At 67.2% G+C, this 55156-nt stretch carries 59 protein-coding genes, 1 tRNA gene, 2 pseudogenes and 1 riboswitch (1 of these 63 cut by a window edge); of the genes and pseudogenes, 35 read left to right on the plus strand and 27 right to left on the minus strand.

Features of this window, described 5'->3' with window-relative positions; genetic code table 11:
* Positions 1 to 886 precede the first annotated feature (886 nt).
* The gene (locus AC1RIF_RS20175) at positions 887 to 3100 is read right to left on the minus strand and encodes an arylsulfatase (RefSeq protein ID WP_492603152.1); all 2214 of its coding nucleotides are present in this window, start codon (positions 3098 to 3100) and stop codon (positions 887 to 889) included.
* 512 nt (positions 3101 to 3612) lie between these two features.
* Between AC1RIF_RS20175 and AC1RIF_RS20180 the strand changes: the two genes are divergently transcribed.
* The 4 genes from AC1RIF_RS20180 to AC1RIF_RS20195 all read left to right on the plus strand — a co-directional run bounded on the left by AC1RIF_RS20180 (position 3613) and on the right by AC1RIF_RS20195 (position 7874).
* The gene (locus AC1RIF_RS20180; RefSeq protein WP_492603153.1) at positions 3613 to 4785 is read left to right on the plus strand and encodes an acyl-CoA dehydrogenase family protein; all 1173 of its coding nucleotides are present in this window, start codon (positions 3613 to 3615) and stop codon (positions 4783 to 4785) included.
* Positions 4786 to 5101: 316 nt separating this feature from the next.
* The gene (locus tag AC1RIF_RS20185) at positions 5102 to 5983 is read left to right on the plus strand and encodes an IclR family transcriptional regulator (RefSeq protein WP_492603154.1); all 882 of its coding nucleotides are present in this window, start codon (positions 5102 to 5104) and stop codon (positions 5981 to 5983) included.
* Positions 5984 to 6132: 149 nt separating this feature from the next.
* Entirely contained in the window at positions 6133 to 6444 is a 312-nt protein-coding gene (locus AC1RIF_RS20190) for an Rdx family protein (RefSeq protein ID WP_492603339.1), read from the plus strand.
* Between the two features lie 41 nt (positions 6445 to 6485).
* Positions 6486 to 7874 (plus strand): aldehyde dehydrogenase family protein, encoded by a 1389-nt coding sequence (locus tag AC1RIF_RS20195; protein ID WP_492603340.1) that lies wholly within the window; start codon positions 6486 to 6488, stop codon positions 7872 to 7874.
* A gap of 85 nt (positions 7875 to 7959) precedes the next feature.
* Here the strand turns inward: AC1RIF_RS20195 and AC1RIF_RS20200 are convergent, their stop codons facing one another.
* The 3 genes from AC1RIF_RS20200 to AC1RIF_RS20210 form a co-directional block, all read right to left on the minus strand.
* Positions 7960 to 8751 carry a phosphatidylethanolamine N-methyltransferase family domain-containing protein gene (locus AC1RIF_RS20200; RefSeq protein ID WP_492603155.1) on the minus strand — a complete coding sequence of 264 codons (792 nt, stop codon included), beginning with the start codon at positions 8749 to 8751 and terminating at the stop codon, positions 7960 to 7962.
* Positions 8752 to 8921: 170 nt separating this feature from the next.
* On the minus strand, positions 8922 to 9251 hold the full coding sequence (locus AC1RIF_RS20205) for a DMT family transporter (protein WP_492603156.1): 330 nt from the start codon (positions 9249 to 9251) through the stop codon (positions 8922 to 8924).
* Complete coding sequence (locus AC1RIF_RS20210; RefSeq protein WP_492603157.1) at positions 9248 to 9613, minus strand: DMT family transporter; 366 nt, start codon at positions 9611 to 9613, stop codon at positions 9248 to 9250. The genes AC1RIF_RS20205 and AC1RIF_RS20210 overlap by 4 nt, the downstream gene beginning before the upstream one ends.
* Positions 9614 to 9818: 205 nt before the next feature.
* Between AC1RIF_RS20210 and AC1RIF_RS20215 the strand changes: the two genes are divergently transcribed.
* From AC1RIF_RS20215 to AC1RIF_RS20260, 10 genes are all read left to right on the plus strand, one after another.
* A complete protein-coding gene (locus AC1RIF_RS20215) occupies positions 9819 to 10919 on the plus strand; it encodes an aromatic ring-hydroxylating oxygenase subunit alpha (RefSeq protein WP_492603158.1) in 1101 nt (366 codons plus the stop codon).
* A gap of 22 nt (positions 10920 to 10941) precedes the next feature.
* Complete coding sequence (locus AC1RIF_RS20220) at positions 10942 to 11145, plus strand: ferredoxin (RefSeq protein ID WP_492603159.1); 204 nt, start codon at positions 10942 to 10944, stop codon at positions 11143 to 11145.
* Positions 11142 to 12326, plus strand: a complete 1185-nt coding sequence (locus AC1RIF_RS20225; protein WP_492603160.1) for an NAD(P)/FAD-dependent oxidoreductase — start codon at positions 11142 to 11144, stop codon at positions 12324 to 12326. The genes AC1RIF_RS20220 and AC1RIF_RS20225 overlap by 4 nt, the downstream gene beginning before the upstream one ends.
* Before the next feature lie 143 nt (positions 12327 to 12469).
* Positions 12470 to 13966: an APC family permease gene (locus tag AC1RIF_RS20230; protein WP_492603161.1), complete on the plus strand. Its 1497-nt coding sequence runs from the start codon at positions 12470 to 12472 to the stop codon at positions 13964 to 13966.
* 1 nt (position 13967) lies between these two features.
* The gene (locus AC1RIF_RS20235) at positions 13968 to 15017 is read left to right on the plus strand and encodes an NAD(P)-dependent alcohol dehydrogenase (RefSeq protein WP_492603162.1); all 1050 of its coding nucleotides are present in this window, start codon (positions 13968 to 13970) and stop codon (positions 15015 to 15017) included.
* A gap of 74 nt (positions 15018 to 15091) precedes the next feature.
* Positions 15092 to 15592, plus strand: coding sequence for an Lrp/AsnC family transcriptional regulator (locus AC1RIF_RS20240; RefSeq protein ID WP_492603341.1), 501 nt, complete (start codon positions 15092 to 15094; stop codon positions 15590 to 15592).
* Between the two features lie 151 nt (positions 15593 to 15743).
* The gene (locus AC1RIF_RS20245; protein WP_492603163.1) at positions 15744 to 16067 is read left to right on the plus strand and encodes a putative quinol monooxygenase; all 324 of its coding nucleotides are present in this window, start codon (positions 15744 to 15746) and stop codon (positions 16065 to 16067) included.
* Positions 16068 to 16099: 32 nt separating this feature from the next.
* Positions 16100 to 16942, plus strand: a complete 843-nt coding sequence (locus AC1RIF_RS20250; protein ID WP_492603342.1) for a mycofactocin-coupled SDR family oxidoreductase — start codon at positions 16100 to 16102, stop codon at positions 16940 to 16942.
* Positions 16943 to 17045: 103 nt separating this feature from the next.
* Complete coding sequence (locus tag AC1RIF_RS20255; protein WP_492603164.1) at positions 17046 to 17375, plus strand: WhiB family transcriptional regulator; 330 nt, start codon at positions 17046 to 17048, stop codon at positions 17373 to 17375.
* A gap of 16 nt (positions 17376 to 17391) precedes the next feature.
* Positions 17392 to 17583, plus strand: a complete 192-nt coding sequence (locus AC1RIF_RS20260; RefSeq protein ID WP_492603165.1) for a hypothetical protein — start codon at positions 17392 to 17394, stop codon at positions 17581 to 17583.
* 3 nt (positions 17584 to 17586) lie between these two features.
* Here the strand turns inward: AC1RIF_RS20260 and AC1RIF_RS20265 are convergent, their stop codons facing one another.
* The 3 genes from AC1RIF_RS20265 to AC1RIF_RS20275 are packed head-to-tail and all read right to left on the minus strand — an operon-like array spanning position 17587 to position 19584.
* On the minus strand, positions 17587 to 18600 hold the full coding sequence (locus AC1RIF_RS20265) for a 1-aminocyclopropane-1-carboxylate deaminase/D-cysteine desulfhydrase (RefSeq protein ID WP_492603166.1): 1014 nt from the start codon (positions 18598 to 18600) through the stop codon (positions 17587 to 17589).
* A gap of 4 nt (positions 18601 to 18604) precedes the next feature.
* A complete protein-coding gene (locus AC1RIF_RS20270; protein WP_492603167.1) occupies positions 18605 to 19021 on the minus strand; it encodes an HIT family protein in 417 nt (138 codons plus the stop codon).
* Between the two features lie 11 nt (positions 19022 to 19032).
* Positions 19033 to 19584, minus strand: coding sequence for a TetR/AcrR family transcriptional regulator (locus AC1RIF_RS20275; RefSeq protein ID WP_492603168.1), 552 nt, complete (start codon positions 19582 to 19584; stop codon positions 19033 to 19035).
* Between the two features lie 253 nt (positions 19585 to 19837).
* On the opposite strand from AC1RIF_RS20275, the gene AC1RIF_RS20280 reads away from it, so the two are divergent.
* The 3 genes and pseudogenes from AC1RIF_RS20280 to AC1RIF_RS20290 form a co-directional block, all read left to right on the plus strand.
* The gene (locus AC1RIF_RS20280; protein ID WP_492603169.1) at positions 19838 to 21064 is read left to right on the plus strand and encodes a cytochrome P450; all 1227 of its coding nucleotides are present in this window, start codon (positions 19838 to 19840) and stop codon (positions 21062 to 21064) included.
* A gap of 11 nt (positions 21065 to 21075) precedes the next feature.
* On the plus strand, positions 21076 to 21465 hold the full coding sequence (locus AC1RIF_RS20285) for a limonene-1,2-epoxide hydrolase family protein (protein WP_492603170.1): 390 nt from the start codon (positions 21076 to 21078) through the stop codon (positions 21463 to 21465).
* 125 nt (positions 21466 to 21590) lie between these two features.
* Positions 21591 to 23003, plus strand: a pseudogene (locus AC1RIF_RS20290) (FAD-dependent oxidoreductase); the annotation flags it as partial.
* Here the strand turns inward: AC1RIF_RS20290 and AC1RIF_RS20295 are convergent.
* Positions 22920 to 24872: an ABC transporter ATP-binding protein gene (locus tag AC1RIF_RS20295; protein WP_492603171.1), complete on the minus strand. Its 1953-nt coding sequence runs from the start codon at positions 24870 to 24872 to the stop codon at positions 22920 to 22922. The pseudogene AC1RIF_RS20290 and the gene AC1RIF_RS20295 sit on opposite strands and share 84 nt — an antisense overlap.
* An 88-nt stretch (positions 24873 to 24960) precedes the next feature.
* Between AC1RIF_RS20295 and AC1RIF_RS20300 the strand changes: the two genes are divergently transcribed.
* The 4 genes from AC1RIF_RS20300 to AC1RIF_RS20315 all read left to right on the plus strand — a co-directional run bounded on the left by AC1RIF_RS20300 (position 24961) and on the right by AC1RIF_RS20315 (position 28231).
* The gene (locus AC1RIF_RS20300) at positions 24961 to 25395 is read left to right on the plus strand and encodes a MarR family winged helix-turn-helix transcriptional regulator (RefSeq protein ID WP_492603172.1); all 435 of its coding nucleotides are present in this window, start codon (positions 24961 to 24963) and stop codon (positions 25393 to 25395) included.
* Positions 25396 to 25606: 211 nt separating this feature from the next.
* The gene (locus AC1RIF_RS20305) at positions 25607 to 26242 is read left to right on the plus strand and encodes a M15 family metallopeptidase (RefSeq protein ID WP_492603173.1); all 636 of its coding nucleotides are present in this window, start codon (positions 25607 to 25609) and stop codon (positions 26240 to 26242) included.
* A gap of 149 nt (positions 26243 to 26391) precedes the next feature.
* On the plus strand, positions 26392 to 27084 hold the full coding sequence (locus tag AC1RIF_RS20310) for a response regulator transcription factor (RefSeq protein WP_492603174.1): 693 nt from the start codon (positions 26392 to 26394) through the stop codon (positions 27082 to 27084).
* Position 27085: 1 nt separating this feature from the next.
* A complete protein-coding gene (locus AC1RIF_RS20315) occupies positions 27086 to 28231 on the plus strand; it encodes a sensor histidine kinase (protein ID WP_492603343.1) in 1146 nt (381 codons plus the stop codon).
* Positions 28232 to 28427: 196 nt separating this feature from the next.
* Here the strand turns inward: AC1RIF_RS20315 and AC1RIF_RS20320 are convergent, their stop codons facing one another.
* The 11 genes and pseudogenes from AC1RIF_RS20320 to AC1RIF_RS20370 form a co-directional block, all read right to left on the minus strand.
* Positions 28428 to 29657: an ABC transporter permease gene (locus AC1RIF_RS20320; protein WP_492603175.1), complete on the minus strand. Its 1230-nt coding sequence runs from the start codon at positions 29655 to 29657 to the stop codon at positions 28428 to 28430.
* Positions 29654 to 30277: an ABC transporter ATP-binding protein gene (locus AC1RIF_RS20325; protein ID WP_492603176.1), complete on the minus strand. Its 624-nt coding sequence runs from the start codon at positions 30275 to 30277 to the stop codon at positions 29654 to 29656. Before AC1RIF_RS20325 ends, AC1RIF_RS20320 begins: the two co-directional genes overlap by 4 nt.
* 68 nt (positions 30278 to 30345) lie before the next feature.
* A complete protein-coding gene (locus tag AC1RIF_RS20330) occupies positions 30346 to 31281 on the minus strand; it encodes an efflux RND transporter periplasmic adaptor subunit (protein ID WP_492603344.1) in 936 nt (311 codons plus the stop codon).
* A gap of 288 nt (positions 31282 to 31569) precedes the next feature.
* Complete coding sequence (locus tag AC1RIF_RS20335; protein WP_492603177.1) at positions 31570 to 32016, minus strand: hypothetical protein; 447 nt, start codon at positions 32014 to 32016, stop codon at positions 31570 to 31572.
* Between the two features lie 205 nt (positions 32017 to 32221).
* Positions 32222 to 32776, minus strand: a complete 555-nt coding sequence (locus AC1RIF_RS20340) for a GNAT family N-acetyltransferase (protein ID WP_492603178.1) — start codon at positions 32774 to 32776, stop codon at positions 32222 to 32224.
* A 139-nt stretch (positions 32777 to 32915) separates the two neighbouring features.
* Positions 32916 to 34337, minus strand: coding sequence for an adenylosuccinate lyase (purB, locus tag AC1RIF_RS20345; protein WP_492603179.1), 1422 nt, complete (start codon positions 34335 to 34337; stop codon positions 32916 to 32918).
* A 36-nt stretch (positions 34338 to 34373) separates the two neighbouring features.
* Complete coding sequence (locus AC1RIF_RS20350) at positions 34374 to 34985, minus strand: TetR/AcrR family transcriptional regulator (RefSeq protein ID WP_492603180.1); 612 nt, start codon at positions 34983 to 34985, stop codon at positions 34374 to 34376.
* A gap of 98 nt (positions 34986 to 35083) precedes the next feature.
* The gene (locus AC1RIF_RS20355; RefSeq protein ID WP_492603181.1) at positions 35084 to 36247 is read right to left on the minus strand and encodes a pyridoxal phosphate-dependent aminotransferase; all 1164 of its coding nucleotides are present in this window, start codon (positions 36245 to 36247) and stop codon (positions 35084 to 35086) included.
* A 123-nt stretch (positions 36248 to 36370) separates the two neighbouring features.
* Positions 36371 to 37624 carry a phosphoribosylamine--glycine ligase gene (gene purD, locus AC1RIF_RS20360; protein ID WP_492603182.1) on the minus strand — a complete coding sequence of 418 codons (1254 nt, stop codon included), beginning with the start codon at positions 37622 to 37624 and terminating at the stop codon, positions 36371 to 36373.
* Between the two features lie 52 nt (positions 37625 to 37676).
* Entirely contained in the window at positions 37677 to 37808 is a 132-nt protein-coding gene (locus AC1RIF_RS20365) for a DUF2630 family protein (RefSeq protein ID WP_492603345.1), read from the minus strand.
* Between the two features lies 1 nt (position 37809).
* Positions 37810 to 38142, minus strand: a pseudogene (locus tag AC1RIF_RS20370) (glycosyltransferase); the annotation flags it as partial.
* Positions 38143 to 38294: 152 nt separating this feature from the next.
* Here AC1RIF_RS20370 and AC1RIF_RS20375 point away from each other — a divergent pair.
* From AC1RIF_RS20375 to AC1RIF_RS20385, 3 genes are all read left to right on the plus strand, one after another.
* Positions 38295 to 39878, plus strand: coding sequence for an L-lactate permease (locus AC1RIF_RS20375; RefSeq protein ID WP_492603183.1), 1584 nt, complete (start codon positions 38295 to 38297; stop codon positions 39876 to 39878).
* Between the two features lie 123 nt (positions 39879 to 40001).
* Positions 40002 to 40529: a GNAT family N-acetyltransferase gene (locus AC1RIF_RS20380; protein ID WP_492603184.1), complete on the plus strand. Its 528-nt coding sequence runs from the start codon at positions 40002 to 40004 to the stop codon at positions 40527 to 40529.
* Positions 40526 to 41368, plus strand: a complete 843-nt coding sequence (locus AC1RIF_RS20385; protein WP_492603185.1) for a class I SAM-dependent methyltransferase — start codon at positions 40526 to 40528, stop codon at positions 41366 to 41368. The genes AC1RIF_RS20380 and AC1RIF_RS20385 overlap by 4 nt, the downstream gene beginning before the upstream one ends.
* Here AC1RIF_RS20385 and AC1RIF_RS20390 read toward each other — a convergent pair.
* The gene (locus AC1RIF_RS20390) at positions 41365 to 42033 is read right to left on the minus strand and encodes a YdcF family protein (protein WP_492603186.1); all 669 of its coding nucleotides are present in this window, start codon (positions 42031 to 42033) and stop codon (positions 41365 to 41367) included. The genes AC1RIF_RS20385 and AC1RIF_RS20390 overlap by 4 nt on opposite strands.
* A 179-nt stretch (positions 42034 to 42212) precedes the next feature.
* Between AC1RIF_RS20390 and AC1RIF_RS20395 the strand changes: the two genes are divergently transcribed.
* Entirely contained in the window at positions 42213 to 42638 is a 426-nt protein-coding gene (locus AC1RIF_RS20395) for an HIT family protein (RefSeq protein WP_492603187.1), read from the plus strand.
* Positions 42639 to 42642: 4 nt separating this feature from the next.
* Here AC1RIF_RS20395 and AC1RIF_RS20400 read toward each other — a convergent pair whose 3' ends face one another.
* The gene (locus AC1RIF_RS20400) at positions 42643 to 44037 is read right to left on the minus strand and encodes a sensor histidine kinase (protein ID WP_492603188.1); all 1395 of its coding nucleotides are present in this window, start codon (positions 44035 to 44037) and stop codon (positions 42643 to 42645) included.
* Between the two features lie 8 nt (positions 44038 to 44045).
* Entirely contained in the window at positions 44046 to 44738 is a 693-nt protein-coding gene (locus tag AC1RIF_RS20405; RefSeq protein ID WP_492603346.1) for a response regulator transcription factor, read from the minus strand.
* A 135-nt stretch (positions 44739 to 44873) separates the two neighbouring features.
* A riboswitch (guanidine-III (ykkC-III) riboswitch) is annotated at positions 44874 to 44934 on the plus strand.
* Positions 44935 to 44950: 16 nt separating this feature from the next.
* On the opposite strand from AC1RIF_RS20405, the gene AC1RIF_RS20410 reads away from it, so the two are divergent.
* Together AC1RIF_RS20410 and AC1RIF_RS20415 are read left to right on the plus strand one after the other, a co-directional pair.
* Positions 44951 to 45265 (plus strand): DMT family transporter, encoded by a 315-nt coding sequence (locus AC1RIF_RS20410; protein WP_492603189.1) that lies wholly within the window; start codon positions 44951 to 44953, stop codon positions 45263 to 45265.
* 72 nt (positions 45266 to 45337) lie between these two features.
* The gene (locus AC1RIF_RS20415) at positions 45338 to 46174 is read left to right on the plus strand and encodes an ABC transporter (RefSeq protein WP_492603190.1); all 837 of its coding nucleotides are present in this window, start codon (positions 45338 to 45340) and stop codon (positions 46172 to 46174) included.
* Here AC1RIF_RS20415 and AC1RIF_RS20420 read toward each other — a convergent pair.
* Positions 46154 to 46867, minus strand: coding sequence for a dienelactone hydrolase family protein (locus AC1RIF_RS20420; protein ID WP_492603191.1), 714 nt, complete (start codon positions 46865 to 46867; stop codon positions 46154 to 46156). The genes AC1RIF_RS20415 and AC1RIF_RS20420 overlap by 21 nt on opposite strands.
* A 239-nt stretch (positions 46868 to 47106) precedes the next feature.
* Here AC1RIF_RS20420 and AC1RIF_RS20425 point away from each other — a divergent pair, with 239 nt between their 5' ends.
* A complete protein-coding gene (locus tag AC1RIF_RS20425; RefSeq protein ID WP_492603192.1) occupies positions 47107 to 47238 on the plus strand; it encodes a hypothetical protein in 132 nt (43 codons plus the stop codon).
* A 22-nt stretch (positions 47239 to 47260) separates the two neighbouring features.
* Here the strand turns inward: AC1RIF_RS20425 and AC1RIF_RS20430 are convergent, their stop codons facing one another.
* On the minus strand, positions 47261 to 47863 hold the full coding sequence (locus AC1RIF_RS20430; RefSeq protein WP_492603193.1) for a helix-turn-helix domain-containing protein: 603 nt from the start codon (positions 47861 to 47863) through the stop codon (positions 47261 to 47263).
* 106 nt (positions 47864 to 47969) lie between these two features.
* Here AC1RIF_RS20430 and AC1RIF_RS20435 point away from each other — a divergent pair, with 106 nt between their 5' ends.
* Together AC1RIF_RS20435 and AC1RIF_RS20440 are read left to right on the plus strand one after the other, a co-directional pair.
* The gene (locus AC1RIF_RS20435) at positions 47970 to 48935 is read left to right on the plus strand and encodes an NAD(P)/FAD-dependent oxidoreductase (protein WP_492603347.1); all 966 of its coding nucleotides are present in this window, start codon (positions 47970 to 47972) and stop codon (positions 48933 to 48935) included.
* Positions 48932 to 49561, plus strand: a complete 630-nt coding sequence (locus AC1RIF_RS20440) for a class I SAM-dependent methyltransferase (RefSeq protein WP_492603194.1) — start codon at positions 48932 to 48934, stop codon at positions 49559 to 49561. Before AC1RIF_RS20435 ends, AC1RIF_RS20440 begins: the two co-directional genes overlap by 4 nt.
* 25 nt (positions 49562 to 49586) lie before the next feature.
* On the opposite strand, the gene AC1RIF_RS20445 is transcribed toward AC1RIF_RS20440, so the two are convergent.
* Positions 49587 to 50771, minus strand: coding sequence for an LLM class flavin-dependent oxidoreductase (locus AC1RIF_RS20445; RefSeq protein WP_492603195.1), 1185 nt, complete (start codon positions 50769 to 50771; stop codon positions 49587 to 49589).
* A 338-nt stretch (positions 50772 to 51109) separates the two neighbouring features.
* Between AC1RIF_RS20445 and AC1RIF_RS20450 the strand changes: the two genes are divergently transcribed.
* The 3 genes from AC1RIF_RS20450 (at position 51110) to AC1RIF_RS20460 (ending at position 52991) form a co-directional block, all read left to right on the plus strand.
* A complete protein-coding gene (locus AC1RIF_RS20450) occupies positions 51110 to 51949 on the plus strand; it encodes a sulfurtransferase (protein WP_492603196.1) in 840 nt (279 codons plus the stop codon).
* 117 nt (positions 51950 to 52066) lie between these two features.
* Positions 52067 to 52684, plus strand: coding sequence for a hypothetical protein (locus AC1RIF_RS20455; protein WP_492603197.1), 618 nt, complete (start codon positions 52067 to 52069; stop codon positions 52682 to 52684).
* Between the two features lie 121 nt (positions 52685 to 52805).
* On the plus strand, positions 52806 to 52991 hold the full coding sequence (locus tag AC1RIF_RS20460; RefSeq protein ID WP_492603198.1) for an enoyl-CoA hydratase: 186 nt from the start codon (positions 52806 to 52808) through the stop codon (positions 52989 to 52991).
* Between the two features lie 121 nt (positions 52992 to 53112).
* Here AC1RIF_RS20460 and AC1RIF_RS20465 read toward each other — a convergent pair.
* Positions 53113 to 53187 (minus strand) — tRNA-Thr (locus AC1RIF_RS20465).
* 83 nt (positions 53188 to 53270) lie between these two features.
* Between AC1RIF_RS20465 and AC1RIF_RS20470 the strand changes: the two genes are divergently transcribed.
* Together AC1RIF_RS20470 and AC1RIF_RS20475 are read left to right on the plus strand one after the other, a co-directional pair.
* Positions 53271 to 53651 (plus strand): nuclear transport factor 2 family protein, encoded by a 381-nt coding sequence (locus AC1RIF_RS20470; protein ID WP_492603199.1) that lies wholly within the window; start codon positions 53271 to 53273, stop codon positions 53649 to 53651.
* A gap of 1 nt (position 53652) precedes the next feature.
* A complete protein-coding gene (locus AC1RIF_RS20475; RefSeq protein ID WP_492603200.1) occupies positions 53653 to 55116 on the plus strand; it encodes a threonine/serine exporter family protein in 1464 nt (487 codons plus the stop codon).
* A gap of 24 nt (positions 55117 to 55140) precedes the next feature.
* Here AC1RIF_RS20475 and AC1RIF_RS20480 read toward each other — a convergent pair whose 3' ends face one another.
* Positions 55141 to 55156, minus strand: partial view of an MbtH family protein gene (locus AC1RIF_RS20480; protein ID WP_031937199.1) — the 3' end only. Its footprint extends 218 nt past the window's final position; the window shows 16 of its 234 coding nt (coding positions 219-234); its start codon lies beyond the right edge, outside the window; it ends in the stop codon at positions 55141 to 55143.

Here is a 55156-nt window from a genome sequence, read left to right on the forward strand (position 1 = left end):
AGCCGGTGCACCGCGTACACGCCGGCGATGCCCGCGCCCACCACCACGGCATCGTACGAGACGGCGGGGGAAGCCGATGTCGTAGCCACCTGATCATTCATTTTGAGCCCTCTCATTGGACCGATAGAACAATTAAATTGATAGCGGAGCCACTGGCTTGATCCACCAGGAAAGCGGTGATCCTTCTGTCCGCAGCCAAATGGCGCCGCCGTGCGGACAACATCGACCGTAACCGTGCAGATCAAATTGATTCAGTAGCGCATCCCGGTCAGCGGGCGCTTTCAATCCACCTCGGAATCCCCCCCATATACGGACTTCCGAACTTCAGGATCGCCCGTGACGAAATGCATCCGCAGAGCCGAGACCACCTTCGCGTGGCGCAATCACGGATGCCGAACGGGCGAGCTGCCGCAGTTGTGGCATCATCTCGATATCGACAGCACACGGTGGACCGAACCCAATCCGCAATCGTCGATGTCAATTTCGCGCGGATACACAATGCTCCCGTCCAGCAGGACACCCTGGTCTTGCTCGGAACAGGAGCTTCATCTGATCTGCAACAACTACGCCATCCACCAAGACCCCGAGGTCAAGGGGCAGGCGGACCGTCCACGAATCCACATGCGCCACACCCCGACCTCGGTGTCGTGGCTCAACCTCGTCGAGGTCTGGTTCGGGATCATTGAACGCCAGACCGTCGGCCGAGGCACCTTCACTCAGCCCGCGACCTGTCCGGCAAGATCGGCCAGTTCAGGACCGGCTGAAACCGACGTGCCGAACCGTCCGCCTGGACGAAAATACCCGTCGAAATCATCCCCGAGGCAACCCGTAAGCGGCCTTCGAACACGCGACTCAGTACCCGGAATCACAGGGCTGATCCGGCCAATCAACCCAGATTTCGGACAGTCCCGATTTCAACCGAAACATAATTCAGGATATCCTCGAATCGGAATGGTATTCGATACTCTTCAGATACTGGACTACCTGTATCCTCCCCAATGTTCAACCCTTCCAAGTAGGTCATTCTCCACGGAGCCGTCTGATCGATGGAGCCCTTTCCTACCAGATTCCCGTCACAACTGAGGGTGACGCCGGCTCCGCTACCTCTGGTGGAACTCTCGATATGCACATCCACGGCGAGCACGTGCTTTCCGGGTGACATCGTCGACGTTGATCTAACCGAAGTCCTTAGCCGACCAAGGAGGTTGTAGTGGTACACCAGATACCCTTCGAGAAGATAGAGTGCATGACCACCGAAGCGCCCGCCCTGCGAAAAGATCATTCCGCTTGTGCTCGAATCGGAGATCATTACCTCAGCCGAGATCACGAACGACTGGTTGGTGACATCCGGCGCACAGCCCGGAGGAATTCTCGTTACTCCAGGATAGTAGACGAACTTCGAACGGCCCACCGTCGGATTCGGCTTCGGAGGCCCCGGCCGGTTGCTCTTTCCAGCTACAATCGGGAGAACTTGGTTGCGTTCAGCCTCGGACCAGAACATGGCCTTCAGCGAATGAAGTTTTTCCGGAAAGGTCTCAGCGAGGTCGACCGACTGGCTGTAGTCACGCTCAATATGATAAAGTTCCCAGCCCACCGAATCGATGTCCGGTACATCCGTCGAGAATTCCCAGGGCAACTCTGACGGAGTTGTTGCCGCGATCCATCCATCGTGATATATCGCAATATTCCCCATCATCTCAAAGTACTGTGTAGTTCGCCGCGATTGCGCACCGGGATCGTCGAAAGAATAGGCCATTGACACGCCGGACATCGGATCTTGCTCAATCCCATCCACGAACTTCGGCGGCTCAATCCCAGCCACCTCGAGAATGGTCGGGGCTACATCGACGACATGGTGGAACTGGCCTCGAATTCCGCCGAATTCAGAAACTCTACGAGGGTACGAGACGACCATCCCGTTCCGCGTACCCCCAAAATGGGACGCGATCATTTTGAACCATTTGAACGGGGTGTCAGTTGCGTGCGCCCACCCGGCCGGGAAATGGTTGTAGTGCATCGGACCGCCGAGTTCATCCAAGTGCTCGAGTAGCGTTTCCACGTCGTCCGACATCCGGTTCACGTAGGCCATCTCATTCAGCGTTCCGTTCGCGCCACCCTCCGGGCTCGCTCCGTTGTCGCCTTGGATGTAGAAGATGAGCGTGTTGTCGAGTTCTCCGATACTTCTCAGTTCATCGACTACTCGACCAATGTGGTGGTCCGCGTGTGCGAGAGAGGCTGCGTATACCTCCATCATTCGACTCGAAACCGATCTCTGTTCGGCCGTAAGAGAATCCCAGGCCTCTATTTCGTCCGGGCGTTCGGTGAGCCTCGTCTCCGACGGGACGACCCCAGAGTCCGTTTGCCGTTCCAGCGTCTCGGCTCTTACGACATCCCATCCCTGATCGAAATTCCCTTTAAATTTCGCTATCCACTCATCCGGAGCGTGATGCGGGGCATGGCATGCCGCGGTGGCGTACTGCAGATAGAACGGCTTGTCCGGCGACGCGGACTTCTGATTTCTGATCCACCCGATTGCCCGATCTGCGAGATCCTTCTCGATGTGATAATCGGGGCAATCGGTCGGCGGTTCCTTTGGCTGGGTGCCTTCGTAGAGCGAAGGGGACCAGTTGTTGGTGCTACCGCCGAGGAATCCGTAGAAGTACTCGAATCCCATCCCCGTCGGCCAGTGATCGAACGGCCCCGTCGGTCCGGTTTCGTAGTCCGGAACATTGTGATACTTGCCCACATGAGCTGTTGAATAGCTATTATCACGCAGTATTCTTGCTGTGGTTGCGGCGCTTTCAGGGATGACGCTGTTGTAGCCGTCGTAGGCGACGGACAGCTCCGTAACACGCCCTGCTCCGACCTCGTGGTGGTTGCGGCCAGTCATAAGAGCCGCCCGTGTTGGCGAGCACATAGCCGTGGTGTGGAACTGCGTGTATCGCAGTCCGTTTTGCGCTAGGAGATCGAGGGTGGGTGTGGGAATGGGACCGCCGAAGGTGCTACTTGCGCCGTACCCCACGTCGTCGGTGATGATGACGAGGACATTCGGCGCATTGATTGGCGCTGGTTTGCGCATCGGCCACTCGGGCGCGTCCACCGCAGACGGGGTACGGCCGTAAGGCCGCCGAGCGGCAGGCCTGTTGTTTGAACTCATTCGCTGGCTCCAGTATTTCGTGCTTCGTAGGGTGATCCGTACTGTCCGTCGAGTGGGTGCGCACGCACGTGCTGTGGTCTCGACCTGAGCTGAGGTCGAGACGGGTTGCATCACTATCGCGGCACCGCCATCCGAATCACCGATGCGTGTCTCGCTGGCCGAGACGCGCCCAGAAATCGATTCCGGGGGCGAACTCCGACTGGCCCGAGGCTTGACGAAGTTCCGCTGAACGGGCCAGTCCGGCGCCGTCGTGAGCGCTGCGCGCCGTACCCCGGCGCCCATCTCCTGCAAGTCGAGTGAATGTAGCGCCTACTGAGACAACGCCCAGCTCATGAAACCATCACGATGATGCCGTGAGGCGTTTGACCTTCATGGCTGTCGAACGCCGGCCGAACAACCACCAGTAGTACGTTTCTCCAGGTAGTGGTTGCCCCTGTCGGTACGGAGATGAAGTCATGCCTGAAGAGGTTCTCAACAAGATTCAGACGTTGGTTCCGGATGTGGCGTCCGCAGCACTGGCGACCGAGCGTAGACGAGCTATCGACGGCGAGATCGTGCATGCGCTGATTCAAACTGGTTTGTTTCGGATGATGCTGCCCAAGAGATTCGGGGGGTTCGAGTCGACTCCGATGTCACATTTTGCCGCCATCCGTGCGCTTGCCGCAGGATGCACGTCAACCTCCTGGACCGCGTCGACGATGAGTGTCAATACCTGGCAAGTCTCCCTCTTCGACGACGAAGCTCAGGAAGAGGTGTGGGGCCAGAACTCCGACGCCCTGGTGTCATCCTCTTACCAGATCAGTGGACAGTTGCGACCCAGCCAGGGCGGATTCCGGCTTACGGGGACATGGCGCAATCTATCGGGATGCGAGCAGAGCTCGTGGATATTCGTCGGCGCCCTCGTCCTCAACGCACACGGAGATCCTGTCGAGCATGCGCTGGCCTTGGTACCACGGACTCAGGCAGTGACTTCACTTGGTACCGATTGCATCGGCCTACGTGCCGCCGCCAACACCGATATCACTATCGATGATGCTCTGGTTCCTGCGCATCGGATCTATGGAGCACGCAAGCGCGCCCTCCTGGACAACCGAAAGTACCTGCGCTCACTACCGGTTCTCTACCGTCACTCGATCGTCCAGTTATTCAGTGCGGCAATGACTTCGCCGCTGATCGGAGCAGCCGAGGGCGCCTATGCCGGCATTCTCGCTCAGCTCGACACCGCTCCCCGACTGAGCACAGCGAGCGGCCGATTGTTTGAGGATGAATCAGTACATGCTGCAATAGGTCGGTCTGCATCTGAGATAGATTCCGCGGTTCTTCAGATGAATCGAAATCTCGAAGAGCTGCACGCCTTGGCGACAAGCGCAGAGGCGATTCCTGTCGAGTTGCGGTTACGAGCGCGTCGCGATCAGGTCCTCGCTACGGAGCTCGCGACGAGGGCTGTCAGCCGGATTCTGAAGGCGGGAGGCCGCGCTTGCCTAGCGCCCGACAATCCGGTGCAACGTGCTTGGCGTGACATACATGTCGGCGCATCTCACCGCGTCAACGATGTTGAACACCCGCTGGCGCTCTTCGGCCGGGCGGCCCTTGGACTCGGCATCGACGACGACATGATATTTCTCTAGTTGAGCGCCTTCAGGGTGCACCAGAAAAAGGCGAAATCGTGTCACACTCGACACTGGCGAGGGCGCGTTGGTCCTGCGCATTGCTCCCGACACAGAACACTCGACGCTGGACGACGATCGCCAGTCCATTGGATGTCGATACATCAGCCCTTCTCGTATCCCCATGTCCCACCTAGCGACCATTGCATCCGGTACACCGTCGGTCGACTCCCAACCACTGAGACGGCGTCCGCCACACGATGATCCAGATACGTACCATGTTCTCACTCAGTGCGACCCACCGCGCGGAGCTAGTGCCGCACCCCCAGGATTCCGGATGATCAATACCCAGCGAGACCTCTTCCCCCGTCATCTGGCGTCGCAGCACCGCGAGTCGATGATCGAGCGCATGACACTGATCATCGCCGCGTTCGAGGACCCCGCTACTCCCCTCGTGGGCGCGGAGATCGCGTCTCGAACGGGCCTGCCGAAGTCAACTGTGCATCGGATTGTCGATGAGCTGATTCGGCTCGGATGGTTACGGCGGGTCCGACAGGGCTATGCGCTCGGTTCGTGGAGTGCATCAACACGCGGGGTCCGGGGCCAACTCGAGCTCCGAGCCGCGGCGGCTCCACTGCTCAACGTCCTCCATGCCGAAACCGGATCGGTTGCTCACCTCGCTGTCTTCGATTCCCGTGAAATCACGATTATCGACCGCATCGGAGGAAACGACGACACGAGGGCGGTTCCCACACAGATCGGCAGCCAGGTACCTGCACACGCGACCGCGCTCGGTAAGTCGATACTCGCTCGGTTCACAGCGGAGGAGATTGATCAGCTGTTCGAAGAGCGCCTTGACAAACGGACTCCTAGAACGATCACTTCGAGGAACGACCTGCATTTCGAACTCCATCGAATCCGAACGCGTAATGGTCTTGCCTTCGGCAACGAGGAAGCGCTCATGGGTGTTCACTGCGCAGCGGCCGCGATTCAATGTCCGGACGGGGGTTGGGCAGCATTGGCCGTCTCAGGTCGCTCGACCCTCTCTCAGATACAGCGCGTCGGCCCGCTCGTCGTCGAGGCTGCCCGGCGCACTGGCATGCGCCTCCTCGGGCGGGCAACTACGGATCAACCGACGACGGCCGCACTCAATTCTCGCGCCACCGACACGATCATGATCAGGCTGCTCAATACGATGAAAGGCAGTGACTGGATATAGGCGCACATTGAGGTCGGTGCGCAGACGCGGACGTCGAACGCTGCGCATGCATCTGGTTCATTTTCGGCGAAACCCCGGCGCTGGAATCGGCGACCGAGCACCTGACCACTCCGTCGTCGAACGCGCGGGGGGCTGGTAGTCGGCGGACCATCTGCCACCCTGGAGGCACGACTTCCGCCTCGCCCCGCGTCACCATCACGTACTGCACGCAATGCAACTGGCTGCTCCGGGCCGGATGGATGGCACAGGAATTGCTGAACACGTTCGGCACCGAACTGGGCGAGGTGGCAATGATTCCCGGTACCGGCGGGATCTTCCAGGTCGCCGCCGGCGACACACTGGTGTGGGACCGCAAGCGCGACAGCGGGTTTCCCGACATCGTGACACTCAAGAAGCTGGTGCGTGACGCGGTCGTGCCGGACCGGGATCTCGGGCACGCGGATCGCAAGCACAACGACTGAGTTCGGGGTCTTGACGTACCGACCAGGTCGAGACCCGTGCAATCGATTCGGACACTGCCGACGGCATCGCCGCTGTCGTAGCCGGGCTACGAGAGGTCCATGCCGGCGGACGCACCAGGACCGCGCAGTGGCGGATCGAACAGCTGCGCGGGATCGAGCGCATGCTCGACGAACGCGAGGACGAGATCACCCGCGCCCTCGAGGAGGATCTGGGCCGCGACACCTTCGAGTCCTGGATGACCGACATCCTCGACACCAAGCTCGAGGCCGTGTACGCACGCAGACGGGTGCGCCGGTGGATGCGCATCAGGCCGAGGCGACTGCCACTGCACCAGATGCCCGCACTGGGCTGGGTGCAGTACGAGCCGCTCGGGGTGGTGCTGATCATCGGGGCCTGGAACGTGCCGCTGACGGTCACGCTGGGACCGCTGATCGCCGCCGTGTCGGCGGGGAACTGTGCCGTGATCAAGCCTTCGGAGCTGGTACCCGCGTCGTCGCGCCTGCTTGCCCGGCTGCTGCCCGAGTACGTCGACGCGGAGGCCGTCGCCGTGGTCGAGGGCTACGAGCGCGCCACCCAGACCCTGCTCGCGCAGGGCCTCGATCACGTGGTCTTCACCGGCGGCACCGAGATCGGCCGGAAGATCCTGGCGGGGGCCGCACCGCACTTGACGCCGGCGACCCTCGAGCTGGGCGGAAAGAGTCCCTCGATCGTGATGCGGGACGCGAACCTCGCCGTCACCGCCCGTCGCATCGCCTGGACGAAGGTGTTCAACTCCGGCCAGTCCTGCATCGCGGCGGACTACGTGCTGGTCGAGAGGGCCGCCCGGGACGAGCTGGTGCACAACATCGTGCGCAGTCTCGAGGAGTTCCGGTCGGGACCACCCGGGCAGGGCGTGCGGATCGTCGACGAGCGTCAGTTCGACCGGCTGGCCGGCTACCTCGCGAGCACCGAGGCCACGGTTGTGCTCGGCGGCGGCTCCGATCGAGCCGCGCTGTCGATCGAGCCCACCGTACTGGTGGACCCGAACCCGGACGAACCGGCCATGCGGGAGGAGATCTTCGGGCCGATCCTGCCCGTGCTCACCGTCGACTCACTGGACGAGGCGATCGCCTTCGTCAACACACGACCGAAACCCCTTGCCTCCTACGTCTTCACGAAGTCCACCCGGGCCAGCCGCCGGGTGCTGTCCGAGATCAGCTCGGGCGGAGCGGTGGTCAATCACCTCATCTACCAGCGCGTGGCGCCCCAGCTCCCGTTCGGTGGTGTCGGATCCAGTGGCATGGGGCGGTACCACGGCAAGTGGGGGTTCGACGAACTCAGCCACCGAAAGGCCGTGCTGGTCAAGCCGTTCAAGCCCGATCTCCGGATCGCCTATCCGCCCTACACCGACCGCGCCGCCAAGCTGATTCGCAGGCTGTACCGGCCCTGAGAAAACCGTCCCCGCTGCCGAATTGACCTCCCGCCCGCGCGATTGCGCGGGCGGGAGGTCAGCTTGGGCGCGGGAGCCGTCCGGCTCAGACCAGACCGGGGATGAGCGCCTTGCGGTCGCTCGGGTACTCGACGAACTTGTCCCGGTACCACTTGTGGGTAGCGATCGCGCGCGGGATGAGATTGCCGGCGGTGATGAGGAAGATGACGACGCCCGCGAGCGACCACGTCAACAGGGCGAACCCGGCCCACGCGATCAGCTCGCCGAGATACGCGGGGCTGGAGACGAATCGGAAGCCGCCACCCTCCGGGATGCGGTACTCCGTCCCGCCGGGGTTCTTCTTGTCCCGGAGGTTGCGGACGATCGACTCGGAGTTCACCAGCAGTGCGAACCCGCACAGGTAGACGACCAGGCCGATCAGGAACCGGGGGTCGGTGAGCCAGGCGGTGTCGTACTGGCGCATGTAGTCGTGACTGAAGAACGCGCCGTTGAGGTAGCCGTGCATCGAGGTCACGATGACGCCCATCGCGATGACCGAGATGTTGAAGGTGCTGCGCTTGCCCGGCACCTGCCGGATCGACAGCGGGAAGAACCAGCCGCGGTTCGCGTAGTGCAGCAGCCAGACCGCGGCCAACACCAGCGAGGTGGGCTCGAACCGGTTGGGTCCGGTCAGGTAGAAGACCGCGAAGACGATGGTTGCGGGGATCTCCATCAGCCACCACCCCAGCTTCGGGTTCAGGTTGAAACCCAGGTTGGTGGACGAGAATCGGCCGTACGAACTCTGTGCGAAGAACCCGCCGACGATCACGAAAGCCGCGAAGGCGAACGCGCAGGTCAGGACGGTGTCGTAGACGGTGTTTCCGGTGTACCAGTGCATAGGATTCCTTCGGTGAGCGTGGCCGGCACAGCACGCGTCACTCGGCCACACCCACCACGAACCAGCAGCAAACTGGAACATGTTCTACCATGCCGGGCAATTGCCGGTCGACACCTTTCTGGACATGAGTCCATATATGTCGAACTTGACCGAGACAGAAGGTCCGGCGACTACGCGGCCGATGCCGCACCCAGTTCGATCGCCAGCACCCCGGCGATGATGAGCGCGATACCGAGACCCATTCGGGGCGTGAGCGGGTCACGGAAGATGACCCGGCCCAGAATCGCAGTCAACGCGACGCCGCACGCCACCCAGATCCCGTACACGACACCGACCGCCATGCCTCGATCCAGAACGACGGCGATGAGACCGAAGGCGGCGACGTAGGCGACCGCGGTCGGGAACAGCCACCATCGGCGCCGGCCACCGTCGGAAGCCTTGAGGCACAACGTTCCCGCAACCTCGACGACGATCGCCGCAACGAGCAGGATCCAGGTCACTGCACCGGCTCCCGCAGTTCCGCGTCACCGGCGGCACGAGCCTCCTCGGCCGCCTGCGCACCCAGTTCGACGACCAGAACCCCCGCGATGACGAGAGCGATCCCGAACCCCATCAGGACGGTCAGCGCATCCCCGAAGATCACCGCAGCAGCCACCGCCGTGATCGTGATTCCGCAGGCACCCCAGATTCCGTACGCGACCCCGACCGCCATGTGCCGCAGAACCACGGACAGGAACCCGAACGACGCGACGTAACCCGCCACCACCAGCACGTACCACGCGGGATGGTCGGTGGCCGCCCGTAGCGACAACGTCGCAACGACCTCGCAGACGATCGCACCCACCAGCAGCCACCACTTCATTGCGACAAAGTACATCGAACCGCGGCCCCGGCGGAACGCATCCCGCACGCCACGGAACCCGATACAACGCATTGCGTAACCGATTGCGCATCTTGTGTTGACTTTGCGTATTCAAGGACGCATGCTGTTACGCAACGAGCTGTGAGCTGCATTACACGGCCCGGCTGAACGACAGCGAAAGGACTTGTGACCAGTGATGGTTCAGATGGAAGACGTTCGAACCAGGTACGGGCTGCCGTCGACCGACGAGATGCTCGCCCGGCTCGACGCGGGCGAGACGCTTCCGGCGCCCTTCTACTACGCACCCGAGATCCATCGACTCGAACAGGAGAAGATCTTCGCGAAGTCCTGGCAGTACGCCTGCCACGAATCCGCGGTTGCCAAGCCCGGGGACTACGCGGTCACCCGAGCAGGCTCGGTGCCGATCATCGTCACGCACGGCAAGGACGGCCAACTTCGCGGATTCGTGAACGTGTGCCGGCACCGACTGCACGCGATCGCGGAGGAGAACGGCAACAAGCCGCTCCTGCAGTGCCCGTACCACGGATGGACCTACGGTCTCGACGGTCAACTCAAGACGGCGCCCCGCTCGCAACGCGAACCGAACTTCGATTGCTCGACCATCTCGCTCGAGCCCGTCTCCGTCGAGCGCTGGGACCAGTGGGTGTTCGTCAACCCCGACCCCGCTGCGGCCCCACTGTCCTCGGTGACCGCAGGAATCCAGGAACGAGCCGCAGAGATCAACACCGACCTGCGCGAGTACGAGTTCCAGGTGCGCTACGAGTACGACATGGAGTGCAACTGGAAGCTCTGGGCGGAGAACGCCGTCGAGTGCTACCACTGCCCGACGCTGCACAACACCAGCTTCGGCAAGACGTACCACACCAACCCCGACGACTACGCGATCGATTCGGACGCGAACACGATCTGGCACCAGGGTCCGATCAAGTGGCTTCCGTCGAGCGTCGACCCCACCGGGCTGAAGGGCTTCCGGTTCGCATTCACCTTCCCCTCGTCGTTCTTCGCGCTCGACGACTACGTCGGATTCGTGGGCAGCGTCCAACCGGTTTCGCCCGAGAAGTGCTGGGCCTTCGTGGACATGTACGCCAAGCCCGGAGCCGACCCGGTGGTGGTGAAGGAGTGGCTCGACATGTGGGACCGCACATTGATCGAAGACAAGCGCGCCACCGACATCCAGCAGATCGGCTACAACTCCGGCCGAGTGCCCGCCGGACGCCTCCTGCTCGACAGCGAGAGCCCGCTGCAGAGCTTCATGCGTACCGCGGTGACCGCACTGTCGTCCTGATCAGACATTCGAAGGACTCGAGATGGCCACTATCAAGGTTGACCTGAACAAGTGCCAGGGGTACGCGAACTGTGTGGTGACGGCCCCCGACGCGTTCGATCTCGGAGACGACGGCAAGGTCGTGCTCCTCACCCGGGACGTCCCCACCGAGGCGCTCGCCGAGGTCGAGGAAGGCGTGCGGTCGTGTCCGGCCGCGGCGCTGCGGTTGGAGATGCGAGTCGAATGACGAGCATCGTGATCGTCGGCGCATCCCTCGCCGGCGTACGAACAGCAGAAGGATTGCGCAACAAGGGATTCGATGGCGCAATCACCATTGTCGGCGACGAAGCCGACCTCCCCTACGACCGTCCCCCACTGTCGAAGTCGGCGCTGACGAAGGGCGAGTCCGCCGAGACCCTGGCGTTCCACCCCCACTCCTGGTACGCCGACAACGGGATCGATCTGCGCCTCGGCGAGCGCGCGCTACACCTCGACCCGCAGCACGGATCGCTCCGGACGACACGGGGCGAGATCGAGTTCGACGACCTCGTGATCGCGACCGGCGCCCGGCCCCGGAACCCGTTCCCGCACGCTCCCGACGGGGTCTTCACCCTGCGCACGCTCACCGACTCCCACCTCCTGCGGGAGCGACTGCGGTCCTCACGACACCTGGTCGTGATCGGCGGCGGGTTCATCGGACTCGAGGTGGCGGCATCGGCGCGCGCGTCCGGCGTCGACGTCACTGTTGTCGAGGTCGCCGAGATCCCCCTCTCCCGGAATCTCGGCGCCGCGGTCGCGCCGATTCTCGGCGATCTCGCCCGAGAGCACGGGGTCCGCCTCATCTGCGGTCGGTCCGTCGCGACCCTCGAAGGAACCGACCGGATCGAACGTGTCGTCCTCGACGACGGCCACGAGCTCGACTGCGATCTCGTCGTCGTCGGCGTCGGCGCGATGCCGAACGTCGAGTGGCTGGACGGGTCCGGTCTCGATACCTCGGCGGCCGGCGTGCACTGCGATGCCACCGGGCGCGCGGGCCACCGAGTGTGGGCCGCCGGCGACGCCGCGTGCTGGGCGGACGCGGCCGGCGTTCTGCACCGCCATGAACACTGGACATCCGCGACGGAGCAGGCCAGGATCGTGGCTCACAACCTCATCGAGGACGAGAAGCGGACCCTCGATTCCGCCGGCTACGTGTGGTCGGACCAGTTCGGGCGTCGAATCGACATCGTCGGCGACACCACAGGTGACGCCACCGTGCGATTCCTTTCCCGGACGACCGACGACCTCGCCGCCCTCTACTCGCGCGACAACCGACTCGTCGGTGCCTGCATCGTCAGCCAGCCCCGCCTGATGATCAAGTGCCGCAAATGGATTGCAGACCAGACCGCAATCGGGAGCATTCCCGAATGGCAGGACGCCACCACCTAGGACCCGGGCGCGGCGTTCGCCCCCTGACCCCGACTGACACGGCAACAGCAACTCTGGAGGGAAGTCCAGTGAGTTCAGCTGATTCACCACGGCCACCACAGCGCGGCCATGCATCTGCCCATGCGGCAGCCCACAGCGAGTCCATGGTCCGCACGCTCACCTGGCGTGACGGCATGGTCTTCGCACTGAACATGCCGATCGGCCTGTTCCTCACGCTCGGCTACACCGTCGGCGCCATCGGCGGGTGGACCGCCATCGCGATCTGGGGAGTCGCCTGCACGCTGGCGTTCCTCCAGAGCCACCTCTTCGCCGAGATGGCCGCCATGTTCCCCGACAAATCGGGAGGCATCTCCGTCTACGCCTACGAGGGCTGGAAGCGCCATTTCGCTCCCCTCGGCGCCATCGCCGCGTTCGGGTACTGGATGGGCTGGTCCCTGTCCCTATCCGTCGAGGGCGTCGTCCTCGGCACGCTCATCGAACAGGCGTTCTTCCCCGACAACGACATCGCCGTCCGGCTACCGATCGGCCACGAGCTCGGCCTGCCCTACCTGATCGCGATCGGCTCGATCGTCGCCGCATGGGCCCTCAACTACTTCGGGGTCAAGATCGCCGCCGGCGTCGCGCGGGTCACCGGAGCCCTCCTCGTCATCGGACTGGTGGTCCTCGTCGCCGGCCCGTTCATGTCCAGCGGCGTCGACTTCGACATGAGCCGAATCACGTGGAGCGGCAGCAGTTCCCCGCTGGACTGGAAGATCGTAGTCGTCTGGTTCTACATCACCGCGTGGACGACCTACGGCACAGAGGTGTGCGCCAGCTTCGCCGCCGAGTACAAGGACCCGGTCAAGGACACGTCGCGGGCGCTGCGCGCCTCGGCGGCGATGATCCTGGGCATCTATCTCGTCGTTCCCTACGTAGTGGTCGGGGCACTCGGCGAGGAGACCATCGGGGCCAACCCGGTGAACTACATCGGTCTCGCGTTCGACAAGATCCTCGGTAGCTATTCGTGGCTCGGGCAGCTGCCCATCATGGCGGCGTTCATCATCGCCATGATGACCGCCACCGCCGACGGCGGCCGGTCGCTCTACGGGATCTCCCGCTCCGGCGGGACGATCCGGCAGCTCGGCGTCCTCAACCGCTACGGTGTCCCCGGTCGCGCGCTCACCACGGACATGATGATCAACATCGTGGTACTGATCGTGCTCGGCGAACCGATCGCGATCCTGCTCGCGAGCAACCTCGGATACCTCACGGCGGTCACGCTCGCGGTCGGTGCGTTCGTGCTGCTGCGCCGGGATCGTCCCGACCTACCCCGACCCATCCGCCTGGCCCGGCCGTGGATTCCCATCGCATGTGTCCTCTTCGCGATCAATGCGTTCGCGATCGCGGTCGGCATTCTCAACCCTGGCCTGACGGGCTACGGCGGACTGAGCGAAACCATCACCGGTATAGGCATTCTCATGATCGCCTGCGTGCTCTGGTACTACCGGCAGCGCGTCCAGGACAAGACCGCCATCGAATGGCGCGTCCACGACGACCCTCCAGACCCCACCGATCCGTCTCCGGATCGCTCCCCAGGAGCACCCGCGGAGGCGACAGCCCCCACCGATCGCACCGAACTATCCACCGAGACCAGGAGCTGACATGAAGGCAGTCCGCGTACACGAATACGACCAGCAGCCGACACTCGACGACGTGCCCACTCCCACACTGCAGGGCCCGCACGACGTGATCGTCAGGGTCGAGGGCGCCGGCGTGTGCAGGACCGACCTGCACATCATCGAAGGCCAGTGGCAGAACAAGAGCGGAGTCCGACTCCCCTACACGATCGGGCACGAGAACGCCGGCACCGTCACCGAGATCGGCTCCGCGGTCACGAACGTCGCGGTCGGCGACAAGGTCATCCTCCACCCGCTGGCCACCTGCGGCCTGTGTCACGCCTGCCGGAGCGGCGACGACGTGCACTGCACCGCCTCCGACTTCCCCGGCATCGACACCGAGGGCGGGATGGCCGAGTACCTGCGGACGTCCGCGCGCAGTGTGGTCAAGCTCGACCCGTCGCTCGCACCCGCCGACGTCGCGGCGCTGGCCGATGCCGGGCTGACCGCGTACCACGCGGCCCGCAAGGCCGCCGAGATCCTGCGCCCCGGCCAGACCGTCGCCGTCATCGGCGCCGGCGGCCTCGGTCACATCGGCATCCAGGTGCTGAAGGCCCTGACCGCGGCCCGGATCGTCGTCGTCGATCAGTCGCCCGCGGCACTCCAGCTGGCCCGGGACATCGGGGCCGACGTCACCGTGGTCGCGGACGGCACCGAGGCCGAGCGCGTTCTCGAACTGACCGACGGCGCGGGCGCCGAGGCGGTGCTCGACTTCGTCGGCGAGGGCACCGCCATCGCCGCCGGCGTGGCGATGCTCCGCCGTGCCGGCTCGTACTACGTCATCGGCTACGGCGGCAACCTCGACATCCCCACGATCGACGTGATCAGCACCGAGATCAATTTCGTCGGAAACCTGGTCGGCACCTACAACGACCTGGTGGAACTCATGGCGCTCGCCGCCGAGGGCCGAGTGCACCTGCACACCGTGAAGTATCCGTTCTCGGACTTCGCCAAGGCGCTCGACGACCTGCACCACGGGCGGGTACGCGGACGTGCTGTCCTCGTTCCCGACGAAGACTTCGCGCCGAACGCGTGAGGGTTGCGGAACATGCCGATGCGAGTCGCCGACCATGACGATTGCGTAGCACATAGACTGATCCGGTGCGCAAGATGACGATCACGGGGAATGCGGAGTCCATGGGAGGATCCGAGATCTCGGTCGAGGGCCTCGACGACGTCGATCGCGGCATCCTGCGTCTGCTGCAAGGCGACGGCCGCATGCCCTACCGTCAGATCGCACGCGAGCTCGGTGTCTCGGAAGGCACCGTGCGGATCAGGACCGGCCGGATGCAGGAGTCCGGCGTGCTCAACATCGTCGCCATCGCCGACCCGTTCCGGCTCGGTTACCGCGTCCTCGCCTTCCTTCTCGTCCGTGTCGAACCCGGTCACCACGATCACGTCGTCGCCGAGTTCACCGCCTGGGAGGAAGCGACCTACGTGTCCACGTGCATCGGGCACGCGGATGTGTACGTGCAGTTGGTCTGTCGCGACAACGATCACCTGAACGATCTGCTGCACAAGCGGATTCCGGAGATCGGCGGCGTGCGCGAGTTCGAGACCTTCATGGAACTGAAGATGCACAAGGTCTCGTACGAGTACTTGCCGTCCTGACGATCGGCCGTTCCACACCCCTCACCGCTCCACGACGGTAAAGCCGACGTTCCTCGCCGAACCTCGGCTCCGTTCGCCATACCTTCACACCGGTCCGCATCGTCGTGCGCACCGGACTTCGACCGAACCATCAGAACGAGGTAGTACCCCGATGATCTTCATCGTCGTCAAGTTCAAGGTCCTTCCCGAACATCAGGAGACCTGGCTCTCCGTCACGAAGGACTTCACCGAGGCCACCCGTGCCGAGCCGGGCAACCTCTGGTACGAGTGGTCGCGCAGCGTCGACGACCCGTCCGAGTACGTGCTCGTGGAGGCGTTCCGCGACGCCGAGGCCGGTGCCGCGCACGTCGCCGCCGACCACTTCGCCCGCGGCCTCGAGTCCATGCGGCCGGCGCTGAGCGAAACCCCCCGAATCATCAACACCGAGGTTCCCGGCACCGAATGGTCACGAATGGGAGAGCTGGAGATCGCGTAATGACCACCACCACAGCAGAATTGGAGCAGGGAATGACAGGTCGCGTTGCAGGTAAGGTTGCCTTCGTCACGGGCGCCGCCCGCGGACAGGGCCGCAGCCACGCGGTTCGACTCGCGCAGGAAGGTGCGGACATCATCGCCGTCGACGTCTGCGGCGAGGTGGGGCGGACGTCGGACTTCTACGCTCCGGCGACCGACGAGGATCTCGACGAGACGGTGCGCCTGGTCGAGAAGGAGGGTCGCCGAATCGTGGCCTACAAGGCCGACGTCCGTGACTACGACGCCCTCGAGGCCGGCCTCGCCGCGGCAGTGGCCGAGTTGGGCCGGCTCGACATCGTCGCCGCCAATGCCGGCATCTTCCAGTTCGGCGACGACGTCCAGGACATCCGTGTCAGCGACTGGGCCGACGTCATCGACGTCAACGTCACCGGCGTCTTCAACACCTGTAAAGCCGCTGTGCCGCACCTGATCCGGGGCGGTCGCGGCGGTACGGTCGTCATCACCTCGTCGGATGCCGGCACGAAGGGCTTCGCCCGGTTCGGGCACTACGTGACCTCGAAGCACGGCGTCATCGGTCTCATGAAATCGCTGACGATGGAACTCGCACCCCACTCGATCCGGGTAAACGTCGTGTCCCCCACCAACTGCAACACCGACATGATCCAGAACGACGCGGTGTGGCGGCTGTTCCGGCCGGACCGCGAGAATCCCACGGCCGAGGAGTTCGCCGAGGCCTCGTCGACGCTGCTGGCACTGCCCGCCCCGTGGGTGGAACCCGTGGACGTCTCGAACGCCGTCCTCTTCCTCGCATCGGACGAGGCACGTTTCGTCACCGGCGTGAACCTGCCGGTGGACGGCGGATCCGCAGCGATCTGACGCCGGTGTGTGGGCGCATCGCCGGACGACGGTGGTGCGCCCACACCCGGACACGGGTTCGTCCCGCGGACCGATTCCAGCCCAGGAAGGACTCATTCCGCGCGTGAACGCACATCACGAACCTTCTCCGTCTGCCCGACACGCACCCGACTTCGCATGGCAGGCCGCGGCTCGTTGCCGAGCCGTCGCGACGGACATGTTCTTCCCCCGACGCACCCGCAATTGGGGAGAACGGGTTCGCCTGGAACAGGCGGCGAAGCAGATCTGCGAGCGATGCCCGGTCCTCTTCGAGTGTCGTTCCTACGCACTCGAACACGACGAACGTTTCGGGGTCTGGGGCGGGCTCACCGAAACCGAACGACGATCGCACCCGGCAACCGGCCGCTCGACGACGCCGAGACCGGCACATCGGCTGACGACGTCCGATCAGTGAGGACAGAAGAGACACCATGCATTCCGACGACGATCAGATCCTGACGTTCGCGCAGCGCTGGCAACCCTACGGCGGCCCCCGACGCGAGGACATCTTCATCACGTTCGGCATCACACCCCGGGAGTTCGACGACCGCCTTCGCGAGGTCTGCATGCGCAGGTTCGGGCACGCATCGATACCTCGCCCGATGATCCGGAGCCACGGATAGGGGTCAGTCCGGCCGCGGCCCGAAGGTGTCGAGCATGACGATCGGCCCGTCGTCGACCCGCGTCTTCGCGTCGATCTCGAGCAACCCGGCGAAGGCCTTCGCGGTGTACACGGGATCCAGCGGGACACGGTATTCGGTACCGACGCGCTGTGCGGCCCGCCCCTCCGCGGTGGCGTATCCGTACCCGGGACCCAGATATTCACGGGTCACCGTCAGACCGGCCGAGCGGAGGTCGATGTCTCCCACCTGTGCACCGCGACGTCGCAGCAGGGACTCGGTCCTGCCCGCGAGATCCCGGATCTCGGATGCGCCCAGCGGCAGAGTGTCGTTGACGACGACCGCGACGACGCCGGTGCGCAGGCCGGCCAGTTGCAGGCCCAACAGCAGTCCCGCCGCGGTGCCACCCGACCCGACCGGCGCGACGATGTGGGCCGGTTCCGGAATGTCGCCGGCCTCGACCTGCGCAGCCAACTCCAGTGCGGCCTCGACGTATCCGAGGGCACCGATCGGGGACGAACCGCCGGGCGGCAGATAGTACGGTAGCCGTCCGCCACGAATGTGCCGCAGCATCAACCACGGTGCGGACGCGAACGTCCGCACCTTGTTCCGGGTGAAGTGCAGGGTCGCGCCCGAACGCTGCAACCGGGCCAGTTGCGCCCGGACATGGTCGTCGACGGGCTGATCGATCAGCGCGATCGCCGTCTCGATACCGAATTCCCTGGCGTACAACGCGGTCGCCAGGCCCCAGTTCGTGCCGAGTCCGCCCACCGTGATGATCCGCCGCGACTTCCGTGCCAGGACGTCGGGGATGATCCATTCGAGTTTGCGGACCTTGTTGCCGCCCCAGCCACCGAGGCCGAACGTGCTGTCGTCCTTGACCCAGATCCTGTTCCGCGTGCCCAGGCCGTCGAGCCTGCGCACCGGGGTAGGCGATTCACCGAGACGAACATGGGGCAGCGATTCGGCGAGTTCGGGAAAACGCTGATGCAGAAGAGGTGCCGTGGCCACGTCGGGCATCCCGCTAGCCCAGCCGGCCGCGGATCGACCCGGCGAGGTAGTCGAGGTCGGGTCGGGGTGGGACCGTGGGCCGACCCCTCAGCCCGAAGCCGTCCCCCACCGTCCGCGGAACCACGTGCAGGTGCACGTGGAACACCTCCTGCCCCGCCACCACCCCGTCGGCGAGGAAGAAGTTCACCCCCTCCGCGGCCACCGAACTGTCCCGCAACGCTGCCGCGATCTGCTGCCCCACCTGGAACAATCGTCCTCCGTCTTCCGGATCCAATTCGGCAAGGTCCGCTGCATGCTTCTTCGGCACCACGAGCAGGTGGCCGGGCGTGAACGGACGGATGTCCATGAACGCGACCGTGCCCGCATCCTCGTAGACGAGGCTCGATTCGGCCTCGCCTGCAACGATGGCACAGAAGACGCAGTGGCTCATGCTTGTTGATGTTATGTGTCGAATGCCGGAGCAACGAAGCGTTGTACCAACTGTCGCTCCATGCGCGTGTCGGCGGCGGGCCAGGCGAGGAGGGTGAGCACCACCCGGACGATCCACTGGCCGCCCGCCTCGTCGGGCGCGATGCCGGTGAGCGCGGTGGCCACCCTGCGCAGATCGGGCGAGGACGCCAGGTAGTCGTCGGCCGCGGCGGTGCGGGTGTGGGCGAACCAGTCCGACAACGTCGAATCCGCCCGGACCGCCGCCACCGCCGTCAGGATCGCCTCGACGACCCGCTGTGCACCGTCGAGGTGCGCCACCGCCCGGGCCACCTCCTCGGCGACGGATGCGGCCGCCGCCGACACGACCGCAGACACCAGTGCGGGCTTGCCGCCGACGTAGCGATAGAGCGTGGCGCGCGAACATCCGGCCCGTTCGGCGATGTCGTGAACCCCGACCCGATCGAACCCACGCTCCACGAACAATTCCGTCGCGGCCGCCGTGATCCGTTCGACCGCGAGTGCACGACGGTTCCCGCCCGTCAGCCAGTCGTCCCGCTCCGCCACCGACACCGCCTCCGATCATCGATCCCACCTCGGTCTCATGTTGAGACATCTCAGCCGAAATGTCTATAACGACGAGACCACCGGCAACGCGCTCACCTGCGCGGACGGCGGCTCACCGGCGGCGGCGTGAGACGCCACATACCTGCAGCTCATCGGCAACTTCTCAGTTCCCGACAGGCCCTTGACAGTCCTCGGCGGCACCGGGAACGGTGGCATCACTGCAACACGTTCCACGACACCGAAGGGAGGGCTCGTGACCGCGACACCACTGGACGGCATCGACGTCTTCGCCGCCGACCACCTCGACGACCCGTACGGCCTGTACGACGAACTACGGACCCGTGCCCCCGTCCACCGCGTCCCGGGAACCGACTTCCACCTCGTGTCGTCGTGGGAACTGGTGACCGAGGCCCTCGCCCGTCCGGAGGACTTCTCGTCGAATCTGACCGGCGCACTGGTGCAACAGCCGGACGGGCCACCCGTCACGTTCGACATGGACGGCGGCGGACGGGCGGTGCACGTGCTCGCGACCGCGGACGACCCCACCCACGCTGTGCACCGCAAGCTGGTGCTCGCCACCCTCGCCAAGCGCATCCGCGCCCTCGGCCCCACCGTCCGCTCACTGGTCGACGAACTGTGGGACGCGGGAACGGGATCGGACGGCTCCTTCGAATGGGCCGGCGACATGGCCGACAAGCTGCCGCTGGCCCTCGTTGCGAGCCTGGTCGGCCTCCCGCACGACGATGTGCCGCAACTGCTCACGTGGGCCTACGACAGCACCGAGCTGCTCGGCGGCGTGGTGACCGGGGACCGGCTGGGCGAACTGGTGACGTCCGCCGCGCAGCTCGCCGGCTACCTGCACACGAAGTTCACCGAGGCCCGGCAGGATCCCCAGACCGATCTGCTCGGCATCCTCGCGCACGCCTGCAACGACGGCGAGCTCACCGACGACGTCGCGGTGCTCATCCTCGTGCAGTTGGTGGGTGCGGGCGGCGAGTCCACTGCCGGGCTGATCGCCAACGGCGCCCGTATCCTCGCCACCGATCCCGAACTGCAGCAACGACTGCGGCGGGAGCCGCGGCTGGTGGATCCGTTTCTCGACGAGGCCCTGCGCCTGGAATCACCGTTCCGCGGTCACCATCGACACGTGGTCACCGACACGACACTGGGCGGCGTACAACTCCCCGCAGGCAGCCACATCCTGCTGTTGTGGGGTGCGGCCAACCGCGACCCGTCCGCGTTCGACAACCCGGATGCCGTCGACCTGGACCGCCCGAACCTCAAGGGCCATCTCGCGTTCGGCAAGGGCGTGCACTTCTGTGTCGGATCGGCGCTGGCACGGATGGAGGCACTCGCGGCCCTCACCGCGCTGCTCGAGCGCACCACGTCGTTCACGATCGCCGACGGCGGCGCCCACTGGGTCCCGAGCCTGTTCGTGCGCCGCCACCAGTCCCTGCCCCTGCAACTCGAACTCGCGTGAGGAGTCCACACATGACCGACCTCCAGAGCCCCGACGATCTCGTCACCGCGTTCTGCGCCGAGTGGAAGACCGGGCAACCGGACGCGATCGCCGCGTACTTCAGCGAAGACGCGGTGTACCACAACATCCCGATGCAGCCGCTGGTCGGCCGCACCGTGATCGCCGAGTTCCTCGACGGATTCATTTCCGCGTTCGGAGGGATCGAGTTCACGATCCACCACCAGGCGGTCTCCGGTAACGTCGTCCTCAACGAGCGCACGGACCGCTTCGATCTGGGCGACAAGCACGTCGTGCTGCCGGTGACGGGTGTCTTCGAGATCGAGAACGGCCTCATCACGGCCTGGCGGGACTATTTCGACATGGCCCCGATCACCCGCCTGCTGTCCGGCGAGATCGAGTGAAGGCCCGGTAACACAACGGGTTCGATCGCTTCCCGCTGACCGGGCCGGCGCCTTCTCGCCCCCGCCGAATCCTCCTACTGTGACCGGCACCACACTGACGTCCAGTGTCGACGAAGGAGAACCGGATGAGTGCACGCGTACCCGTCACACCGATCGACGCCGCCGAGATCGAAACCTACGACCACGAAACCGATGTCCTGATCATCGGCTACGGCTGCGCCGGCGCATCGGCCGCGCTCGAGGCCGTCGAGTCGGGGTCCGAGGTGATCCTGCTCGAGCGGCAGAGCGGTGGCGGCGGGTCGTCGGCGCTGTCCGGTGGCGAGATGTATCTCGGCGGCGGCACCCCGATCCAGGAGGCGTGCGGTTTCACCGACACCGCCGAGGCGATGGAGAAGTTCCTCCTCGCCGCGCTCGGCCCGGACGCCGATCAGGAGAAGGTGGGCCTCTACAGCCGCGAGAGCGTCGGGCACTACCAGTGGCTCGTCGATCACGGTGTGCCGTTCAAGCCGTCGCTGTGGGACTCCCCCACCTGGGTGCCGCCCACCGACGACGGCCTGATGTGGATGGGCGAGAACGCCTATCCGTTCCACGAGATCGCCAAGCCCGCCCCGCGCGGGCACCGAGTCACCTCCGACGGCTTCGGTGGCAAGGTCCTGATGGCGGTGCTGAGCGAGGCCGTCGAGAAGAGCGCCGTCGCGGTGCACGCCGACACCACCGCACTGCGGCTGATCCTCGACGGCGATCGCGTGGTCGGCGTCGTCGCCCGGCACTTCAACGACACCGTCACCTACCGTGCGCGGCGCGGCGTCGTCGTCACCACCGGTGGCTTCGCGGACAACAAGGAGATGCTCGCTCAGCACGCCCCGCAACTGGTGGGCCTCGGCGTCAACAGCGACGGCGGCGACGACGGCCGCGGCATCGTGATGGCACAGGCCGTGGGCGCCGCCGTCAAGCACATGTCCGCCGGCCAGGTCGGTATCTCCCTGGTGCCGGGAATGATGGTGCGCGGCATGATCGTCGACAACATCGGACGGCGTTTCATCAACGAGGACGTCTATCCCGGCCTGGTCGGGCAAGCGGCGCTGTTCAAGCACAATCTGCAGGTGTGGGTGATCCTCGACGAGCAGGCGTACGAGGAGGTCCCGGTCGACGAACGCTGGGGTGTGCAGCCGCATTTCGTCGCCGAGACCCTCGCGGAACTCGAGCGTGAGATCGGCATGCCCGAGGGTGCGCTGCAGAACACGGTCGGCGAGTACAACCGGCACGCCGCCGACGGCGAGGACCCGTACTTCCACAAGTCCGCGCGGTGGCTGCGGCCGCTGCAATCGCCGTTCGCTGCGATCGACGTCCGGCGCGGCATGGCCCCACCGGAGTACGGCGACGGCGGGACCGGCGGAGGCGGCGCCGAGGTGTTCACGATCGGCGGCCTGCGGACCACCGTCGACGGCCGCGTCCTAGACCTCGACGGCGACCCGATCCCCGGACTCTTCGCGGCCGGCCGCGCGACGTCGGGACTGCACTCGTGGGGCTACATCAGCGGCACCTCGCTCGGCGACGGCACGTTCTTCGGCCGCCGCGCCGGCATCGCCGCTGCCGCGGGCGAGTAGCGACGTGTAGCGACCGCCGAGCGCGCGCAACTCCTCGTGGGTGCCGCGCTCGGCGACCCGCCCGTGGTCGAGGACCGCGATCTGGTCGGCGTCCCGGATCGTCGAGAGCCGGTGCGCGATCGTGATCGTGGTCCGGCCGCGACTGACCACGTCGAGCGCGGCCTGCACGGCCCGCTCGGTCTCGTTGTCGAGCGCGCTGGTCGCCTCGTCGAGCACCAGGATCCGCGGGTCCCGCAACAGGGTTCGGGCGATCGCGATGCGCTGCTTCTCGCCGCCCGAGAACCGGTGTCCGCGCGCGCCGACGACGGTGTCGTAGCCGTCGGGCAGCGACTCGATCAACTCGTGCACCTGTGCCGCCCGTGCCGCGGACTCGATCTCCGCGTCCGACGCGTCGGGGCGGGCGTGCCGCAGGTTGTCCCGGATCGTCGCGTGTAGCAGGTACGTCTCCTGTGAGACGACACCGACCAGTTCGGACAGCTCCGCGAGTCGGATGTCGCGCAGGTCGACACCGTCGATCGTCACCCGGCCCGACGTCGGATCGTGCAGCCGCGCGACCAGCGAGGCCAGCGTGGTCTTGCCGGAACCGGTTTCGCCGACCAGTGCGAGGGACGAGCCCGCCGGCACGTCGATCGTGACGTCGGTGAGGGCGTCGCGGTCGGCGTTCTCGTAGCGGAACCCGAGGTCCTCGAAGCGGACGGCGCCGGCGACCTTCTCGCGCGGCATCGCGACCGGCTCGTCCGGGTCGTCGATCTCCACCGGTAGGTCCAGGTACTGGAAGATGCGGCTGAACAGCGCCAGCGAACTCGTCACGGACACACCGACGTCCAGCAGGCCCATCAGCGGCCGGAACAGCGTCGTCTGCAGACCGGTGAACGCGACCAGCGTGCCGATCGTCATGCCGCCCGACGTCGCCGGCAGCCCGGCCGCCAGGTACAGCAGCGCGGGGATCGCCGAGAAGATGATGCTCATCGTCGCCATCCGCCAGCGTCCGGACAGCTGCGAGCGGACCTCGAGATCCACCAGCCGGTGCGAGGTGTCGGTGAAGCGGTCGGACATCGCCGGGCCGGCGCCGAGCGTCTTGCCCAACTGCACACCGCTGATCGACAGGCTCTCCTCGATCTGGGTCTGCATGTCGGCGAGCGCGCGCTGCCGCTGCGCGGTGATCTCGCGCCGCATCAGCGCCACCTTGCGGGTGAGCCAAATGGCCGGCGGCAACACGATCAGCGACAGCAGCGACAGCCGCCAGCTGAGCACCGCCATCGCGATCGCGGTGCCCACCACGGTCGTCACGTTGGAGGCGATCGACGTCGCGGTCGATGTCACGACGGTCTGCATGCCCCCGATGTCGTTGGTGAGCCGCGACTGGATCTCGCCGCCGCGGGTGCGGGTGAAGAAGCCGAGCGACTGCCGCTGCAGGTGCGTGAACACCCGGGTGCGCAGGTTGTGCATGATCCGCTGGCCGACCGTCGTCGAGATCCAGGTCTGGAGCACGCCGAGCACCGAGCCGGCGACCGTGATGGCGAGCATGCCGATCACGGCCCACACCAGCAGGCTCACGTTCTGCTCCGGGATCGCCCGGTCGATCACCTCGCGGACCAGGAACGGGTTGGCGAGCGCGATCGTGGACGACACCACGATCAGCGCCATCACCACGGCAACCTGCCACCGGTACGGTGCGAACAGGGAGCCGATCCGGCGCAGGCTCACGGGGGAATCCTCGAGCTGGGCACGGTCGGCGGGATCGAGCTTGCGGGTACGCATACGACCCCCGCCGGGTCCACCGAATGGCGGGCTTGTCATGTAACCACCCCTCTCAGATGTCGGGGCAAGCCTTTACTGAGGTTGCCTCAACATGAGGTGGGTGTCAAGTGAGGTAAGATCCGACACCATGACGGAGGTATCGGCCGAGCAGCTACGTGACCTCGTGATGTCCACGTCGCGGGCACTGCGTCGACGCTGGTTCCGGGCCCTCGAACCGTGGGAGCTGTCACCGCACGAGTTCCGCGCGCTACGCGTGATCGGCACCGAGTCCGACGGCCGCCCCCGCCTCGGCGACGTGGCGAAGGCCCTGCGCATCGCGCCCCGCTCCGCGACCGAGGTGGTGGACCGGTTGCAGAAGCGCCACCTCGTCGAACGCGTCGCCGACGGCGCGGACCGCCGCGCCGTGTGCGTCCGGCTCACCGACGCCGGCCGGACGCTGATCGCCGAGATGTCCGACGCCCGCGACGCCCAGGCCGCGGACTTCTTCGCCCCACTCGACGACCACGACCGCGCCGAGCTGAGCCGCATCCTCGGCAAACTCACCGCCGACGACGCCTGCTGACGCCGCCGCCGAGGTGTGCTCGGTTCATCCGTCGACGGACCGAACCTCCACGTACCAGCGTCGGCGGGCAGGCGGATCCGTCCGCGCAGTCTAGGACGAACCGTGTTGCCGAAGTGTGTGGAAATCAGCCGACACCGACGCGACATCACGCCGGTTTGAATGCCCGGGACAGGCCCGAGCAGCGGGCCGCGCACGCGAAGGCGGTCCGTCCATGCCGTTGTTCTCCCGATCTCTCGGCGCCCGCGCTCTTGCGGGCACGACGGCAGCTGCCCTGCTGTTCGCGTTGCCGGCCTGCAGTTCGCTGGAGAGCGACGAGGCCACGCCACTGATGTCCTTCCGAGACGGTCCGACTGCGACACTGCCCGGGCAGCCGGTCGCCGACGGCCGCATTCGATCCGACGCTCCGCTGTCACCATTCGATGACACTCACGCCGCGCTGACGAACCTCGAGCCGGCTTTGCGCGCCGCACTCCGGCGTGCGGCGGCGGACGCCGAGGCCGACGGCGTCCGGATGGTCGTCACCGGTGGGTGGCGCAGTACCCGTTACCAACAGGAGCTCCTCGACGACGCCGTCCTGACCTACGGCAGCGAGGCCGAAGCGCGGCGGTGGGTCAACACCCCCGAAAGGTCGACACACGTCTCCGGCCGCGCCGTCGATATCGGGCCGACCGACGCCCTCAGCTGGCTTTCCCAGCACGGCGCCGACTACGGGTTGTGCCAGATCTACGCCAACGAGATGTGGCACTTCGAACTGGCGGATGGTCCGGGGAGCACGTGCCCGGTCCAAGTCGCCGACGCGTCGGCCGGAGCGAGCGATACCAGTTCCAGGTCGCCGTGGCATCGTTGAGCCATCGCCTCTCCCGGACACTCCCCCGACACCGCGGCGGAGATTCGGCTCCGTGGCGCTGACGATCAGCCCCCTGCGTTCGCGATCGATCTCCGCACACTGGATTTTCGATACACCCCCGATATGCCCGGACTCGTAGCATCGAGTCCATGCGTGTGCTGATCGTCGAGGACGAGCCGTTCATGGCCGAAGCGATCCGTGACGGCCTCCGCCTGGAGGCGATCGCAGCAGACACCGCCGGCGACGGCACCGCCGCTTTGGAACTGCTGAGTGTCAACTCTTACGACATCGCCATCCTTGATCGAGACATCCCCGGCCCTTCCGGCGACGAAGTGGCCAGACGCATTGTGGCGTCCGGCAGCGGGATGCCCATCCTGATGCTCACCGCCGCCGATCGTCTCCGCGACAAAGCCACCGGATTCGAACTCGGCGCGGACGACTACCTCACGAAGCCCTTCGAACTCAAAGAACTCGTGCTCCGGATTCGTGCCCTCTACCGAAGGCGCGTACATCACCGACCGCCTGTGCGGGAGATCGCCGGCCTGCGGCTGGATCCGTTCCGTCGCGAGCTCTACCGCAACGGCCGATACATCGCGCTCACCCGCAAGCAGTTCGCAGTGCTCGAGGTCCTCGTGGCCGCCCAAGGCGGGGTCGTCAGTGCTGAAGAGCTCCTCGAGCGGGCCTGGGACGAGAACGCCGACCCGTTCACCAACGCGCCTCGCATCACCATCTCGGCACTGCGCAAACGACTCGGCGAACCCTGGGTCATCGCCACGGTGCACGGAGTCGGGTATCGCATCGAGACCACAGCTGACAGCGAAGATGTCGAACGCGATGGATAGAGTGCCCGGGTTGAGCGTCCGCCTCAAACTCACCCTCAGCTACGCCGGGTTCCTCATGTTCGCAGGGGCCCTGCTGCTCACAGCGGTGTGGGTGTTCCTCCTGCGATACGTCCCCGACCGCACGATCCACTCCACCGACCTGGCTGTCCCCAACCGCTCCGACCTCCTGCGAGCCTTCGGCCCGGCGGCTGCCGGAGTGCTGGTCTTTCTGCTGATCTTCGGGATGCTGGGAGGGTGGATCCTCGCCGGACGCATGCTCACGCCTCTGACCCGAATTACGAACGCCACACGAATCGCCGCCAACGGGACGCTCTCACACCGCATCCGGCTGGAAGGCCGGGAAGACGAATTCCGCGAACTTGCTGACAGCTTCGACAACATGCTCGCTCGCCTCGAAGCTCACGTGGCCGAACAGCGGAGATTCGCAGCCAACGCCTCCCATGAACTACGCACACCTTTGGCGATCTCGCAGACGATGCTGGACGTGGCCCGCAGCGACCCGAACAGGGACACAGGCGAACTCATCGTGCGTCTGCAGGAGATGAACACCCGAGCGATCGACCTCACCGAAGCACTCCTCATCCTCAGCCAGGCTGACCAGCGGTCCTTCGCCAAAGAGCCCGTCGACCTGTCCCTCCTCGCGGAAGAAGCCATCGAAACGCTGCTTCCTCTCGCGGAAGAGCGCGGGCTCGCCATTCGCGTCTCCGGCGACATCACCCCAACAGTCGGCTCACCTTCGCTGCTGTTGCAGATGACCATGAACCTCGTGCAGAACGCGATCGTCCACAACGTTCCCACCGGAGGGTGGGTATGGATCAGCACCGCCGCCGGCCCCGCATCCGCCCTACTCACTATCGAGAACACCGGTGAGGAACTCACCCCACGGCTGGCCTCGACACTCGCCGAACCATTCCAGCGCGGCACCGAACGCACACGTACCAACGAACACGTCGGTGTAGGCCTCGGACTGGCCATCGTCAAGAGCATCGCGCAGGCGCACGACGGAACACTCACCATCGCCCCACGACCAGCGGGTGGACTCCGCATCACCGTGGCGCTGCCCACCACAACACCGAGACGACTCGAAAGTGTCGCCGCCCCTGCGCCGGAGGCGGAACCTGGGACAGGATCCTCACTGCCCATCTGACGCACGCCGACGCGAACGGGTGGGTCGACGGGACCACCAGCCGGCTGAGCACCGACTTGGTCGGCCGTGGACTCTCCCGGACACCGTTCGGCGGCATGCCTACTCGTCGAAAGCGACACGGCTCCGCCGCCCAGGCGCCGATACTCGTCGTGTTGTCGGCGAGCATCGGCACCTGCGTCGAAGCCGGTGCGTTCGTTCACAGGTTGAGCGCGACCGTCGGTGGTGTTCTCGCAGCCCGTACGGCCGGGTAGAGACCGGCCACGGCGCCGACGACGAGGGTGGCACCGACGCCGGCGGCCAGCGCGAGCGGTGGAATGACGGGGATCCAGCCGTTCATGACCGCAATCAGGGCGGTGGCGACGCTACCCAAGGCGGCGCCACCCACACCGCCGAGTGCCGACAAGATCAGTGCCTCGGTCAGGAACTGCAGGCGAATGTGCGCGCGGGTTGCGCCGATAGCGCGGCGCAACCCGATCTCGCGGCGGCGTTCGAGAACAGAGATGATCATGGTGTTGGCGACGCCGATGCCACCGACGACGAGGGCGATCGCCCCGAGCGCCAACAGCAAGCCCGTGAAGGAATCCGAGGCGGCGTTCGCTGCTGCCAGCGCGTCGGAAGGCCTCGAGACCGCGATGCTGCTGGGTTGTTCGGGTTGGATTGTCGGGGCGATCTTCTGCCGTACCTCGGTCACGGTCTGATCGGTCGAGCGTTCGTAAACTCGCGTGGGCGCGGGACTGTATCCGTAGACGGATTCAGCGACGGGCACCCCGATCAGGGCGGCAATGTCGAGTTCCGGAGCAAGCGAAACCGGCTCCAGGATGCCGACGACAACAGCGCTGCGGTCACCCAGCCACACCAACTGGCCCGACTCTCGGACTCCGAGTCGTTCAGCGGCGGTGGCCCCGAGAACCGTTGCCGGGAGGGACGCCGTGGCCTCGTTGAGCCATCGACCTTCACCGATGCTCGCCCCGACCACCGCAGGCAGGTTCAACTCCGCGGCGGTGACGACAAGGCCACCGGTGCGTTCACGGTCGATCTCCGCATTGCGGTAGATGTGTGTGTCTTCGAGATCGGCGACGGATGTCGCCTCGAGCACGCCGGGGATCCGTTCGACTCGGGCCGATGCATTCGCGGGGAGCGGCGGTGGCGGTGTACTGCCGGCACCAGGGGCTTGGGTTGCGGTGAGGAGATTCGTTCCGAGTTCGGCGAGTTGGCTGTTCAGACGCGCTTGGCTCGATGCGGAGGAGCCGACGACGGCGATCATCGCTGCAATCCCGATGGCAATTCCCAATGCCGACAACACTGCTCGTGTCGGACGGGCGCGTAGACCTGCTGATCCGAGATAGGCGAGGTCTCGGCCCAGCAGCCGTGAGGAGAGCTTCTCGACGTGTGATGGGTGTGGGGGGACGGGCGTCTGTGGTGTCATGCGATTCGCGTTTCGGGGGATGCACTGTCGGAGATGATCCGTCCGTCGGAGATTGCTATCTGCCGGGGAAGACGGGCCGCGAGCGCGGGATCGTGGGTGATGACGACGATGGTTGTGCCGCTTCGGTTGAGTTCGTGCAGCAACTGCACGATGCTCTCCCCTGATGCACTGTCGAGGTTCCCGGTGGGTTCATCGGCGAGGAGGAGCGGGGGATCGCCGACGACGGCGCGGGCGATGGCGACCCGTTGCCGCTCGCCACCCGACATCTGGTTCGGGTGGTGTTCTGTTCGGTGACCGAGACCGACTCGTTCGAGAGCCGATCGTGCCCGGACCCGCCGTTCGTGCCGGGGAACACCCAGATAGAGCAATCCGTCAGCCACGTTGTCGAGCGCCGTGACACCTTCACTGAGATGGAATTGCTGGAACACGAACCCGATTCGGTGTGCACGTAGGGCGGAAAGCTGCGCGTCGGACATGTTTCGGGCATCGGATCCGTCGATGTAGGCGACACCGGCACTGGGGAGGTCGAGCGTGCCGATGACGTTCAGTAGCGTTGACTTCCCGGACCCGCTCGGCCCGACCACGGCGACGAACTCTCCGTGGTCGACTCGAAGATCCACACCGGCAAGTGCACGAACCGGGGGTGACCCATAGGTGCGCGTGACCCCCACGAGGCGAATGATCTCCGTCATTGTCTCGGCACCACCACGTTGGTTCCGGCGCTGATGCCCTCACCCGAAACCGCCACTCGACCCGCAGAGAAACTGCCGAGAGTAACCGGGATCTCGGTCGTCCCCTCCCCTGTCGGAACTTCGACGGCGAAGCTGTCCGGCCCTGTCGCGACGAGTGCGTCGACGGGAACGGTCAGCACTCCTCGGTCGGTGGAGGCCGGGAGCCGGACTGTCACGCTCGCCCTTACGAATTCGCTTGCGGCAGCATGGTCGGCGAGGTCGATCGCGACGGGGATGCCGATGGCGGGAGTGGTATTCGTATCCGATGCAGGCTTCTCTGTCGGTGCGCCGACGGCGAGGACCGTGCCGGGTACCTTCTTGCCATCCGGAAGGACGACCGTGACGGATGCGCCGGGCTTGGTGAGATTTTGGTCGGACAGCTTCAGTTCGACGGTGACGACCTTGACGTTCGAAGTCGCTTTGAGGATCTCCGTCCCGGTCTCGACATGTGTGCCGAGCCGGACAGACAAGGTTCCGACTCGCAAGTCGATGGGAGAGAAGAGGATGGAGGTATGTGTCAGAACGCCTGTGGATTCGAGACCGAGGTTCTTCTGCCAGGCCCGGATGGCGTCGGCCGTCTTGATGGTGAATTGCGTGTCGACCCCGCCCCCGAACAGTCCGAAGGCAGCGAGATTCTCCTCGAGTTGGCGTACGTCTTCGCCGTTGGTCATTCCCAACTCGAAGGTGCGCCACGCAGGAGTGTCACCACGCAGGAGAATCACTGGACGGGCATCGATCCAATACAGGGCCATGCCCGGTCGGACCACCTTCTCCGGCGCCGGAAGCCCGGTGACGGTGCCGGCCGGCCCCGAGAGCACCGGCTGTTCATCGGCGTAGTGCAGAGTTCCGTTGGCGACCACCTCTTGCACGAGATCGCCGGTGGTTACCGGCACAGTGGTCAACGACGCAGGGGCGTCCGCTCGCTCTTCCTGAACGGGGGTCCACGAGTAGTACCCGATCCCGGCCACAACAGAAGCCGCAACAGCAACCACCGACACAACGACTGCGCGACGACGACGCGACTTGCCGCGAGGTTCGCCGACCTCCGACAACGGATCGGCCCGGCCGGATTCGCTCGTGGGCCCCGAGTCCAGTTCCGGGGCTGCATCTTTCTGTGATCTCATCCTGTAATTTCCTTGCAGTGCCTAGTAATTGCTTCGCAGGGCATCAGGTGGACGCGGCTATTCGGCGGGAAAGTCATTGAAGCAATCTTCGACCCTTTCCGACGGAACCTCGACGGGGAGGAAGATGGGCGTTTCGAGGGTCGGATCAGGGAAGTCGGGGAAACCTTTCTCACGGATACAGGCGGCCGCTTGCAACCCGAGTTCGAGCTGCTCCGTATCGCTCAGTGCCGACTCCGGCACCGGCGGACCACCGAGCTGCCGCATACAGGCGGGGGCGGCCTCCATGATCTCCGGACTCGATTCCGTAATCCCCTGCCCCGGTGCAGGATCCTTCACGTCGAAGCCCGCATCACGTAGACACTTGGCCAGCTGCAGGTCGTACTCGTCGCGCGTCGTCGCAGTGCTCGCGCCCGCGCCCGCGCCCGCGGCCGTGGGCGCGGGCGGCTCGGTCGACGACGGCTCGGCTTTGGTGCAGGCCGACACCATCACCGTCAGCAGGGGCACCGCGAGAAGCGCGGCCGAGAGCTTCCGGCGGGACCGAAGCGTAGCAGTGGAGTGCATAGGATTCCTTCCAAGACTTGGCGACTGAATGTCGGAGATCAGTCAACAAGCACTGGCGTTCCCGCACCGTTGAGAAAAACGCATACACAAACGAAACATGGTCTCGTCGATCGCATGGGAGCTCCTGCCCCTCCTGCTGATCGGAGGTTCAGGGCTGGGGGCGGGCCGCGAACTGGGCCGGGGCGAACGTGAACACGAAGTAGTCGCGGCCGTCGAATACGAACGTCGCAGCCTCCGTCATCCCGTAATGCCGATGTACCGCAAGGGACTTCGCGTTGGCGACCTCGACGAACGCGACGCCGAGGTCGAAGCGGTCCCGAAGCTCCCGGCTGAGCGCGGTGAGCAACAGCGTCAGCACCCCACGCCCCTGGAAGCGCAGGTCCACCGCGGCCGGACCGTACAGGAACAACCGACTCGACGCCTGCGCGTCCGGCAGCGCGTCGATCGCGAGCCGCGGCGGACCCGACGCGACCGCGCCCGGCTCCGACGTCATCGCGAACCCCGCGAGCTCGCCGTCCTCCTCCGCGACGAAGACGCCGGTGCCCGCCTGGAACTGGGCGAGGACGTCGTCGTCCATCCGGCCCTGCACGAAGCCCCGCTCGGCGCGCTGCTCGTCGGACAGCCCGTCGCCGCGCGAGGCGGCCATGAGCGCGAGGATCGCGGCGCGGTCGGGCGGGCCGGACAGTCGCACGGTGATCGCCATGAACCGATTATGGGCCGGGCCGACCCCGGAGACGCCGAACGGGAATCCACCGCACGCTCGGAGTCCGAAAGCGTGCCGTGAATTCCCGTTCAGGGTTGGGCGACCGGGCCGGAGTCACTCGGCCGGACGGTGGTGCGAGTCAGAGAATCGCGCCCGGCGCGTAGCGGGCGGCGTCCGGGTTGGCGTCGACGAGCTTGCGCACCTCGGCGACGACGGAGTCGACCTGCGTGCCGGCGGCACCGATGAACGCGGACTTGTCGGCGAGGGCCTCGTCGAGCGCGGCGCGGTCGAGCGGCAGGCGGTCGTCGGCGGCCAGGCGATCCAGCAGATCCGGCTCCTTGCCCTGCTCCCGCATCGCGAGCGCGACGGCGACGGCGTGCTCCTTGATGACCTCGTGCGCGGTCTCACGACCGACGCCCGCGCGGACCGCGGCCATGAGGACCTTGGTGGTGGCGAGGAACGGCAGGTAGCGGGTGAGCTCCTTCTCGATGACCGCCGGGTACGCACCGAACTCGGCGAGCACCGTCAGGAAGGTCTCCATCTGGCCGTCGATCGCGAAGAACGCGTCCGGCAGCGCGACACGACGGACGACGGAGCAGAACACGTCGCCCTCGTTCCACTGCGCACCGGCCAGTTCGGAGGCCATCGACGCGTAGCCGCGCAGCACCACCTGCAGGCCGTTGACGCGCTCGCACGAGCGGGTGTTCATCTTGTGCGGCATCGCCGACGAGCCCACCTGGCCGGGCTGGAAGCCCTCGGTGACGAGCTCGTGGCCGGCCATCAGGCGGATGGTGTGCGCGAACGACGACGACGCGGCACCCACCTGGACCAGCGCGGAGAGGACGTCGTGGTCGAGCGAGCGCGGGTACACCTGGCCGACGCTGGTGAACACGTGCGCGAAGCCGAGGTGCTCGGCGACCTTCTTCTCCAGCTGCTCGAGCTTGGCGGCGTCGCCGTCGAGCAGATCCAGCATGTCCTGCGCGGTGCCCATCGGGCCCTTGATGCCGCGCAGCGGGTAGCGGTCGATGAGCTCACGCAGGCGGGTGAGCCCCACCAGCAGTTCGTCGGCGGCCGACGCGAAACGCTTGCCGAGCGTGGTGGCCTGCGCGGCGACGTTGTGGGAGCGTCCGGCCATCACGAAACCGGTGTACTCGGCGGCCCGCTCGCCCAGGCGGGCGGCGATCGCGACACCGTGGTCGTACACGTGCTCGAGCGAGCGGAGCACCTGCAGCTGCTCGACGTTCTCGGTGAGGTCGCGGCTGGTCATGCCCTTGTGCACGTGCTCGTGGCCGGCGAGGGCGTTGAACTCCTCGATGCGGGCCTTCACATCGTGGCGGGTGACGCGCTCACGGTCGGCGATGGAGTCCAGGTCGACGCTCTCGAGCACCCGCTCGTAGTCGGCGAGTGCCTCGGCGGGGACATCGATCCCCAGCTCGGCCTGCGCCCGCAGCACCGCCAACCACAGCTGACGCTCCAGCACGATCTTGTACTCCGGCGACCACAGCGCCTTCAGCTCGGGGCTGGCGTAACGGTTGGCAAGGACATTCGGGATGCGGCTCACGAGATCCCAGTTTACGGCGAGACCCGAAGCCCCTCGTCAGCGCGTACTGGGAGGTGCGAACTCGTCGATCAGGTCGAGCAGCACCGCCCGCGCCATCCCCCGCGGATCCGGGTCCACCTCGCTGAGCGCACCCACCACCACCCCGTCCACCACGGCAACCAGGCGACGCAACTGCGGCTCGCGCACGACGCGGCCGGACCGGCGCAGCACCTCGGCGAGCAGGTCGTCGAGCTGGGCCCGCAGCCGCAGCTGCACGTCCCGCAGCTCGGGGTGCCGCGCGGACGCCACCAGCCGCTCGTACCGCGCGATCAGCCGCTCCCGGGCGCCGTCGCCGACCTCGTCGGGACCGACCAGCAGGTCGACGATCAGATCGACGGTCGCCTCGACCCCGCGCCGCCGCTGCGTGACGTCGTCGATGCGTTCGCGCATCGCGTCCAGCTCCCGGTTCCCGTTGTGTTCGACGGCGAGGGCCACCAGTTCGTCGAGCGAACCGAAGTAGTAGGTGGTGGACGCCAGCGGAAGGCCCGCACGGGAAGCGACGGCCCGATGCCGGACCGCGTCGAATCCACCCTCGAGGAGCAGGTCGGCCGCGGCGGTGACGAGCGCCTGGCGGCGTCTCTCACCCTTCGGGGTCGCCGCGGACGTCATCCCTCCATGGTGCCAGCCGCGGCGACACACCCGAGTGGATTCGACCGAAGAGCGCAGGCAGGGACCTGTCTCGGACCTTTCTCGGACCCGTCTCGGACCTACGTCGGCGCAGGCAGCCACCGCTCGAGCCGGACCAGTGCGTCCCGGATCTCCGCGGTCGAACCCGCGAAGGACAACCGCACCGTGTGGTCACCGTGCACGGTGTCGAAGTCGATGCCCGGCGCCAACGCGAGACCGGTGTCGGCGAGCAGGCGCGCGCACCACGACGTCGCGTCGTCGGTGAGGTGCGCGATGTCGGCGTACACGTAGAACGCGCCGTCGGCGGGCGCCAGCTCGGTCAGACCCAGCTTCGGCAGCCCGGTCAGCAGCAGCTCCCGATTCACCGCGTACCGCTGCACGTGACCGTCGAGTTCGGCGCGGGACTCGTCGGTGAACGCCGCGACGGCCGCGTACTGCGAGATCGCCGGCGGGCACACCGTCATGTTCGACGCGAGCCGCTGCAGCGGACGGCGCAGGCTCTCGGGGACCAGCATCCAGCCCAGACGCCAGCCGGTCATCGAGAAGTACTTCGACACCGACCCGATCACCACGGCCTGCCGCGACGTCTCCCACGCCGATGCCGTGACCTGCCCACCGAACCCGATCCCGTGATAGATCTCGTCGGAGATCAGCAGCGTGTCGTGCTCCTCGCACCAGAGGGCAAGCGCCGCCAGTTCGGCGGGGTCGATGACCGTGCCGGTGGGGTTCGCGGGGCTCGCGACGATCAGCCCGGCGGGCGGGGCGTCCATCTGCTCGAGCATCGCGACGGTCGGCTGGAACCGGGTCTCCGGACCGCAGTCGATCTCGACGACATTGCAGCCCAGCGCCGTCAGCGTGTTGCGGTAGGCGGGGTAGCCGGGCCGGGCGACGACGACGGTGTCGCCCGCGTCGAACGCCGCCAGGAACAGCAGCGTGAACGCGCCCGACGACCCGGTCGTGACCACGACGTCGTCGGCGTCGACGGCGATCCCGGACTCGCGGCTGTGGTACCTGGCGATGGCCTCGCGCAGCGGCTCGATGCCGAACGTCTCGGTGTACCCGAGCAGGTGATTGTCCAGCGATTCCCGCGCGGCGCGCAGCACCGGCTGGGGTGCGGGCGTCGACGGCTGACCGGCCGCGAGGGTGAGCACGTCGCCGTGCGTGCGCTGCCGCTCGGTGGCGGCCTTCCACACGTCCATGACGTGGAAGGCGGGAATGGACGATCGCTGGGATTCGGTACGCACGTCTTCGACGTTAGCGCCCAGAACAGTGCCGCCCGAATCCGGTGCCGGACCGTTGCCGCTCCGGAAACGGCGACGCCGCGCCCCCGATCGGGAGCGCGGCGTCGCGAAGAGTGGAGCGGCAGGTCAGATCGAGATGCGACCCTCCACGGCGGCGAGGCCGATGTCGGTGCGGAAGTGTCCGCCCGGCAGCTTGACCTCGGCCAGACGCGCGTACGCGTCCTCGCGTGCCTCGGTGAGGTCGGCGCCGACACCGACGACGCTCAGGACGCGGCCACCGGCGGAGACGACGGCGCCGTCCTCGCGGGCGGCGGTACCGGCGTGCAGGACGCGGTCGGCCTCGGACCCCGTGATGACGTCACCGGTGCGCGGGGTGGCCGGATAGTTCTCGGCGGCCAGCACGACGGTCACGGCGGCGCCGTCGCGCCAATGCAGCGGCGGGATCGACGCGAGGGTGCCCGTCGCGGCGGCGTTCAGGACCTCGCCGAGCGGGGACTCGAGCAGCGCCAGCACGGCCTGGGTCTCCGGGTCACCGAAGCGGCAGTTGAACTCGACGACCGCCGGACCGTTCTGCCCCATCGCCAGGCCCGCGTACAACAGACCGGTGAACGGGCAGCCCCGCTTCGCCATCTCGGCCGCGACGGGCTTGACGACGTCGTCGACGATCTGCGTGACGGACTCGGCCGGCAGCCACGGCAGCGGCGTGTAGGCGCCCATGCCACCGGTATTGGGTCCGGTGTCGCCGTCGCCGACACGCTTGTGGTCCTGCGCGGGCAGCAGCGGGACCACGGTCGCGCCGTCGACCAGGCAGAACAGGGACACCTCGGGGCCGTCGAGGAACGACTCGAGCAGCACGGGGTGCCCGATCTCGAGGCACTCGGCGGCGTGGTCGCGCGCGGCGCTGCGGTCGGTGGTGACCACGACACCCTTGCCGGCGGCCAGTCCGTCGTCCTTGACCACCCAGTTGGGGCCGAAGCGGTCGAGGGCGGCGTCGAGGTCGGCCGGGTTGTCGACGACCTCACTGTGTGCGGTGCGGACACCGGCGGCGGCCATGACGTCCTTCGCGAACGCCTTGGAGCCCTCGATGCGCGCGGCCTCGGCGGACGGGCCGAAGCACGCGATCCCGGCGGCGCGGACGGCGTCGGCGACGCCGAGCACCAGCGGCACCTCGGGGCCGATGACGACCAGGTCGGCTGCCTGCGACTTTGCGAGCTCGACGACGGCGTCACCGGACGCGACATCGACCGCATGAGTCTCGGCGATGCGGGCGATACCGGCGTTGCCGGGGGCACACATCAGCTTGTCGACGCCCGGGTCACGGGCGAGGGCCAACAGAAGGGCATGTTCACGGGCTCCGGAGCCGATCACGAGTACGCGCACAGGTGTCAGACTACGGCCCGACTCGAGCCGCCTCGACCACGACCTCGACTGCTTACTGCTTGTAGGACTCGACCTCGTCGACGGGCCGCGGCGCCGCCGCAGCGGCGCTCTCGCCGAACTCCTCACGCGCCCGCCGCCGCCGCAGAAGACGGCGGTCGCGACCAGCAGCGCTGCGAGTGCCCAGTCATGTAGACGAGGACACGGGCGTCGGAGCCGCTCCACACGGTGCGCAGCGCGCGACCACGACCCTTCTCGTCGAGGTGCACCACCCGGACGTCGTCGAATTCGCCGGCCAGGATCCGCGCGATCGCCAGTGTCCGGTCGGTACTGGCATTGTCCGCGATCGTGATTCGCGCGGAGAAGGGCACCTCGGAGCACAGATAGGCGTGCCGGCGCCGCACGCATGGCTCGATCGACCGTTGCTCGTTGTACACCGGGACCACGACGTCGAGGGCCGGCGCAGTGGTCACCGCCTCGGGGCGGTGCACGTCAACCGAGGGCTGGGGTTCGGTCGTCATGGATCTCAGGGTGACCAGCGCAACTTCGGCTCAGCTGTGGCGCGGCTGCGAGCTTCCCGGCAGGCAATACGTTGACCACGATCAGTTTGTGCACTAACCATTTGCTACCGTCGGCTCGGCCAACCGGGCGTCGAGTGAAGAGTGGGGCACGCATGGCTTTCGTCCAGGACACCGCGGCGGTCGGCGACTCGCTCGCCCTGTCCGCTCTGACCGCCGCCACCCCGCTGGTCTGCATGTTCGTGCTGTTGGCGGTCTTCCGCGTCAAGGCTCACCTGGCGGCACTGATCTCGCTGGCCACGGCGATCGTCGTCGCGATCGCGCTGTTCGGCATGCCCGCCGGGCAGGTCCTGGCCGCGGGCACCGAGGGCGCCGCGTTCGGCCTGTTCCCCATCATGTGGACCGTCGTCAACGCCGTCTGGATCTACAACATGACGGTCGAGAGCGGCCACTTCGACGCGCTGCGCCGCTCGTTCGCGGACATCTCGGAAGACCACCGCGTGCAGGCGATCGTGATCGCGTTCCTCTTCGGCGCGCTTCTCGAGGGCGTCGCCGGCTTCGGAACCCCGGTCGTGATCGCCACCGTCATGCTGGTGGCGTTGGGGTTCCGTCCGATGCGCGCGGCGGCGGTGGCGCTGGTCGCGAACACCGTGGCCACGCCGTTCGGCGTCCTGGGAACTCCGTCACTGACGATGTCACGGGTGACGGGCATGCCGGTCGAGGACATCGGCGCTGCCGCGGCCCGGCAGGTCCCGCTGCTGGCGCTTGTGATCCCGCTGGTCCTCGTCTTCATCGTCGACGGCCGGCGCGGGGTGCGCGAGACATGGCCCGCCGCGCTCACTGTGGGCGTCGCGTTCGCGGCGGCCCAGTACGCGTGCGCCACCTACGCGATCGTCGGACTCACCGACATCGTCGCCGCGATCGCCGGCCTCGCGGCGCTACTGGTGTTGCTGCGGTTCTGGCGTCCGAGGACGACTGCCGACGCCGGTCTGCATCCCCTCGACCCCGAGCCGGTCCGGAACACCCGCAGCCAGACCGTGCTGGCCTACGTTCCCTACGGTCTGCTCCTGCTCGTGTTCGGCGTCAGCCAGATCGGTCCGGTGCAGCGCGCACTGACCGGGGCGGGTGGACAGTTCGCGTGGCCGGGTCTCGACGTCCGCACGCCCGACGGGCAGATTCCCACCGCCGTGACCTATCACGCCAACTGGCTGTCCTCACCGGGGACGCTGGTCTTGGTCGCGGGACTGCTCACCGTCCCCTTCCTCGGCCTGTCCGCCGCCGACGCGTTCCGCAGCTACGTAGCCGCGCTCACCCGACTGCGCCTGCCGATCGTGACCGTCACCTCGGTGCTCGCCCTCGCGTACGTGATGAGCCTGTCGGGACAGACGATCACGATCGGACACTGGCTGGCCGCGACGGGCGGACTGTTCGCCGCCCTGGCGCCGTTCCTCGGCTGGCTCGGCGTGTCCGCCACCGGATCGAACACGTCGTCCAACGCCCTCTTCGGCACCCTGCAGGTGACCGCGGCGAACCAGGCCGGACTCGACCCGCACGTCCTCGTGGCCGCCAACATGTCGGGCGGAACGCTCGGCACGATGATCTCCCCGCAGAACCTGGCACTGGTCTCGTCCGTCGGCGGACTCGCCGGGAAGGAAGGGATCCTGTTCCGGAAACTGCTGCCGCTGAGCCTCGTCGGGCTTCTGGCATTGTCCGCCGTGGTCTACCTGCAGGCCGGGTGACCGCTGACCGGAACTGCATACGGACCACCCCAACTGTCCGATATGCCGGAAAATTGATGGAGCTTCCTTCCGAACGCTCCTATGCTTCGCGATGTCGTCCCGTACCCCATCCGGAAAGCCGCCATGACCCGCGCAGCCGAATCACCCACTCTTCGTTCACCTGCCACCGTCGACGAGAACGCCGAAGTGACACTCCGACGGATCACCGCACTGAACGTGGTCGACGTGTGCGACCTCAGCGCGACCCTCACCGAGGAGCAGTCCTCGATGGTCGCCGACAACGGCCGGTCGATCGCCGAGGGGTCCTGCTCCGAACGCGCCTGGTTCCGTGCCGTCTACGCGGACGAGACCCTCGTCGGTTTCGTCATGGTGCACATCGGTTCGGACTGGGATGACGGAATCGAGTGCCCGGGTGCGTATCTGTGGCGACTGATGATCGCGGGGCCGTATCAGGGCATGGCGTTCGGGCGTCAGGCCGTCGACCTGGTCGTTGCCGATCTGCGGGCGCAGGGGATGCGGGAGCTGTTCACCAGCTTCGGCGAGGGCCCGGGCAGCCCCGAACCGTTCTACCGAGCGCTGGGCTTCACCCGGACCGGCGACTGCTACGGCGACGAGCCGGAAGCCGTCCTCACCTTCGGCGAGAACGCATGATCCGCCCGGACCTCCACGAGGCCAACCGGCTGTCGTGGAACGCGGCGACGGTCGCGCACAACAGCCACAAGGGCGACCAGGCGGCGTTCTTCCGCAACGGCGGCAGCACCCTGTACCGCGAGGAGATCGAGCTCCTCGGTGACCTCGACGGCCGACGGCTGCTCCATTTGCAGTGCAACAGCGGCCAGGACACGCTCAGTCTCGCCCGCCTCGGCGCCCACGTGACGGGCGTCGACATCTCCGACGAGGCCATCGACTTCGCGACCCGACTGTCCGCCGAGTCGTCGATCGATGCGCGGTTCGACCGAGCGGACGTCTACGACTGGCTCGACCGGGCGGGTCGCGAGGGCGAGCGATTCGACCGTGTCTTCGCGTCCTACGGCGCCGTCATCTGGCTGTCGGACCTCGACGCGTGGGCCGCCGGCATCGCCGGGGTCCTCGCACCGGACGGACTGTTCGCGCTGGTGGACTACCACCCGTTCGCCCTCTTCTTCGACGAGCAATGGCGGCCGGCGTATCCGTACGGCGGATCCGTCGCGACCGTGGAGCCCGGCGGGGTCGGGGACTACGTGGCCGACTCGGCGCCGGGTGGCGGCATCGGCGGCAGCGAGTTCGACAATCCCCATCCGTCCACCGAATTCAACTGGGGCATCGGCGAGATCGTCACGGCACTGCGATCCGCGGGACTCTCCGTCGAATCGCTCACCGAGTACTCGCACGCGAACGCGTGGCGCGGGTTCGACCGGATGCGGGACCTCGGCGGGCAGCGCTTCGCACCGCCCTCCGACCTGGCAACCCTGCCGCTCATGTTCTCCGTCACGGCGCGTCGGCCCGGCTAGGGCGCGATCACACCCGCGATCGGAATACGTCCGGCCACCGCGACCCGGAAATCGACCATGGCCCGCTGCAGGTGATCGGGACTGGTCACGACCACGGCACCGCTCGCGGCGCGGTCCGCGAGGATCCGGCTGGTGTTCGCGGCGTTCTCCACGGTGGAGCGCGACGTGTTCTCCTCGGTGATCCGGAACGGCAGGATCCCGTTGGCGACGAGCCACTGCCGCATCGCCTGCGCCTCGGTCACACCCGACTTCGGCACGCCGCCGCTGACGATGATCGGCGCCAGCGGAAACCGTTGCGCCAGTTGCAGAGCCGCCTGCAGCCGGGACACCAGGACGGGCCGCATGGCCCCGTCGTCGTAGAGGCCCGCGCCGAGCACCACGATGTTCGTAGTGAAGGGGCTGAAGGCGAGCATCACCGGGACCTGTGTGGTCAGGGTCTCCATGCGCGTACACGCGACGATGCTGTCCCGATTCGGACTCTGGCATCCGCCCGCGACGGACAGCGCCCCGTTGACCAGGGTCGTCACCGACAACGCATCGACGACATCGAGGGAAGACTCGGCGACGGCCTGGCCGGGCAGTGCGATGGCCGCGGCCGCTGCGGCGATGACGGCCGGAACGACGAGGCGAGAACGCAACTGGAGACGTAACGAACGTGGGGACATGGCACTCCTCGGTAGCGGTCCCCCGACCGAACGTGAAAGTCGCGTATCAGTGTGACCCGCATCACGAGATCGTGTGACCCGTTCCGTGATAAACCACGGTCACGACGCGTGTCGTGCGATCGACACAGCGCACCGCAGGCAAAGTACCGACGGCCGCCGTCGCCACCTATCCTCGCCCTATGCCTTCTGTGTTCAGCGCCATCATCGCCGGAGACCTGCCGGGTCGCTTCGTGTGGGAGGACGAGGACGTGGTCGCGTTCCTGACCATCGCACCCGTCACCCAGGGTCACACCCTCGTCGTCCCCCGCAAGGAGGTCGACCAGTGGCAGGACGTCGACGACGAACTGTTCGCCAAGTGCACCACCGTCTCCCGCACGATCGCGAAGGCGGTCCGCAAGGCGTTCGACGCGCCCCGCGCCGGCTTCCTGATCGCCGGGCTCGAGGTCCCGCACCTGCACATGCACGTCTTCCCCGCGTACAGCATGGGGAACTTCGACATCAGCCGGGCCGACACCGACCCGTCCCCCCAATCCATGGACGAGGCCGCCCTCAAGATCAAGGCGGCGCTGCGCGACCTGGGCCACGCGGAGAACGTCCCGGCCTGACGGGTCAGCCCCTCGGCAGCCGCACCCGGAAGGTCGCACCCTCCCCGGGTGCGCTGTCGACGGTGACCGTGCCGCCGTGCGCGGCCACGATGGCCGCGACGATCGACAGTCCCAGCCCGCTGCCGCCGCTCGCCCGTGTCCGGGACGCGTCGGCGCGGTAGAACCGCTCGAACACCCGGGCCGCGTCCTCCGCACCGAGTCCGGGCCCGGTGTCGGACACCTCGAGGACCGCGTCGAGGCCGACGGCGCCGACGCGCACCGTCACCGACGCCGTGTCGGGGGTGTGCTCGAGCGCGTTTCCCATCAGGTTGCCGAGCACCTGCCGCAGGCGGGCGTCGTCGCCCATCACCTCGGCCGGTTCCGAACCGGGCAGGACCTGCAACGAGATCCGACGCTGTGGGGCCAGCGCCCGCGCGTCGTGGACGGCGTCGGCCGCGACGGTCAGCAGATCCACCGGATGCCGCTCGAACGGACGCTGCGCATCCATCCGTGCCAGCATCAGCAGGTCCTCGACCAGCAGACCCATCCGGGTGGCCTGGCCCTCGATCCGGCTCAACACCATCTCCGCATCCGTCGACGCGCCCTGACGGTACAACTCGGCGAAGCCCCGGATCGTGGCCAGTGGCGTGCGCAGTTCGTGGCTGGCGTCGGCGACGAACCTCCGCATCCGCTCCTCGGACCGGCGCGCCGACTCCTCCGACGCCTCCGTCGCGGCGAACGCCGACTGGATCTGCGCGAGCATTCCGTTGAGCGCCGACGACAGTCGGCCCACCTCGGTGCGCTCGTCGCGCTCCGGGATCCGTCGATGCAGATCGCCCGCGGCGATGTCGGCCGCCGTCTGCTCCACCTCCCGCAGCGGTCGCAGACTGCGGCGCACCACGAAGTAGCCGGCGAAACCGAGTGCGACGAGCACCACCGCGCCGATGCCGATCTGCAACACCACCAGACGCTCGACGGTCGCGTCGATATCGGTCAGCTTCACGGCGACGGTCGTCGTCCCGGCAGGGGTCGCCACAGTCAACTCCCGCCACCGGACATCCTCGCCACCGACCGATCCCACCGTCACCGGGCCCGGATCCTTGCTGATTTCCGGTGTGGCACTGTCACTCTCGTCGTTGACCTCCAACCGTACGGCGCCGTCGGGCTCGGTGGTCCTCACGTAGAAGGCGCTGGGAGGCCGGTTCGGTCCGGGAGCCGACACCGGCGGCAGCGGCCACGGGTCACGCGGCTTCGCCCAGCCGTGCGCGGCGTCGAACAGCTGGCGATCGGTACGTTCGATCAACGAGGATTCCATCGCCGACGTCACCGCGGCCCCCGACGCGAGCAGCCCGGCCGCCGCCAGCAGCAACAGCGCCACGACCAGCGAGATCCGCAGCGGCAACGCGCGCAGACGCCTCATCCGTCCACCTACCGCGGTTCGCGCATCACGTAGCCGACGCCGCGCAGGGTGTCGATCAGGCGCGGCTCGGTGGTGTCGACCTTGCGGCGAAGATACGACACGTAGGACTCCACGACACCCACCTCACCGCCGAAGTCGTAGTTCCAGACGTGGTCGAGGATCCGAGGTTTGCTCAGTACCGTGCCTGCGTTGACCATGAAATAGCGCAGCAGCGTGAACTCGGTCGGCGACAACGAGACCTGTTCGCCCGCCTTCCACACCTCGTGGGTGTCGTCGTCGAGTTCGATGTCGGCGAACCGGACCCGGGCGGACTGCTTGTCCTGATCGCCGTGACCGGAGCGCCGCAGGATCACCCGCAGCCGGGCCACCACTTCCTCGAGGCTGAACGGCTTGGTGACGTAGTCGTCGGCGCCGATCGTCAACCCGGCGATCTTGTCCTCGACGGCGTCCCGGGCGGTGAGGAACAGCACGGGAGCATCGATGCCGTCCGCCCGCAGCCGGCGCAGCATCCCGAACCCGTCCATGCCGGGCATCATGACGTCGAGGATCAGGGCGTCGGGACGGAAGGTGCGCGCCTTGTCGAGGCCCTCGGCCCCGTTGGACGCGGTCTCCACCTCGAACCCCTGGAAGCGGAGGCTGACGGACAGCAGTTCGACGAGCGACGGCTCGTCGTCGACGACAAGCACCCGGACCTGCGGCATCTCACTCACGTTTCCAGAGTCACCCACCCACCTGGTCGCTCACTGGACGTTCCCTGGGAGATTCCTGTGAACCCACACTCGGATGGTGAGGATGGCCACCGAACTCGGAATCGGTGCACCGATTCGGTACCGTGGTACCAGTCAGACGACATCCGGACGAGCACACCGTACCCGGCCAGCGACAAGACGGTGTTTGGAGAGTTGACAACACCATGGCCTGGATCGTTCTCGTTGTTTCCGGTGTACTCGAAGCCATCTGGGCGACCGCCCTCGGCCGGTCCGCAGGATTCACCCGTCTCGCCCCGTCGGTCGTGTTCGGCGTCGGCCTGCTGCTCAGCATGGCCGGACTCGCCTACGCGATGCGCACCCTCCCCACCGGTACCGCGTATGCGATCTGGGTGGGCATCGGTGCGTCCCTGACCGTCGCCTACGCGATGGCCACCGGCGCCGAGAGCACGTCGATCGTCAAAATCCTGCTGATCCTCGGCATCGTCGGCTGCGTCATCGGCCTGAAGGTCCTGCACTGACCGCGTGACGGACACGCGCACCCGCGTACCGAACACCCCGTTTGACTGTGTGGCGGGGGTTACAGTAATCGGATGAACCTGGTGTCAGCGATCACGTTCCCGTTCCGTGCCGGCCTGGCCATCACGGACGCGGCGCTCGAGGTCGCCGAGACGGCACTGGCCACGACGCGACTGGCCCTCTCGAGTACCACCGTCACCAGTGTCAGCGCGGCAACACTCGCCAACCCCCGCGGACCGCTGCAGTTGGTGCAGCAGTTGGCGGCATTGGCCTCGGACGAGCGCCCGCTGGGCCAGGCACTGCGGCCCGGCGGACCGCTCGACCGACTGCTCGCGCCGGGTGGCGTCGTCGACCGGCTCACGTCCGACGGCGGCACGCTCGAGCGGCTGTTCGAGCCAGGCGGCGCGCTCGATCGCGTCCTGGCGCCTGGCGGCCCGCTCGACCGTGTCACGTCGGAGAACGGCCCGCTCGACCGCGTGCTGTCCGAGGACGGACCACTCGAACGCCTGCTCGCGCCGGGTGGCCTACTCGACCGTCTCACCGCCGAGGACGGCCCGCTCGAGCGGCTCACCTCGGAGGACGGTGCGGTGGAGCGCCTGACCAAGAAGGACGGGATCGTCGATCGCGCCCTGGCCGAGGACGGCATCCTCGAGACCCTGCTCGCCGAAGACGGCGCCTTCGAGCGACTCATCGCGGAGGGCGGCCCGCTCGATCAGATCGTCGCGTTGTCGGAAACGCTGACGGCGTTGGCTCCGAACCTGCAGCGGATGAGCGCGAGCATCGATCTCCTCCAGGAGACCGTGGGAGTGCTGAGCGCGGCGGTGGGACCGCTCGGCGACCTCGCCGGCCGGCTGCCCGGCCGCTGGCTCAAGGGCGGACGCGGACCCGATCTAACCCTCGGACCCGCCTGACAGGTGCGCCTCGAAGAACGCGAACACCCGCCGCCACGCGTCCTCTGCGGTGTCGTGGTCGTATCCCATCCCGGCGATCCGCGCCAGCGTGTTCGCCCGGCCCGAGACGATGCGGTTCGCGAAGCTGTGCCCCACCCCGGGATACGTCTCGACGTCGTGCTCCACGCCGAGACGCGCCAGGGCGCCGTCGAGCTTGCGGCCGGCGCCCCACAGGATCGGGTCCCGGGCCCCGTAGCTGCCGACGATCGGACACGTCCCGCCGAGAGCATCCTCGAGATGCCGAGGCAACGGCCCGTAGAACGGCGCCGAGGCGGCCAGCCCCCGGGGCGCGAGCACGAGTGCGAACCCGCCGCCCATGCAGAATCCAACCGCCCCGACCTGCCCCGTGCAGTCGGGGCGGGCGGCGAGCACGTCCCGCGCGGCGAGCAGGTCGTCCACGGCGCGCCCCTGCCGCCGGATCAGTTCGCGGAAGACCCGGGTCACGCACCGGGTTCGGCCCCCACGGGAGTACAGGTCGGGAGCGAGCGCGAGGTATCCGCGGGCGGCTACACGAGCGGTGATCTCGCGGATGTCGCGTCCGACGCCGAGGGCGTCGTGGACGACCACCACGCCGGGCCACGGCCCCTCGTGCCCCGGAATCTCGAGCACGGCGTCGATCGGACCGTCCGGTGTGGGCAGCGAAACCGTGGCCATACCCCGAGACTAGGGTCCTCGGTCCCGGATCCACGGTGGATTCGTAACGATTCGACCACCGCTGCCGCCCTTGCATTCCGGTTGCGTAACCACTTCGCCGAGGCTCTCCCGCGGGGTCGATCCGTCGCTAGCCTGGCCTTGGCGCGGTTGCTCCACCCCGGACGCGGCGCCGCCGGTGATTCCAGTGCGAAATGCACAGGACGGCAATGGAAGTACCTGGAAAGGCACGGAAGCAGTCGATGAACCACATCTCGAACACCCGCCAGACCACCGCGAGCGGAATCAGCACCGGATCCATCAGCACCGAAGAGATCAAGTCACGCATCGCGGCAATGTTCGGAGACGCCCCCGCCGGCCATCAGGACAAGTAGTCCCGGCCCCTTCCCGCTTCGATCACTCCCCCGCTTCGTCCCGAGCCGGACGTGCCCGGATGTGCGCGCGTTCGCCCTGGCGGCCGAACAACCCGAGGAACTCCACCGGGTTCGCGTCGGCGGCGCCGAACCAGTGCGGGACGCGCGTGTCGAACTCGGCCGCCTCGCCCGGGAGCATCACGAAGTCCCGCTCGCCGAGCACGAGCCGCAGTTTCCCGTTGAGGACGTACAGCCACTCGTAGCCCTCGTGGACCCGTGGGTCCGGTTCCTGCGGGCCGGCGACCCCCGGCAGCACGTGCTTGTACGCCTGAATCCCGCCCGGCCGCCGGGTCAGCGGCACGATGGTCTTGCCGCCCCGGCTGATCGGCCGCATGTGAATCCGCGGATCCCCCGTCGGCGGTGCACCGACCAGTTCGTCCAGTGGCACCCCGTACGCCCTGGCCAGCGGCAACAGCAGTTCCAGGTTGGGCTTGCGCTGCCCCGACTCGAGCCGCGACAGCGTGCTGACCGAGATGCCGGTGTCCGTGGACAGATCCGCGAGTGTCACCGCCCGCTGCTGCCGCAGATCCCGCAGCCGCGGGCCGACCGCCCCGAGAATTCGGTCCATGTCGTCGACGTCGTCCATGCCCCCAAGACTGCCCCGAAGTTGCCACTTCGGCAACAAAGCTTGCTCAGTTTCGCCGGTGGTCGGCATGGTGGTGGCACCAAGGGAGGTATCGATGAGCGAACAGATGTCGGACGGATACGACGTAGTGGTGATCGGCGGCGGCGCAGCCGGACTCGAGGGGGCGTTGATGCTGGCCCGGGCCCGCCGCAGCGTGCTGGTGATCGACGCGGGCCAACCGCGCAACGCTCCGGCCGAGGGGGTGCACGGTTTCCTGACGCGGGACGGCCTGCCTCCCACCGAGCTGGTGAAGATCGGCCGGGAAGAGGTCCGCGGCTACGGCGGGCACATCGTGGACGGCACCGTGGCGGACATCCGCCGCGACGATTCCCGGTTCACGGTGGTGCTCACCGACGGCCGGACCGTGCAGGCCCGACGCGTGCTGGTGACGACCGGACTGGTCGACGAGTTGCCCGACGTCCCGGGCCTGCGGGAACTGTGGGGACGAGACGTGCTGCACTGCCCGTACTGCCACGGGTGGGAGATCGGCGATCAGCCCGTGGGCGTGTTGGCGACCGGACCGATGTCCGTGCACCAGGCGCTGATGTTCCGGCAGTGGACCGACGACGTCGTGCTGTTCCGGCACACCGGACCGGAGCCGACCGCGGACGAGTACGAGCAGCTCGCGGCCCGCGGCATCACCGTCGTGCCCGGTCGCGTGCAGTCGCTCGTGACCGACGACGGGCGCCTCACCGGGGTCCGCCTCGACGACGGCACCGTCGTCGACCGGCGGGCGCTGGTCGTGGCACCACGGTTCGTGGCACGCGTCGACGCGCTCACGTCACTCGGCCTCGAGACCGAGGTCGAACCGATGAGCGGCGGAAGCTTCGTGCCGGGCGACTGGTCGGGCCTGACGAAGGTGCCCGGCGTCTGGGTCGCGGGCAACGTCGCCGACGCCAAGCTGCAGGTGCTCGGGGCCGCCGCCGGTGCCGCGATCGCCGCCGTCGCTGTCAACAACGACCTCATCACCGAGGACACACAGCTCGCCGTCGCGGAACGCCGCGCACGCGAAGCGAAGGGAATGGACGCATGACCGAGCAGTACGACGAGGACTTCTGGAACGAGCGCTACCGCTCGAGCCACCGCGTGTGGAGCGGAAACCCGAACGGCAACCTGGTGGACGAGGTTTCGGACCTCGATCCCGGGACCGCGCTGGACGTCGGCTGCGGCGAGGGTGCCGACGCGATCTGGCTCGCCGACCGCGGATGGCAGGTGAAGGCACTGGACCTGTCCATCGTCGCGGTCGAGCGTGCCGCCGAGCACGCGGCCGGAGTCGGCGACGACATCGCCGCCCGGATCACGTGGCAGCAGGCCGACCTGCTCGAGTGGGACCCGGGCACCGACCGGTACGACCTCGTGACGTCGCAGTACGTGCACCTGCCCAGCGGTCCGCGCGAGGCGCTGTACGACCGCCTCGCGGACTTCGTCGCCCCGGGCGGCACCCTGCTGATCGTGGGACACCACCCGTCGGACATCGACACCCACACACAGCGACCCAGGCACGCCGATCTGTACTTCACACCGGAAGACGTTGTGTCCCGGCTGGATCCGGAGGAATGGAAGATCGTCACGGCCGCCTCGGTGTCACGCACCGCCGCGCACGGCGACCACAAGGTCACCATCCACGACAGCGTGGTCCGCGCGCAGCGCCTTCGCTGACGCCGATCTGCATCCCGGTCGGCCCCTACGACGCCGACACACCTGCCGGCCGCCGCACCGGATCCGGTGCGGCGGTCTCGGCGGCGGCAGGATGCGTCCACAGTCCCCGGCGTCCGAGGAGCGGGAGCACGCCCTCCCCGAACCAGTACGCCTCCTCGAGGTGCGGCGCACCGGAGAGTACGAATTCGTCGACCCCGGCGGCGCGGTACTCCTCGATGAGCGCGGCCACCTCGGTGTGGCTGCCGACCAGGGCCGTCCCGGCACCTCCGCGGACGAGGCCGACACCGCTCCACAGGTTCGGGTGGATCTCGAGGGAGCGGGCGTCTCCCCCGCCGAAGGTGGCCCCGCCGTGCAACTCCCGCATCAGGCGCTGCCCCTCGGACTCGCTGGCCGCCATCCCAGCCTGCGCCCGCGCGACATCCGCCGGATCCATGTCGTCGAGCAGCAGTTGCGCCTGCGCCCACGCCTGCGCCGAGGTGTCGCGGCTGATCACGTGCAGGCGCACACCGAACCGGAGGGTGCGGCCGTGCTCGGCCGCGGCGGCCCGGACCCGGTCGATCTTCGCGGCGACCGCGGCCGGCGGCTCACCCCAGGTCAGGTACACGTCGGAGTGCGCGCCGGCGACCGGCAGCGCCGCCGCCGAGGAGCCACCGAAGTACACCCGGGGCGCCGGGGCGGGCACCTGATCCAGCTCGGCGCCCTCGAGCCGGATGTGGTTGCCGTGGAAGTCGACTCGCTCACCGCGCCACAACCGTCGCACCACCGTGAGGAAATCGTCGGTGCGACCGTAGCGATCGTCCTTGCCGAGGAAATCGCCGAAGGCACGCTGCTCGGCGCTTTCGCCGCCGGTGACGACGTTGATCAGCAGACGCCCCTTCGAGTGCTGCTGATACGTCGCCGCCATCTGTGCCGCGAGGGTCGGCGAGAGCGCGTCGGGCCGGAACGCGACCAGGAACTTCAGCCGCTCGGTGGTCGCGACGAGCATCGCGGTGGTGACCCAGGCGTCCACGCACTGCAGGCCGGTCGGAGTCAACGCCGCCTCGAAACCGAGTTGTTCGGCCGACCGCGCGATCTGGCCGAGATACTCCAACGTCGCGGGCCGGTCGCCGGCCGACGAGCGCAGATCTGCGCCGTGGCCACCGCCGACAATCGTGCGACTGTCGCCGGAGGTGGGCAGGAACCAATGGAACGACAAGGGCGAAGCGGACATGACGGGATACCTTCGTGTGTCGGGACGACGCGGGAGCCGAAGGTGCCGATCACGTCGGTGATCGGCACAGGTCAGCTACGACAGCGCAGCGCGCCGGCTCGACACAGGTCCACGTACAACCGCCAGCTGTGCCACACAGTGCGCAGCACGGGCGGCTGCGGTCCACTGGTCGGCATCATGTCGTCGCTCCTGGCAGTACGGGCACGGGTAGCGTGAACAGTACCCCGCCGTCGCGTCGTCGACCACTCCCGCGAGTGGTCCGCTCCATCGGTGGACCACTCGCGTCGAACACTCAGCCCGGCAGCGCATTCCGTCCGGAACACCCCGAAGGACTCTCGATGACGTTGATCTCCGTATCGGATCTCGCCGATCGCCTGGCATCGGGCGCGGTCACGCGCGTCCTCGACGTCCGCTGGTCGCTGTCCGAGCCCGACGGCCGCGCCGCCCACGTGTCCGGGCACGTCCCCGGCGCGGTCTACGTCGACCTGGAACGCGAGCTGAGCGACCACTCCGTCACCGATCGGGGCCGCCATCCCCTGCCGTCCGGGGACCAACTGCAGGCGGCCCTGCGCCGGTGGGGCGTGAACGACGGCGACACGGTCGTCGTCTACGACGACTGGAATGCCGCCGGATCGTCGCGGGCGCGCTGGGTGCTCCGTGCCGCCGGGCTCGACGACGTCCGGATCCTCGACGGCGGGTGGTCTGCGTGGCAGACGTCTTCGGGTCGGGTGGAAACCGGGGGGACGACACCGCCCGCCGGCTCGATATCGCTCACGCGTCCGGACCTGTATGCGGGCACCCTCACCGAGAGCGAGGCGGCGGCCCTCGCACGCTCCGGCCGGCTGCTGGATGCGCGTGCCCCCGAACGTTTCCGGGGTGAAGTCGAGCCCGTCGATCCCGTGGCGGGACACATCCCCGGTGCCCGCAACGTCCCGTCGACCTGGATGCTGGCGGCCGACGGACGATTCAAGTCGAGCGAGGAACTGCGCGCCCTGTTCGCCGAGCACGGTCTCGACGGAACAGGACCGGCCGGCGCCTACTGCGGTTCCGGGGTGACCGCCGCCGTCGTGCTCGCCGCGGCCGAGACGGCAGGGCTCGACATCGCCCTGTTCCCGGGGTCGTGGTCGCAGTGGTCGTCGAACCCGTGCAATCCGATCGAACGCGGCCCGGTGAGCTAGCCCCGGCTACGCGTCTACCGGAGCGGTGAGGGCCGCCGTCACCATCGACACCAGGTTCTTCTCGAAATCCGCATCAATCCCTTTGTGACAGCGGTCTTCACGAAGGACGGCACCGTCATGGGTAGCACGGCCTTCGGACAGATCGTGGTGGCGGACCGGGCGACCGGCGCGTTGCGCGCCCCGATCTTCCAGCTCCCGGGGCCCTGGCCGACCGGGAGACGGCACCGTCGCCGCCTTCTCGGTGGCGCCCGACGGTTCGATCCACGTGTCACCGATCCCGGCGTGCTCACCGCGTTCGACGACGCCGGCGACAAGTTGTGGGATGCGGACCTCACCGAGCAGGCCCTCGACGCTCTTCCCGTCGGCGATGCGTACGGCGCACCGGTCGTCCGGGGCAACGGCAACCCGACCGTCGTCGACGGCGCGGTGATGATCGAGGTGTTCTACGGATACAACGTGCCCCTGCAGGGCCAGCAGGTGTCCGTGCCGGTGAAGTCGGCCATCGTGGAGATCGACCCGGCGACCGGAAAGGGGCGCCGCAACGTCGCGTTCGCAACCGACACCACCGAGGGCATCCTCGCGATCGCCCCGGACGGACGCATGTTCGCCACCCTCGGTGTCATGAGCACGACGTCGCTGGCCCCGGTCGCGCCGTACGTCGACCCGTACCTGCCCGAGGGACTGGAGGTCATCAAGCCGACCGGTGGCCTGAACGGATTCGTCCCCGTCCGCTGACAGCATGCCTACGGGCCCGATACAGGTAGTCGATCAGGTAGTTCTGACGTGGCCCCGGGACCCCTCGGAGAGAGAACCTGGAAGGGAACCAATTCAGGACGACGGTTGAGGTGAACTGTTCATGATGCGTCGCGGACGAAAGACACTCGTTGCTCTCGACAGCGGCAACTGGTGCTTCGGCAGGATCGTCGGACGACGGCGTTGCGAGTCCGGTGTGCGCGTCCAGCTCCTCCGACACGACGCGGGCGGGAAGTATCCGCTGTTCGCCGTCGCCGAGTCGAGTGTGGGAGACGGTTTCGCCCTGTAGTACCGGAGCGCACACTCCTGTGCCGACGGCCGATGTGGCTGCGAACCGGGCAGGAACGAGATCAGGGGTCGGTGCCGTTTCCGGTACCGACCCCTGATCCGCTTCGAAGCGTTTCCGCTGGTGGAGCCCCCTGTCAGGATTGAACTGACGACCGCTCGCTTACAAGGCGAGTGCTCTACCACTGAGCTAAGGAGGCATTCGAGCGCGCTCATCATATCCATAGCCGACAGTGGTGTGCGTAACCGTGCCGCGACCGCCCGTTTTCGTTAGCGTTGTCCCATGCGCATCTCGGAGATCGCCACTGTCCTCGCGTGGCACGACGCTCTCAATTCGTCCGACTTCGACACGCTCCTCGCGGTCTCGAGCGACGACATCGACATCGCCGGGGAGGAGGGCGCGGGGCAGGGGCTGACGTTGCTCCGCGAATGGGCCTCGACGGCGGGCCTTACACTGGTCCCCGGCCGGATGTTCATGCACGACGGGGTGATCGTCGTCGAGGAGCAGGCCACCTGGGCGTCTCAGCCGAATCAGTCGAAGACCGTGGCGACCGCTTTCCGTGTCGTGAACGACCAGGTGACCACCGTCTTCCGCCACGACACCCTCGAAGAGGCACTGGAGGCCACCGATCTCAGCGAGAAGGATCTCGTCACCGACATCTGACATGCGCAGGTTTGCAGCATCGCTCGGCAGTCTCGTCAAGGACCGCCGGGCGACGGTCGACACGGTCACCGCCGCGCCGACCCCGCTGCAGCCGATCGACCTCACCGACGATGCACGAGTCGCCGAAGTACTCGACCTCGCGGTCCGCTTCGGGGATCTGCTGCTGGCGTCGGGTACCTCCGCGGTGGACACGGCCACACAGGTCCGGTTCGTGGCGGCAACGTACGGACTGGCGCAGTGTGACGTGGACGTCACCTACAACTCGATCGTGCTCTCCGCGCACCGCGGCCCGCTGATCCCGCCGGCGAGCACGATGCGCATCGTGCACTACCGGTCGATGGACTTCACCCGTCTCGCCGCCGCCGACCGCCTCACCCGGCGGATCCGGCTCGAGGCGATCACCCCGGCTCAGGCACATGCCGCCCTGGACGCCATCGTCTCCGCGCCGCACCCTTACAACCGGTGGATCGCGACGCTGGGCTGGGCCGGTCTGGCGGCTGCGGTCGCCGTCCTGCTCGGTGCCGGGCCGTTCATCACGATGGTCGCGTTCCTGACCACCGTGGTGATCGACCGCGTCAACCGCGTCCTCAACCGGTTCGGGCTGCCCTACTTCTTCCAGCAGATGGTGGGCGGGCTGATCGCGGCCGCACCCGCGACGGCGCTGTACACGATCCAGGACCACCTCGGTGTCGTGGTCCGACCGTCGCTGATCATCGCGGCGGGGGTGGTGGTGCTGCTGTCGGGTCTCTCGCTGGTCGGTTCGGTGCAGGACGCGATCACCGGCGCGCCGATCACCGCGTCGGCGCGGTTCTTCGAGGTCGTGATGATGACCGGCGGCATCATCGCCGGCGTGGCGCTGTCTCTGCGGGTCGCGGGCGCGCTCGGTGCGGACCTGCCGTTGATCAGCAACGCCGCGCAACCGGACCTCACGCAGCTCCCGGTCAAGGTGGTCGCGGGCGCGCTGGCGTCGATGTTCTACGCGCTGGCCTGTTACGCCGAGCGCCGGGCGCTCACCGCGGCTGGGCTGGGCGGTGCCGCCGGGCTTCTGTTCTTCGTGTTGGCGCAGAGCGCCGGTATCGGTCCGGTCATCTCGTCGGCGATCGCGGCGACGGTGATCGGTTTCGCGGGTGGCCTGATGGCGCGCCGCGCCCTGACACCGCCGCTCGTGGTCGCGGTCGCGGGCATCACCCCACTGCTGCCCGGTCTGTCGCTCTACCGGGGTTTGTACGCGATGCTGAACAACGAACTGATCATCGGACTGAGCGCGCTGCTGTCCGCGTTCGGCATCGGATGCGCGCTCGCCGCCGGAGTCACACTCGGCGAGTGGGGCGCCCGGACGCTGCGGAGGCCGCCCCGAATGCGGCGCAACGCGACAATTCGCCGAAACACGACGCTGCGCCGTCCGAGGTTCGGACGACGCAGCGTCGTGATGAGCGATTCGGTACCCGATTCCGTGACCCGGTAGGTCGACGGAACGGGCCCGGGCGGGCTACTTCCCGGCGTTC

This window comes from Prescottella sp. GW823-FHT02E09 (genome assembly GCF_058797375.1).

Bases quoted from the DNA above. Each gene is read 5' to 3' on its own strand.
- AC1RIF_RS20385 (WP_492603185.1), top strand. From the start codon at position 40,526: ATGATCCGCCCGGACCTCCACGAGGCCAACCGGCTGTCGTGGAACGCG.
- AC1RIF_RS20375 (WP_492603183.1), top strand. From the start codon at position 38,295: ATGGCTTTCGTCCAGGACACCGCGGCGGTCGGCGACTCGCTCGCCCTG.
- AC1RIF_RS20460 (WP_492603198.1), top strand. From the start codon at position 52,806: ATGATGCGTCGCGGACGAAAGACACTCGTTGCTCTCGACAGCGGCAAC.
- AC1RIF_RS20285 (WP_492603170.1), top strand. From the start codon at position 21,076: ATGACCGACCTCCAGAGCCCCGACGATCTCGTCACCGCGTTCTGCGCC.
- AC1RIF_RS20215 (WP_492603158.1), top strand. From the start codon at position 9,819: ATGGAAGACGTTCGAACCAGGTACGGGCTGCCGTCGACCGACGAGATG.
- AC1RIF_RS20390 (WP_492603186.1), bottom strand. From the start codon at position 42,033: ATGTCCCCACGTTCGTTACGTCTCCAGTTGCGTTCTCGCCTCGTCGTT.
- AC1RIF_RS20180 (WP_492603153.1), top strand. From the start codon at position 3,613: ATGCCTGAAGAGGTTCTCAACAAGATTCAGACGTTGGTTCCGGATGTG.
- AC1RIF_RS20265 (WP_492603166.1), bottom strand. From the start codon at position 18,600: ATGCCCGACGTGGCCACGGCACCTCTTCTGCATCAGCGTTTTCCCGAA.
- AC1RIF_RS20200 (WP_492603155.1), bottom strand. From the start codon at position 8,751: ATGCACTGGTACACCGGAAACACCGTCTACGACACCGTCCTGACCTGC.
- AC1RIF_RS20410 (WP_492603189.1), top strand. From the start codon at position 44,951: ATGGCCTGGATCGTTCTCGTTGTTTCCGGTGTACTCGAAGCCATCTGG.
- AC1RIF_RS20185 (WP_492603154.1), top strand. From the start codon at position 5,102: ATGATCAATACCCAGCGAGACCTCTTCCCCCGTCATCTGGCGTCGCAG.
- AC1RIF_RS20240 (WP_492603341.1), top strand. From the start codon at position 15,092: ATGACGATCACGGGGAATGCGGAGTCCATGGGAGGATCCGAGATCTCG.
- AC1RIF_RS20210 (WP_492603157.1), bottom strand. From the start codon at position 9,613: ATGAAGTGGTGGCTGCTGGTGGGTGCGATCGTCTGCGAGGTCGTTGCG.
- AC1RIF_RS20260 (WP_492603165.1), top strand. From the start codon at position 17,392: ATGCATTCCGACGACGATCAGATCCTGACGTTCGCGCAGCGCTGGCAA.
- AC1RIF_RS20340 (WP_492603178.1), bottom strand. From the start codon at position 32,776: ATGGCGATCACCGTGCGACTGTCCGGCCCGCCCGACCGCGCCGCGATC.
- AC1RIF_RS20295 (WP_492603171.1), bottom strand. From the start codon at position 24,872: ATGACAAGCCCGCCATTCGGTGGACCCGGCGGGGGTCGTATGCGTACC.
- AC1RIF_RS20250 (WP_492603342.1), top strand. From the start codon at position 16,100: ATGACAGGTCGCGTTGCAGGTAAGGTTGCCTTCGTCACGGGCGCCGCC.
- AC1RIF_RS20310 (WP_492603174.1), top strand. From the start codon at position 26,392: ATGCGTGTGCTGATCGTCGAGGACGAGCCGTTCATGGCCGAAGCGATC.
- AC1RIF_RS20380 (WP_492603184.1), top strand. From the start codon at position 40,002: ATGACCCGCGCAGCCGAATCACCCACTCTTCGTTCACCTGCCACCGTC.
- AC1RIF_RS20300 (WP_492603172.1), top strand. From the start codon at position 24,961: ATGACGGAGGTATCGGCCGAGCAGCTACGTGACCTCGTGATGTCCACG.
- AC1RIF_RS20350 (WP_492603180.1), bottom strand. From the start codon at position 34,985: ATGACGTCCGCGGCGACCCCGAAGGGTGAGAGACGCCGCCAGGCGCTC.
- AC1RIF_RS20395 (WP_492603187.1), top strand. From the start codon at position 42,213: ATGCCTTCTGTGTTCAGCGCCATCATCGCCGGAGACCTGCCGGGTCGC.
- AC1RIF_RS20230 (WP_492603161.1), top strand. From the start codon at position 12,470: ATGGTCCGCACGCTCACCTGGCGTGACGGCATGGTCTTCGCACTGAAC.
- AC1RIF_RS20235 (WP_492603162.1), top strand. From the start codon at position 13,968: ATGAAGGCAGTCCGCGTACACGAATACGACCAGCAGCCGACACTCGAC.
- AC1RIF_RS20420 (WP_492603191.1), bottom strand. From the start codon at position 46,867: ATGGCCACGGTTTCGCTGCCCACACCGGACGGTCCGATCGACGCCGTG.
- AC1RIF_RS20425 (WP_492603192.1), top strand. From the start codon at position 47,107: ATGAACCACATCTCGAACACCCGCCAGACCACCGCGAGCGGAATCAGC.
- AC1RIF_RS20440 (WP_492603194.1), top strand. From the start codon at position 48,932: ATGACCGAGCAGTACGACGAGGACTTCTGGAACGAGCGCTACCGCTCG.
- AC1RIF_RS20445 (WP_492603195.1), bottom strand. From the start codon at position 50,771: ATGTCCGCTTCGCCCTTGTCGTTCCATTGGTTCCTGCCCACCTCCGGC.
- AC1RIF_RS20245 (WP_492603163.1), top strand. From the start codon at position 15,744: ATGATCTTCATCGTCGTCAAGTTCAAGGTCCTTCCCGAACATCAGGAG.
- AC1RIF_RS20270 (WP_492603167.1), bottom strand. From the start codon at position 19,021: ATGAGCCACTGCGTCTTCTGTGCCATCGTTGCAGGCGAGGCCGAATCG.
- AC1RIF_RS20400 (WP_492603188.1), bottom strand. From the start codon at position 44,037: ATGAGGCGTCTGCGCGCGTTGCCGCTGCGGATCTCGCTGGTCGTGGCG.
- AC1RIF_RS20415 (WP_492603190.1), top strand. From the start codon at position 45,338: ATGAACCTGGTGTCAGCGATCACGTTCCCGTTCCGTGCCGGCCTGGCC.
- AC1RIF_RS20450 (WP_492603196.1), top strand. From the start codon at position 51,110: ATGACGTTGATCTCCGTATCGGATCTCGCCGATCGCCTGGCATCGGGC.
- AC1RIF_RS20320 (WP_492603175.1), bottom strand. From the start codon at position 29,657: ATGACACCACAGACGCCCGTCCCCCCACACCCATCACACGTCGAGAAG.
- AC1RIF_RS20305 (WP_492603173.1), top strand. From the start codon at position 25,607: ATGCCGTTGTTCTCCCGATCTCTCGGCGCCCGCGCTCTTGCGGGCACG.
- AC1RIF_RS20225 (WP_492603160.1), top strand. From the start codon at position 11,142: ATGACGAGCATCGTGATCGTCGGCGCATCCCTCGCCGGCGTACGAACA.
- AC1RIF_RS20405 (WP_492603346.1), bottom strand. From the start codon at position 44,738: ATGCCGCAGGTCCGGGTGCTTGTCGTCGACGACGAGCCGTCGCTCGTC.
- AC1RIF_RS20220 (WP_492603159.1), top strand. From the start codon at position 10,942: ATGGCCACTATCAAGGTTGACCTGAACAAGTGCCAGGGGTACGCGAAC.
- AC1RIF_RS20475 (WP_492603200.1), top strand. From the start codon at position 53,653: ATGCGCAGGTTTGCAGCATCGCTCGGCAGTCTCGTCAAGGACCGCCGG.
- AC1RIF_RS20455 (WP_492603197.1), top strand. From the start codon at position 52,067: ATGGGTAGCACGGCCTTCGGACAGATCGTGGTGGCGGACCGGGCGACC.
- AC1RIF_RS20435 (WP_492603347.1), top strand. From the start codon at position 47,970: ATGTCGGACGGATACGACGTAGTGGTGATCGGCGGCGGCGCAGCCGGA.
- AC1RIF_RS20470 (WP_492603199.1), top strand. From the start codon at position 53,271: ATGCGCATCTCGGAGATCGCCACTGTCCTCGCGTGGCACGACGCTCTC.
- AC1RIF_RS20430 (WP_492603193.1), bottom strand. From the start codon at position 47,863: ATGGACGACGTCGACGACATGGACCGAATTCTCGGGGCGGTCGGCCCG.